Source organism: Dactylosporangium sp. CS-047395, assembly GCF_050942185.1.
GTDB lineage: Bacteria > Actinomycetota > Actinomycetes > Mycobacteriales > Micromonosporaceae > Dactylosporangium.
In genome coordinates this window covers 2047617-2104982 of record NZ_CP192015.1, presented here as the reverse complement: position 1 = coordinate 2104982, position 57366 = coordinate 2047617, and the positions used below count along the sequence as shown (strand labels likewise).

Below are 57366 nucleotides of genomic sequence, written 5' to 3'. Positions count from 1 at the left end.
TGGCGTTTCCCGACCTTGCCGACGAACTGGCGTGCACCACTCCGACGCCCGCGACCGAGCTGGTGCGCAGTGCGGCGGAGGTCGAGCTCGGCGATCGTACCGTACAATTGCGGCATTTCGGACGCGGGCATTCGATCGGCGACCTCGTGGCCATCGTGCCCGATGCCGACCTGCTCATCGCCGGGGACCTGGTCGAGCAGAGCGGGCCGCCGCAGTTCGACGATGCCTATCCGCTCGACTGGCCGGACACGGTGGCCGGACTGCTCGCGCTGCTCACGGCGGACAGTCAGGTCGTGCCGGGGCATGGCGCGGTGACCGATCGGCGGTTCGTGCGGGCCCAGCACGAGCAGCTCGCCGACCTCGCGTGGCTGATCCGCGAGGGGGACGCCGACGGGGCGCCGGCCGAGCGGGTCGCGGCCAAGTCGGCGTTTCCGCAGGAGATCGCGCTGCCGGCGGTACGGCGCGGGTATCTACACCTCAACCAGCCGTGAGGCGACGAAGCGCAGGGCGGTAGCCAGGTCGCGGCCGCTCATCGCGCGGTCGGGCACCGTCAGGTGTTGCACCACGACGCCGGTGAGCAGGGCGTGGTAGAAACCGCCGACCACGCGCGCGCGTTCCGGCTCAGCCTCGGGGTCGATGCCGTGGAACAGTGCGGCCAGCCCGGCCTGGGCCTGGGCCTGCGGCTCCGACCAGGCGGGTGACGGGGCCGGCTGCCGTCCGAGCTGGGTGACCACCTCGAACTGGGTCGTCCACAACGGACGGTTCGCGGTGACCGAAGCGATCACGCTCGCCCACACCGCCTCAAAGCGCTCCGCCGCGCCGTCCACACCGGCCGCGTCGCGCAGGGCGCGCTCCATCTCGTCGCCCCACTGCTCCAAGGCCCGCTGCAGCGCCTCGTTCAGCAGCGCCTCCGTGGTCCTGAAGTGGTAGTTGATCGCGGCCAGGCTGACGCCGGCCGTGGAGGCGATGTCGCGCGCGGTCGTGCCCGCGTACCCCTTCTCGAGCAGGCACTGCAGCGCGCCGTCGAGCAGCTTCTCCCGGTTACCCATGTCTGAAGCATACGTCTGAGAAATTTGTCTTGCACAAATGTCTTAGAAGTTTGTACAGTGGTCTCACCACACCACAGGGGAGGCACCACATGATCACCGCCGCCATCGCCGGAGCCGCAGTCGCCACCGTCGCCGCCGCGCCGCTCGTCTACCGGGGCATCCGCAAGCAGCAGCGCGCGAACGCGGCGCGCATCGACAGCCCGAACGGCATCGTCGAGGGCCGTTACGTCACCATCGGCGGGGTCGAACAGTGGCTGCAGATCCGCGGCGAGGACCGCGACAACCCGGTGCTGCTCGTCGTGCACGGCGGCCCCGGCTCGCCCTACTCGGTGTTCACCCCGGTGCTGCGCGAATGGGAGCGGTACTTCACCGTCGTGCACTGGGACCGCCGCGGTGCCGGCAAGACCCTGCGCCGCAACGGTTTCAAGGCCGAGGAGCTCGACTTCGAGCTCATGGTCGAGGACGGCATCGAGGTCGCCGAGCACCTGCGCGAGTACTTCGGCCAGGAGCGCATCCTGCTCATGGCCGGCTCGATGGGCACCATCGTGGGCCTGCCGATGGTCAAGCGCCGCCCGGACCTGTTCTGCGCGTACGTCGGCACCGACTTCTACGTGAACATGGTCGAGAACGAGCGCCAGGGCCGCCTGGACACCATCGAGCGGCTGCGCGCGGCGAACAACAAGCGCGGCGTCGCGGCGCTGGAGAAGCTCGACGCCGACCCGCGCACCTGGGACGTCAAGAGCTGGGGCACCCGCATGCAGTGGAGCATGGGCACCGACCCGACCACCGGCAACGCCGCCCTGACCAGGCTTTTCAAGCTCCTGCTGACCAAGCCCGACTACTCCCTGGCCGACGTGTCGGCCTGGCTCAAGGGCTTCGGCAAGTCCCGCGACACCATGTTCGAGCAGTTCATGCGGTGGGACGCCCGCGCGCTCGGCACCTCGTTCGAGGTCCCGTTCTACCTGTTCCAGGGCGCCCGGGACGTGGTCACCCTGACCGAGCCCGCGGTCGAGTACTTCAAGGAGATCGACGCCCCGGAGAAGCAGCTCGTGCTGATTGAGAACGCGAGCCACTTCTGCGCCTTCAGCGAGCCGGGCCAGTTCCTCCAGGCCCTGCGCACCGTGCGCTGCTAGGAAAGCGTCACGACGGTGCCGGTGTGGCGGGCTTTTTCGGCGGCCCACACGACCTGGTGGCCAGCCAGGCTCGTGCGCACGTCAGAGCGCAACAGCGAGGCGTCGCCCGCGGCCACCGCGGCCACGAACGCCGCGACCAGCCCCGCATCGCCGTCGGAGTGGTCCCCGGACCCTCCGGCGGCGATGGTCGTCGTGGTGTCCGTACCGGTGCGGAAGTCGACCAAACGGATCGCATGGCCGTCGCCGTCGATGAACCCGTGTGTGCCGAAGATGCGGGTCTTGCGGTGCTCGAGCGGCGTGAACGCGGTCATCGTCAGCGCGACGGTCCCGCCCCCGGCCAGCTCCATCGACACCACCTGATGGTCGACCACATCGTTGTCACAGGCATAGACGCAGCGTCCGTACTGTCCGGTGCGCAACGCCGCCCGCACCGCCTCGTGCGTCGGCTCCGCGGTGAGCACGGACAGCGGCCAGTGCACGGGTTCGTCCGGCGGTTGCGCGTCGACGAGCGGAAAGTACAACTTGGGCGCCGAGTACGGGCAGTCGGGCTCGACCGCGCAGTCCAGGCAGCGCTCGGCGGCGCCGGCCGGGCGCTGGTCGGGCCGGAAGTGCGCGAGGCCGCCGAACGAGCTGACGCGGCGGACGGGCTCGCCCGCGAGGTACAACAGCCAATCGACGTCGTGGCAGGCCTTGGCGAGCAGCATGGGCGACGAAACGCTTTCCCGGCGCCAGTTCCCGCGCACGAACGAGTGCGCCTGATGCCACCAGCCGACCGGTTCGAGGTGCTGCATGCTCACGATCCGGCCGATGCGACCGTCGTCGAGCAACGCCTTGAGCGCGGCGGTGTACGGCGTGTACCGCAGCACGTGGCACACCGCCGCGATCACCCCGGACGCGATGACCGCCGCGGCGATGCGGCGGGCCGCCGGTTCCTCGGGCGCCATCGGCTTTTCGAGCATCAGGTGGTACCCGCGGCCGGCGAGCGCGACCGCTGGCCCCTCGTGCATGGCGTCCTGCGTGGCCACGATCGCGGCGTCGGCGATCCGCTCCTGCTCGGCCAGCCGCTCCCACGCGTCGAAGACGCTCGACGCGGGGATCGCGAACTCGCGCGCGAACGCCGCGCGGCGGGCCGGATCGGGTTCGGCGACGGCCACGACCCGCGCGCGGCCGGTGCGCACCGCGAGCCGGGAGTACCAGGTGCCGCGCTGGCCGGCGCCGATGACCGCCAGCCGTACCGTCGCATCGCTCACGCCGACACCTCCGCAAGCTCCGGCGCAGTACCGCTCACGGCGCGACCACGACCTCGGGGCCGGCCCGGCGGATCGCCTCGACCTCGTCCGCGTCGGCGCTCGCGTCCGTCACGAGCACGGCGATCGCGGCGAGCGGGCAGATGCCGGCCAGGCAGACCTTCCCGATCTTGGAGCCGTCGGCGACCACGATGACCCGGTCGGCCCGCCGGATCATGGCCGCGTTGGTGTGCGCCTCGATGTCGTCGTGGGTGGTCAGGCCGCCGCGGGCGCTGATCCCGTCGACGCCGATCACGGCGATCTCCATGTTGAGCCCGGACAGGGCGTGGTCCGCGATCGGCCCGACCAGCTCGTACGACTGGGTGCGGGAGACCCCGCCGGTCATGATGAGCTTCTGCCGGGGCCGCGGGACCACCTCGGACGCGATGTTGATCGCGTTGGTCACCACGGTCAGCTCGTGCCGCTCGGCCAGCTGCCGGGCCAGCAGCAGCGTGGTCGTGCCGCCGCTCAGCCCGAGGGTCAGCGGCCCGTGCGGCAGGAGTCCGGCGGCGCGTTTGGCGATGCGCGCCTTCTCCTCGCGGTGGTGGCCGGAGCGGTACCGCACGGGCAGCTCGAACGCCACGTCCGTGGCCACCGCGCCGCCGTGCGTCCGCGCGATCTGACGCTGATCCTCCAGCAGCTGCAGGTCGCGGCGGATGGTCGCGGGCGAGACGGCGAACTCCTCGGCCAGCGCGCGGACGTCGCCGGAGCCGGTCCCGGAGACGCGCTCGACGATCCCCGACAGCCGCTCGGCGCGCTTGGGCGAACTCTGCACCACGCGCAGTGACGCTAGTGCATCCGCGCATGTCCGGCAAAGGTCAAACGCGCAATATCAACTGTTCACTTGCGCAGTCTGTCTTGTTGAACGAACACAAACGCGCATAGCGTTTTGCGCATGAACGACACCGCGCGCGAAATCGCCAGCCAGCCGGCCGTCTGGAGCCGCGGGCTCGAGCTCGCCGGGGAGACGCGGGCCGCACTCGCGGCGCCCGGGCAGCGGACGCTCGTGCTCGGCTGCGGCACCTCCTGGTTCGTCGCCCAGAGCCTCGCCGAACTGCGCGAGGCCGCCGGGCTGGGCGAGACCGACGCCGTGTGCGCCTCCGAATACGTCCCCCGCCGCCGGTACGACCGCGTCGTCGCCGTCACCCGCTCCGGCACGTCGACCGAGGTGCTGGAGGCGCTGCGGCTGGTGCCCGCCGGCACGCACCGGGTGGCGATCACCGCGGTCGACGGCGAGCCGGTCGACGACCTGTCCGACACGCGGCTCCTGCTCGACTTCGCCGACGAGCGCAGCGTCGTGCAGACCCGCTTCCCCACCACCGTCCTGGCCCTGGCCCGGGCCGCGTTCGGGGCCGACCTCGGCCACCTGGTCGCCGACGGCGAGGCCGCCCTGGCCGCGGAGCTGCCGGCCGATCCGTCCACGATCGAGCACCTGGTCTTCCTCGGTACGGGCTGGACGGTCGGACTCGCCCACGAAGCCGCACTCAAGGCGCGCGAGGCCGCGCAGGCCTGGTCCGAGTCGTACCCGGCCCGCGACTACCGCCACGGCCCCGTCGCCGTCGCCGGTCCGCGCAGCCTGGTCTGGTCGTTCGGCGACGTGCCCGAGTCGCTCGACGAGGCGGTACGCGACGCCGGCGCCCGGCCCTACCGCGACGCCCGCGATCCCCTGGCCCAGCTGGTCCTCGCGCAGCGCTTCGCCGTGGCCCTGGCCGAGCACCGCGGCCTGAACCCCGACCAGCCCCGCCTGCTGACCCGCTCCGTCATCCTCGCCTGACCACCGGCGCTGACGCCGCCCACCCCCGGAGGCGCGCCCGTGATCCTGACCGTGACGCTGAATCCGGCGCTGGACCTGACGTACGCGGTCGACGAGCTGCGGCCGCACACCACCCATCGCGTGCGGACCGTGCACGAACGCGCCGGGGGCAAGGGCCTCAACGTGGCGAGCGTCCTGCACGCGCAGGGCGAACCGGTGCTCGCGACCGGCCTGCTCGGCGGCGCCACCGGCGAGCGGGTGCGCCGGCTGCTCACCGCGGCCGGGCTCCCCCACGCGTTCGCGCCGATCGCCGCCGAGACGCGCCGCACGGTCACGATCGCCGACGGCGTCGACGCCACCGGGCTGTGGGAGCCGGGACCGGACGTCACAACGGCCGAATGGCAGCAGTTCCAGCTGTTGTACCGCCGGCTGCTCACCGACGCGACCGTCGTGGCCCTGTCCGGGTCGTTGCCGCAGGGACTGCCGGTCGACGCGTACGCGGTGCTCATCGCCGCCGCCCGCGAACACGGTGCCCGCACGGTGCTCGACACGAGCGGCGAACCCCTGCGACTGGGCGTCGCGGGCCGTCCGGACGTGGTCAAACCGAACCGGGGCGAACTCGCCGACCTGGCCATGGAGGCGAGTGCGCTGCGCGGTCTGGGTGCCGGGTGCGTGGTCGTGTCCAGGGGCGCCGACGGTCTGTTCGCGGTGCACGAGCGCGAGTCGTGGCGCGCGGTGCCGCCGGAACCCGAGACCGGCAATCCCACCGGGGCCGGCGATGCGTGTGTCGCCGCGCTCGCCCGTGGGCTCCGTGACGACACGCCCTGGCCCGCGCTGCTGGCCGACGCCGTCGCGCTGTCGGCCGCCGCGGTGGCCGCGCCCGTGGCCGGGGCCGTGGACGAGGACCGCTACCGAGCGCTGCGCGGACGCATCGCCGTCACACCCGCCGACCTGAGCGAGGAGCACCACCCATGCTGACCCCCACCGGTGAGATCGTCGAGGAGGCGCGGCGGCGCGGGGCCGGGGCCGGGGCGTTCAACGTCATCACGGTCGAGCACGCCGAGGCGGTGGTGGCCGGGGCCGAGGCGGCCGGCTGCCCGGTGATCCTGCAGATCAGCGAGAACGCCGTCCGGTTCCACAATGGACGGCTGGCGCCGATCGCGGCCGCCGCCCGGTCCGTCGCCGCACTGTCCACTGTGGCCGTCGGCCTGCACCTCGATCACGTCGAGAGTGACGAGCTGTTCGATCAGGCGGCCGGCAACGGGTTCGGGTCGGTGATGTTCGACGCGTCCAAAATGGACTACGCGGCGAACGTCGCCGCCACCGCGGATGCCGTCCGGCGCGGACACGCGGCGGGGCTCTGGGTCGAGAGCGAGCTGGGCGAGGTCGGCGGGAAGAACGGCGCCCACAAGCCGGGTGTACGCACCGATCCCGGCGAGGCCGCCGCCTACGTGTGTGCGACCGGGGTCGACGCGCTCGCCGTGGCCGTCGGGTCGTCGCACGCCATGACCACCCGGGATGCGCGGCTCGACCACGCGCTGATCGGGCGGCTGCGCGCGGCCGTCGCGGTGCCGCTCGTGCTGCACGGGTCGTCCGGCGTCCCGGATCACGAGTTGCGCGCGGCGGTCCGGGGTGGACTGACGAAAATCAACGTCGGTACGGCGCTGAACGTGGCGTTCACCGGGGCGATCCGCACCGCGATGGCGCAACAGTCCGATGTGGTCGATCCGCGCACCTACCTGCGCGGTGCGCGCGATGCGATGGCCGCGACGGTCGCCCGCACGTTGCGAGTGCTCAGGGAGTAGCGGGGCCGACGGACACCACGCGTACCGCCGCTGCGCCCTGGGCATCCGACTCGGCCAGGTCGACCTCGGCGGTGATGGCCCAGTCGCGGTCGCCCTCGGGGTCGTCGAAGATCTGGCGCACGTGCCAGCGGTCCGGCTTCTGGTCGATGACCAGCAGGGCCGGGCCGCGCGCGTCCGGGCCGACGCCCATCGAGTCGTACTCGTCGAAGTACGACTCGACCGCGTCCTCCCACGCGTCCGCGGTGAAACCGTTCTCGCCGTCGAGCTCGCCGAGCTCGTCGTAGCGGCGCAGCGCGGCCAGCTCGACGCGGCGGAACAGCGCGTTGCGCACGAGCACGCGGAAGGCGCGCAGGTTGCGGGTGACGGCCGGCGGCCGGTCGTCGCGGACGGCGCGCTCCTCGACGTCGCCGGGGTTGCGCAGCCGCTCCCACTCGTCGATGAGGCTGGAGTCGACCTGGCGCACCAGCTCGCCGAGCCACTCGATGATGTCGGTGAGGTCCTCGGTGCGCGCGTCCTCGGGGACCGTCTGGCGCACGGCCTTGTACGCGTCGGCCAGGTACCGCAGGACGAGGCCCTCCGAGCGGGAGAGGCCGTAGAAGCCGACGTACTCGACGAACGTCATGGCGCGTTCGAACATGTCCCGCACCACGGACTTGGGCGACAGCGCGTAGTCGGCCACCCAGGGGTGCCCCTGCTTGTACATGTTGTACGCGTTGTCGAGCAGCTCCAGCAGCGGCTTGGGGTGGGTCACCTCGTCGAGCAGTTCGAGGCGCTGCTCGTACTCGATGCCCTCGGCCTTCATCGCCGCGACCGCCTCGCCGCGCGCCTTGAACTGCTGCGCGGAGAGCACCTGGCGCGGGTCGTCCAACGTGGACTCGATGACCGAGAGCACGTCGAGGGCGTAGCCGGGCGCCTCGCGGTCCAGCAGCTCGATCGCGGCGAGCGCGAACGGCGACAGCGGCTGGTTGAGCGCGAAGTCCATCTGCAGGTCGACGGTGAGCCGGACCCGCCGGCCGTCCTCGTCCGGCTCCGGCAGCTGCTCGACCACGCCGCCGGCGAGCAGGGCGCGGTAGATGGCGATCGCTCGGCGGATGAGCCGGCGCTGCGAGTGCACGTCCTCGTGGTTCTCGGTGAGCAGGTGGCGCATCGCGGCGAACGCGTCGCCGGGGCGGCCGATCACGTTGAGCAGCATCGCGTGCGAGACCTGGAAGCTGGACTTGAGCGGCTCCGGCTCGGCCTCGACCAGCCGGTCGAACGTGGGCCGGCCCCAGCCGATCGAGCCCTCCGGCGGCTTCTTGCGCACCACCTTGCGCCGCTTCTTCGGGTCGTCGCCGGCCTTCGCGAGGGCGCGCTCGTTGTCGATGACGTGCTCGGGGGCCTGCACGACGACGGTACCGACCGTGTCGTACCCGGCCCGCCCGGCGCGACCGGCGATCTGGTGGAACTCCCGCGCGTACAACAGCCGCGTCTTTTGTCCGTCGTATTTGGACAGTGCCGTGAACAGCACGGTGCGGATCGGCACGTTGATGCCCACGCCGAGGGTGTCGGTGCCGCAGATGACCTTGAGCAGCCCGGCCTGCGCGAGCGTTTCGACCAGCCGCCGGTACTTCGGGAGCATGCCCGCGTGGTGCACGCCGATCCCGTGCCGGACCAGCCGCGACAGGGTCTTGCCGAAGCCCGCGGTGAACCGGAAGTTGCCGATCGCCTCGGCGATCATGTCCTTCTCGGCGCGGGTGGAGACGTTCACGCTCATCAGCGCCTGCGCGCGTTCGAGCGCCGCGGCCTGCGTGAAGTGCACGATGTACACCGGCGCCTGGCGCGTGGACAGCAGCTCTTCGATCGTCTCGTGCAGCGGGTCCATGGAGTAGGTGAACATCAGCGGCACGGGCCGCTCGGCGTTCTTCACCACCGCCGTCGGGCGCCCGGTGCGCCGGGTCAGGTCCTCCTCGAACCGCGTCACGTCGCCGAGCGTGGCCGACATGAGCACGAACTGGGCCTGCGCGAGCTCGATCAGCGGGACCTGCCAGGCCCAGCCGCGGTCGGGGTCGGCGTAGAAGTGGAACTCGTCCATCACGACGATGCCGACGTCGGCGCTGGCACCGTCGCGCAGGGCGATGTTGGCGAGGATTTCGGCGGTACAGCAGATAATGGGCGCATCCGCGTTGACGCTCGCGTCGCCGGTGAGCATGCCCACGTTCTCGGGCCCGAACATGTCCACGAGCGCGAAGAACTTCTCGGAGACGAGCGCCTTGATCGGTGCGGTGTAGAACGTCGTGCGGTCACTCGCGAGCGCGGCGAAGTGCGCGGCCGCGGCGACCAGGCTCTTGCCCGAGCCGGTCGGCGTGTTCAGGATGAGGTTGGCCCCGGAGACGATCTCGATGAGCGACTCCTCCTGGTGCGGGTACAGGGTGAGCCCCTGCTCCTGCGCCCAGGTGGAGAACGCCTCGAAGACGGCGTCCGGATCGCCGCCCCTGGGCACGCGCGCCGCGAGGTTCTTCATCGCTGCTCGAACATCAGGTCGTAGGCGGCGCGGCCGGCCTTGACCGCGCGCTGCTCGAACTTGGTGACGGGCCGGTGCGCGGGCCGCGGCGCGAAGCCGTCGTACCGGTTGCGCAGGCCGGGGTCGGCGGTGAGCGTCTCGAGCATCGCGTGCGCGTACCCCTCGTCGTCGGTCGCGCAGTGGATGACGCCGCCCGGCTTCAACCGCCCGCGCAGGATGGCCACGCGCTCGGGCACAATGAGCCGGCGCTTGTGGTGGCGCGCCTTCGGCCACGGGTCCGGAAAGAACACATGCACCGCGTCGAGGCTGCCGGCGGGGATGGCATCTTGGTTCGCGAGCAACTCGAACGCATCGACGTCCGCGACGCGCACGTTGCCCAGACCGTGCTCGTCGATCAGGTGCAGCAGGTTGGCGACGCCGGGCGTGTGCACCTCGACGGCAAGGTACTGCCGCTCCGGGTCGGCCGCGGCCATCTGCGCGGTGGCCTCACCCATCCCGGACCCGATCTCCAGCACGTCAACCTCGAAGCCAGGCGCGAAGGCATACCGCGCGGCGAGGCGCTCCAGCGCGTCGAAATGCCGACCACTGAGCCGCCCGCGGCGCGGGTGATAGGTCCGGACGATCCGCAGCGGCCGGTCGACGGTAGTCATGGGGCCTCAAGTCTGCCACGCGCACCCAACCACCGCCGTCCCGGGGGGTCTGGCCTTTGGGATGCTTATAGCCCTTTGGCCCTCCGAATGATGACCACGACGGACCCGGCGGCGAATTCACGGACCGCGCCCACCTACCGCAACCAGACTACGGTCAGGTGCCCTCTGCTGCGGTTGAACGGGGCGGGCCGAAGGCCGCCCCAACCCCGGACCAAGGTGTGGCCCGTTGTGCGTCGGTCCAAGCCGTGTGGGCCCGCCGCGGTGGCAGCGCACCGCCAGGATTGACACACAACGGGCCACAACTTATCGGGGGTTGCGGACGGCCTCCGGCCCGCCCGAGGTGAACCGCAGTAAAGGGGCCCTAACCGCAGGTGGGCACGGTAGGTGGGCGCGGTCCGAAGATTCACTGCCGGGTCCGTCGTGGTCATCATTCGGTGGTCCCGGTCCGCGGCGCCTGCGGCGAACAGAACGAAACGGTCCGAGGGGTGAAAGGTCCGTAACGGCGCCTGCAGCGCCAGAAACCAGAGGTCCGAAACAAACGAATATGCGGGCCTGCGGCCCACACACATACCTACCGTCCGTCAGCTGCGCGGTGGCGGACTGGACAGTCGACAGTTGCCGTACGACTACGTCATGCTCATGGCGTGAACCGCGCCGGAAGGTGGGCCGGTGTCGTCACCGGCGGACTCTTAGTCATCGGATTGATCGTCGCCGCAGTGCTGTTCGGTCAGCACGGCGTCGAGGTCATGTCCTGGCTGGCCAGCATCGGCAGTCTTCTGGTCGCGCTTGTCACCCTCTTCATCGCGGCGCCCCCGCATACCGGTCGAAGCACCCCGCGCATCCTGCGCTTCAGCGGGAAAGCGAAAGGCAACGGCGTCGTGATGCAGGCAGGCCGTGACATCCACAACGCCGACACACGTCAGCGTCCGCAAGAGTGAACGGCTCGGCTCGCAGCAGGAATTGGGCCTGGTTCCGCGGGAGGGCCCGAGACAACGCAACGGTGTATCAAGCCCGACGCGACATCAACCTGGTGTTGCCGAGCGCCCGGTCGGCGGATTCCGCTCAACCCGCTGGAAGGGCATGGAACGTGGTGGCGCCGGTGACTACATTCACCGCTCGCGATGCGGATCTGATGGCGCTGGACAACGCGCTGCGTGTCGGCGACAGGGTGGCGCTGCATGGTATTCCAGGCGTCGGCAAGACCCAGCTCGCGCTTGCTTGGGCCCACCGGCGAGCCGACCAATTCGATATTGCGTGGCAGGTTCGTGCCGCCGACCGACTCGCTGCCGTTGCCGGCGTTGCCCAGCTCGCCGAATCCCTCGGTCTGACGGTCGGAACCGACCTGGAGCAAGCGGCAACCGTCGTAGTCACCGCCCTATGCGGTCGTGATCGCTGGTTGTTGATTTTCGATGACGCCACCCCAGCCGCGGTTCGCGGCCTCATTCCGCCGCGCAATGGTCATGTGCTCCTGACCTCGCGTAACCCAAACTGGGAGACAGTCGCTCACACACAGGAAGTCGATCTCCTTTCGCCCGAGTCGGCGGCCACTCTGCTCACCAGAACCGGCGACCGATCAGGCGAAACCACGGTTGACGCTACGACCCTGCAGCTTGCGGAGCGGCTCGGCTACCTGCCGCTGGCCTTGGAACAGGCCCGTGCGTATTGTGCCGCTACCGGTCGCACGCCGGCCGATTACCTCAACGCCGTTCAGCAGCACCGTCTCTTGCAATACGAAACCCCACAGGCTCAGCACCCGACGATCGATGCCACCATCACCGTCGCGCTGCGTGCTGCCGGCCAGATCCACGCCGCGGCGCCATATCTGGTCCAGTTCCTCGCTCATCTCGCGGTTGCGCCCATCCCCCGCGACCTCTGCACCGCCATTGGCGCGCGCCACGTCCCCGCTGTGTTGAGCCGGACCGTCCACGATCCGGCGGCCTACGATCGCGCCCTACAAGTGCTCGCCGAGCTCGCGCTCGTCAACATCCGAAACGGTGCGATCCGCATTCATCAGCTCGCGGCCGAGGTCATCCGCCGTCACCACCCGGCGCCGCCAAGACCGGGATGGTGGAGGTTCTGGGTCCGGCGGACCACTTGGGCTCAGGTCGCTGCGGATGCACTTTCTGCGGCGCTTCCGAGCCGCACCGATGATCCGGAAGAATGGCCACGCATCGCCCGCCTGTATCCGCACGTCACCGCCGTCGCGCAGGACTTGCCGGCTTCAGCCGACCGGACGGCGGGGCTGTTGCTGGGTGCTTGTGGGCTCTATGCGAAGCGCCGTGGAGAGCTGAAGGAAGCCAAACGCCTCCTCGCCGAAGCCCACAGTCGTCTGCACCGGCGTCTCGGCGCCACTCATCAGGACACCCTGACAGCGTTGAACAACCTCGCCGAGGTCTTGATCAAGCTGGGGGAACTGGCTGACGGCCAGGCACTGCACGAACGGGCCTTGGGCGCCCGCCGACAGATCCTCGGCCCTGATCATCGGGACACCTTGACGTCCATGAATGACCTCGCGGAGGCCTTGGCACGGTCCGGGAACTTCGCCGACGCTCGGACGATGCACGAGGAGGTGCTCGCGGCACGCCGACGCGTGCTCGGGAACGATCACTACGACACGCTCGTGTCGATGAACAACTTCGCGATCGTCCTGGCCAGGCTGGGCCATCTCGCCGACGCGCAGGCCATGCACGAGGAAACGCTGGCCGCCACGCGCCGACGCCGAGGGGACAATCATCCTGACACGCTCGGCTCGGCCAACAACCTTGCCGGCGTCCTCGCCAAGCTTGGGCGCCTCGTCGAGGCCCGCGCCATGCAGGCGGAAGCGCTGGCCGCCGTACGCCGCATCCTCGGTGACGATCACCCCCACACCCTCACCGCGATGACGACCTTCGCGAACATCCTGGCCATGCAAGGTGAGCTCGTCGAGGCCCGGGCGATGCATCGGCAGATCCTGAGCGCCCGACAGCGCGTTCTCGGCGACCGTCACCGAGACACCGTGGCGTCGCGCGACAAGCTGGCGCAGATCGAGGAAGCGCTCGGTCGGCCGGGCAGCGCGGAACAGTAGGGCTGTTCAGCGCCGCAGGGCTTCCTGGGCGGCCTGGACGAGGGCCATCACGTCCTCCCCCGCCGTCTCTGCCCGCCACACCAGTGCGAACGTCAGTCGCAGTGCCGGGCCGGACAGCGGGACAAACCGCACATCCGGCCGCCGCACGGTGTCGACCAGCAGTTGTGGCACTGGCAGCGTGCCCCGGGCCGCCGCGACCAAATCGAGCGCCGCCGCCGGGTCGTCCACCGGTTCCGCCGCCAGGCGGATGCCCGGAGGGAGGGGGAGGCCGCGCGGCAGCAGGATGCGGCCCGCGCGGTCCAGGGTGAGCGAAGGCGCGGTCGAGAGCGGATCGGACGAGGAAAGCGCCAGGTGGCTCAGCGGCACGTGGAAACGCGCGGCTGTGGCGTACCCCGGCGGGAATGGCGCGCTCATCAGGGCCGCCGTCCCGGGGATCAGCAGCTCGTCGGCGGCGGCCGATCGACCGGCGGGGATGAGGGTCAGGTCCAGGCCCGGCTTGCGCAGGGTCAGGCGGCGCGCGAGGCGGGCCGCGAACGTCCCCGCGACCGGTGCATAAACGAGCCGAATACCAAGCGGCGACGGTACCGCCAGTCGCGCCGCCTCCGCCGCGAACGCTGCGGCCTGATCGAGCACCGCCGTGGCGAACGGCAACAGAGCAGTGCCGAAGGCGGTCGGCTCGACGGTGCGGCTCGTGCGGGCGAACAGCCGTTGCCCCAGCTCCCGCTCCAGTCGCGCGACCGCCTGGCTCACCGCGGGCTGGGACAGCGACAGGGCGGCGGCCGCGCGCGAGAACGAGCGGTGCCGCGCCACCAGCGCGAAGCACTCGATGTCCCGCAGCGCCGCCACGCTCTTGAGTATCGGCTATTCGCGGCGCTTATCGATCGTGCGATGGGCGGTGCGAACCTGCACGATCCGCCCTTGTGACCGAACTCTTCCCCAGCTCCACCGTGCTCGGCTATCCCCGCATCGGGCCGGACCGGGAGCTCAAGCGCGCCCTCGAAGGCTACTGGGCCGGCCGCCTCGACCGCGCCGAGCTCGACGAGACCGGGCGCCGGCTGCGCGCCGGCACGTGGCGCCGGCTGCACGAGCTCGGGCTGGCCGGACTGCCCTCGAACACGTTCTCGCTCTACGACCACGTGCTCGACGCGGCCGTCGCGGTGGACGCGATCCCCGACCGGTTCCGCGACGCGCCCGACCCGTACTTCGCGATGGCCCGCGGCACCGACGACGTCCCGGCGCTGCGGATGACGAAGTGGTTCGACACGAACTACCACTACATCGTGCCGGAGATCGGCCCGCGCACCCGGTTCCGCTCGGTCCCGGACAAGCCGCTCGCCGAGCTGCGCGAAGCGCGCGCCCTCGGTCACGAGACGCGGCCCGTGCTGCTCGGCCCGGTCACCTTCCTGCAGGGCAACCTGGATCGGCTCGACGACCTGCTGGACGCGTACGCCGGGATCCTGCAGGCCCTGCACGCGGCCGGTGTCGAGTGGGTGCAGCTGGACGAGCCGGTGCTCGTGGTCGACGGGGGCGCACCGGCCGTCCGGCACGCCTACCGGCGGCTGGCCGCGCTCGAACGCCGGCCGAAGCTGCTCGTCGCGTCGTACTTCGGCAACGCCGACGAAGCCCTGCCCGCCCTCGCGGTGGCGCCGGTCGAGGGGGTCGCGGTCGACCTGACCCACGGCGTGCCGGCGAACCTGAAGCTCTTCCAGGGCCGCACCATCGTCGGCGGCGTCGTCTCCGGGCGCAACGTGTGGCGCACCGATCCGGACGCGGCCCGCGCGCTGCTCGCCGCGGCCGGCGCGACCTCGGTCTCCACGAGCTGCTCGCTGCTGCACGTGCCCTACACGCTGCGCGGCGAATCGGGGCTGCCGGACGGCCTGGCCTTCGCCGAGGAGAAGGTCGCCGAGGTCGTGGCGCTCGCCGAGCTGGGGCCGAAGCCGGGACCGCTGCCCGAGCGGCCGAGCGCCACGAGCGGGACGAGCCCCGCAACGCGCAGCCCGTACGCGATCCGGGTCACCGCCCAGGCCGACCTGAACCTGCCGCTGCTCCCGGTCACCACCATCGGCTCGTTCCCGCAGACCGCCGAGATCCGCCAGGCCCGCGTGCGGCTGCCGGCGGCGGAGTACGACGCGCGGATCGCGGCGGAGATCGACCGGGTCGTCGAGGAGCAGGAGGCGCTCGGCCTGGACGTGCTCGTGCACGGCGAACCCGAGCGGAACGACATGGTGCAGTACTTCGCCGAGCAGCTCGACGGCTTCGCCGTGACGCGCAACGGGTGGGTCCAGTCGTACGGTTCGCGCTGCACGCGCCCGCCCGTCCTGCACGGCGACGTCGCCCGGGCGGCGCCGATCACGGTGCGCTGGGCGACGTACGCGCAGTCGCGCACCGCCAAGCCGGTCAAGGGCATGCTCACCGGCCCGGTCACCATCGTCGCCTGGTCGTTCGTGCGCCCCGACCGCGCGCTGCGGGACGTGACGCTGCAGGTCGCCGACGCGGTGCGGGAGGAGGTGCGCGACCTGGAAGCGGCCGGGATCCGGATCATCCAGGTCGACGAGCCGGCCCTGCGCGAGCTGCTGCCGCTGCGCCGCGAGGAGCAGGAGGAGTACCTGGCCTGGGCGGTGGCCGCGTACCGGCGGGCGACGAGCGGCGCCGCCGACGCCACCCAGATCCACACCCACCTGTGCTATTCCGACGCACCGCAGGTCCTGGCCGCGATCGACGCCCTGGACGCCGACGTGACCAGCATCGAGGCGGCCCGCAGCGGGTTCGCGATCGAGGGGCTGACCCGCGGCGTCGGCCCCGGGGTGTACGACATCCACTCACCCCGCATCCCGGACGTGGCCGAGGTCGTCAAGCGGCTGCGCGGCGCGCTGGAGGTGATTCCGGCGGGGCGGCTGTGGGTGAATCCGGACTGCGGCCTCAAGACGCGCACGTACGACGAGGTCCGCGCGGCGCTCGGCAACGTGGTCGCGGCCGCCCACAAACTCCGCGAATCCGTACAGTGAGGGTATGTCCTACCCGTCCCCGAAGTATCGCGGCGAAAAGGGCGAGCTGAGCGCCACCTACCGGCCCGCCGGCACGCCCCCGGAGTTCACGTACTCGAGCGGCAACACCGTGCACTACCTGGCCACCGGCCAGTCGACGAACGGGCAGTTCGGGTTGTACCGCTGGGTCATGGGCCCGAAGCCCAGCGGGCCGGACCCGCACTTCCACCGCTCGATCTCGGAGTCGTTCTTCATCCTGAGCGGCTCGGTGCGCATCTACGACGGCAAGCGCTGGATCGACACCGAACCGGGCGACTTCGTGCACGTTCCGGAGGGCGGTGTGCACGCGTTCCGCAACGAGTCGGGCGCCCCGGCCGAGATGCTGCTGCACTTCGCGCCGGGCGCGCCCCGGGAGGCCTACTTCGAGGGCCTCCCGGAGCTCGGCTCGAAAACCGACGAGGAACGCGCCGCCTTCATGCTCGAACACGACACGTTCTGGCTCGACTGAGAAACTCGGCTGAAGAACTAAGGCCTGTTTGGTAACTGAGGCAGGGCTGCGGCGGGCCCAGATTCCGCCTGCGCACACATCGCGAAGGCCCGGTTACAACACCGGTAGCCTGGCCTCCGCGCTGCGCACGCAGACGAAATCTGGACTCCGCCGCAGCACCTACCCCAGTTACCAAACAGGCCTTAGAACCCGAAGCTGGACACCAGGATCGCGCGGCCGAGCGTGTGGGCGGTCAGGTTGAAGCCCACCACGTTCGGGTTGGCGTCGGCGTCGATCCCGAGCGAGTCGGTGTCGAGCGCGTGCACCACGAAGAAGTACCGGTGCGGCGCGTCCTGCGGCGGCGGGGCCGCACCGCCGAAGTCCCGGGTCCCGTAGTCGTTGCGGGCGTGGATCGCCTCGTCCGGCAGGCCGTCCTTGTCGCCGGTACCGGCGCCGGTCGGCAGCTCGGTCACGTCGGCCGGGATGTCGTACACGAGCCAGTGCCAGAAGCCGCCGCCGGTCGGGGCGTCGGGGTCGTAGCAGGTCACCGCGAAGCCCTTGGTGCCCTCGGGCGCGCCCGACCAGGCCAGGTGGGGCGAGGTGTTGCCGCGCTCGTGGACCTGGGCGTCGGGCAGCGTGCCCCCGTCGGTCAGGTCCTCGCTGGTCAAGCTGAACGCCGGCACCGCGGGGAGGAAGTCGTACGGCGACGGCGGGCGCGGACGATCGGACATGCGCAATCTCCTTGCGAGTGGCTGGAGCTGTCTACCGGGAATCCTCTTACCCAACGACCGTCCCACTCAAGTGAGTCGGCCGACGGCAATCCCGAGCAGCCACGCCAGGTACGGCTGATGAATGGCGGTCCGGCTGCGCTGCTCGAGGGTGACCACCGTTCCCCCGAGCCGGGCGACCGCCCACTGCCCCGACGCGAACGCCTCGTCGCCGACGCCCGGAACAGGCATTCCGCCCCGATGCGCCCGAATCGCGAGCGAAGCCGTATCGCCGGTGACCACCGCGACGACGAGCCCCGAGCCGTCCGCCGCCCGGTACTCCGCCAGGTTCATCGACCCCACCGCCACGGCACCCGATCCCCCGGCCAGCGTCACCGGCTGCTGCAGCACCCGCCCGGCCTCCTCGACGGTGACCAGCGCCGAGGCCACGACGGTCGTCGGCCGCACCGCGGTGGCCAGCGCCGGCGCCCCCGCGTTCATCGCGCGCAGGATCAGCGCGTCGGTCTTCTCGTCCCCATACGTCTGCGACCGCACCCGCCCGGCCGTCTCCACCCGCAGGTCGAGCACCCGCCGCGTCCACCGCCGCGCGGTGAGGGTCACCACGTCCCCGACCCCGGTCCGGCCCACCAGTTCGGAAGGGCAGGCCCACGCCACGGTACGGTCCCCGCTCCCCGAATCCACCGCCAGATAGTGGATGACGGGGATCGACGGCGAGTCCTCCCCCTGGCTCTTGGTCTTCCAGGTCTCGACCCAGAGCACCTCCCCCGTCACCGTGACCGGCGTGACGACGTCGACGAGGGTGCCGATCAGGGTGTACCCGCCGTAGAGCAGCGGCACCAGCACGACCACCTGCACGGCGAGCGAGGGCACCAGCTCCGGCCGGAACCCGCTGGAGCGCACCAGCAGCGCGGTGATGCCCAGCGCGATGACGCCCTTGACGGTGAGCCGCACGGCCCGCTGCCCGTACCGCGGCCAGAACGACGGATAGGCCACGCGCACCCGGTGCCAGGTGCCCCCGAAGGAGCTCCACACCTTGCGCCGGTTGCCCATCCCGAGGTCGATGACGGCCGCGCAGACCCGGGTCGCGCCGACCGCGTCGCCGTAGGACAGGTACCGGTCCCACACCGCCACGGCCGCCGGCGGCAGGTCGGCGAAGCTCTCGTGGGCGCGCAGGAACGCCTTGAGCCCCAGCCAGCGGGCGGCGGCCTCGCGCCCGGCCGGGGTGTCCCGCTCCCCGCGCGTCTTGCCCGCGAAGATGCCCAGGCCCAGCCAGACGAACAGGGCCGCCACGACCGAACCGCCGCTGCCCGAGTGCAGGAAGATGCCGAGCCCGACGGCGAACGACGGGACGGCGGCCAGCACGCTCAACGCGGCCACCACGGCGGAGGAGAACCGGCGCTGCGAGAAGCCGAGCGATCGCGCATCGGCCACGATCGCCGCGTTCAGCCGCTTGGTCCAGCCCTTCGCCTCCTGCTCGTCGCGGAAGGTGAGCGCGGTGAGCGGCACGACGCCCTGCCGGGCCAGCGCGGTGACCCGCTCGAAGATCAGCCGCTCGTATGCGTTCAGCCCGGCCGGGTTCTCCTGCCGGACGTGCACCGTCGTCTGCAGCGGATCGTTGCCGGGCTGGCGGAACTCGAGCACCTTGCGCGCGGCCAGGTCGATGAACGTCGCCTCGGCGGCGTCCACGGTGAGCTCCCACCGCCCGGTGATCAGGCTGACGACGGCCGGCGACTCCGGGCCGCCGAAATCCTGGGTCGGCGGCGGCACGGGGACGGGCCGGGGCCGGGTGACGGCCAGCGCCCCGAGGAACGCCGCGAACCAGACGGCGAGGCCGATCGCCCCGATCCCCGCCTCGACCACCGATTTCGGATCAATCCCGGACACGGCCGTCAGAACCGCACGTTGACGTCGGCGCGCTCGCCGCCCGCGGCCTCGAAGTACGGCCGGACCCGGAAGCCGCCGACGCCCGCGATCACGTTGGTCGGCAGCGTCTGGATCTTCTGGTTGTACGTCTGCACGGCGCTGTTGTAGAACTGCCGCGCGTACGCGATCTTCTCCTCGGTGTTGCCCAGCTCGCCCTGCAGCTGCAGGAAGTTCTGGTTCGCCTTGAGGTTCGGGTAGGCCTCGGCCAGCGCGAACAGCCGGCCGAGGGCCTGGGTCAGCTGCCCCTCGGCCTGGGCCTGGCGGCCCGGGTCGACCCCGCCGGCGGACGCGGCGGCGTTGCGGGCGGCGACGACGGCCTCCAGGGTGCCCCGCTCGTGCGCGGCGTACCCCTTCACCGTCTCGACCAGGTTCGGAATCAGCGAGTGCCGGCGCTTGAGTTGGACGTCGATCTGCGCCCACGACGCGTCGACCTGGGTGCGGGCCTTGACCAGCGAGTTGTACGTGGCCACGGCCCACCACACGAGCACGATCACGACTACCAGGACGGCGCCGAGAACGATCAGAGCGGTCATGGCCGCATGGTGACCTTCACGGGTTGCGAAAACCGCAAACAGGTCGCCGATCCGACAAAGACAGCCGCTTACGGCAAGCGGAACTCCTCCGCGCGCCGGGCGGCCAGCCACGACTCGACGTCGGCCGACGTGCGCGGCAGGCCCGCGGACAGGTTCTCCGCGCCCGTCGCGGTGACGAGCACGTCGTCCTCGATGCGCACCGCGAGCCCGCGCAGCTCGGCCGGGACCAGCTCGTCCTCCGGCTGGAAGTACAGGCCCGGCTCGACGGTCAGCACGTAGCCCGCCTCCAGGTGCCCCTCCCGGTAGCGCTCCTTGCGCGCGTGAGCACAGTCGTGCACGTCCAGACCGAGCATGTGGCCGAAACCGTGCAGCGTCCACCGGCGGTACAAGATGCTGTCCTTTTCCATCGCCTCTTCGACGGAGACCGGCAGGACGCCCAGGTCGGCGAGGCCCTCGGCCAGCACCCGCATGCAGGTCTGGTGGATGTCGTCGTAGGCGGTGCCGGGCCGGATGACGTCGATCCCGGCCTGCTGCGCGCGGAAGACGATGTCGTAGACCTGCCGCTGCAGCGGCGTGAAGGTCCCGGACACCGGCACGGTCCGGGTCACGTCGGCGGTGTAGAGGTTGCGGTTCTCCACGCCCATGTCCATGAGCAGCAGGTCGCCGGGGCGGGTCCGGCCGTCGTTGCGCGTCCAGTGCAGGATCGCCGCGTGGGCGCCGCTGCCGACGATCGAGCCGTAGCCGACGCTGTTGCCGTCGTGCCGGGCGCGCAGGCCGAACACGCCCTCGATCAGCCGCTCGCTCACCGGGCGGTCGGCCGGCAGGGCCCGGGCCGCGTCCTCGAAGCCGCGCACGGTCGCGTCGATCGCGTCCTGCAGCTGCTCGAGCTCCCAGGCGTCCTTGACCAGCCGCAGCTCGGACAGGACCCAGGCCAGCTCCCGGTCGCGCTCGGGGTCGGTGCTGCGCACGGCCGCGTCGACAGTCGGGTCGAAGCCGCGCAGCACGCGGGTGCGGCCGGGGCGGGCGTCGTCGAGGGCGGCGGCGAGCGCGTCGACGTGCGCGGTCTGCACCTGCAGCTCGGTCGACTTCTCGGCGAGGGTGTGCCGGCGGCCGATCCACAGCTCGCCGTAGTTACGGTCGGTGAAGAACTCGTCGGTGTCGCGCGGCGAGCGCGGGCGCACGTAGAGGGTGGCGTCGTGGCCGCCCTCGGTCGGGTGCAGCACCAGCACCGACTCCGGGTCGTGCTCGCCGGTGAGCCACACGTGCTCGGTCCCGGGCCGGAACGTGAAGTTCGTGTCGTTCGAGCGGACGTACTCGATCCCGGACGGGATGATCAACGTCTCACCGGGGAACGCGGCGGACAGCTCGGCGCGGCGCTTGGCGTGGTCGGGCGCCTCCGTGCGGGGCGAGACGTCGAGCGTGGTGTCGCGCCAGCCTGTGCGCATGAACTCCCGGAAGCGCTCCGGGAAGTCCGGGTCGTGCGACTGCGTGCCGGCCGGTTCGTCCACCGTGACCCACTCCAATCCGAGCCGAATTCGTGCTGCACCAGCGACGGTACCCCGTGCGAGGATGCTTGCCATGGCGGGTCTTCTCACGTTCGTCAGCGCGCGGGGTGGCGCGGCGGCGCAGCGGGATGCGGTCGCCGACGCCCTCGGGTTGCTGCGGCACCGGGGCCCGGACGCCGAGCGCATCGTCGCCACCGACGACGTCGTGTTCGGCTCGGAGGACCTGCGGGTCGCCGACGGGCATCCGAACGCGACGCAGCCGATCGAGTACCCGCCGACCGGCGTGACGGCCGGCCGTTATCTGATCGTGCTCGACGGGGCCGTCTACAACGCCGCGGAGCTGCGGGCCGAGCTGGAGGAGGACCGCCGCGCCGAGTTCGGCACCGGCAGCGACGCCGAGGTCGTCGTGGCCGCGTACCACCACTGGGGCCCGGGCGCGGTCAGCCGGCTGCGGGGCATGTTCGCGTTCGTGATCTGGGACAGTTCGGCCCGGCGGGCCTTCGGTGCCCGCGACGCGTTCGGCATCAAACCGCTGTTCCAGCTGCCGACCTCCCAGGGGGTGTACCTCGCGAGCGAGAAGAAGGCGCTCCTGCCCTTCGTCGCCGAGCGGACCGCGGTGGACACCGTGCGGCTGCAGCACTACCTGACCATGCAGTACGTGCCGGAGCCCGCGACCATGCACCCCGAGGTGCGGCGGCTCGGGGCGGGCGAGTCGTTCGTGTACACCCCGGGCGGGCCGCTGGCCAACCGGCGGTACAGCCAGCTGACCTTCCGCCCGACGCCCGTCACCGACGAGGCGGCCGTCGTGCACCGGATCGCCGAGGCCCTGCGCGACAGCGTGCACGCGCACATGCAGGCCGACGCCCCGGTCGGCGCGTTCCTGTCCAGCGGCATCGACTCGACCGCGATCGTCGCGCTGGCCGCCGAGAAGGACCCGGGGCTGCGCACGTACACCGTGGGCTACGACGCGGCCGGGCCCGGCGCGCAGTTCTCCGAGATCGACGTGGCCGAGCAGTCCGCCCGCGCACTCGGGGTGCCGCTCAGCGCGACCGTGGTGACCGCGGCCGACTTCATGCGGGCCCTGCCGCGCATCGTCTGGCACCTCGACGACCCGGTCGCCGACCCGGCCCTGGTGCCGCTGTTCTTCCTGGCCGAGCGGGCCGCCCGGGACGTCACCGTGGTGCTCGGCGGCGACGGGGCGGACGAGCTGTTCGGCGGGTACCCCATCTACCGCGAGCCGCTGTCGCTGTCGAGCGTCAGCCACCTGCCCGACTCGATGCAGCGCGGCCTGCGGGCCGTGTCCCGGGTCATCCCGCAGGGCGTCAAGGGCAAGAGCTTCCTCGAGCGCGGCACGACGCCGATCGAGGAGCGGTACTACGGCAACGCCCGGATCTTCTCCGACGAGGAGAAGGCCGCCCTGCTGCGGCACTACGAGCCCGACGTGCGCCACACGGACGTCACCGCGCCGGTGTTCAAGGAGGCCGGGGCGCTCGACGACGTGACCACGATGCAGTACATCGACCTGTACACCTGGCTGCGCGGCGACATCCTGGTCAAGGCCGACCGCATGACCATGGCCCACTCGCTGCAGCTGCGCACGCCGTTCCTGGACCGGGCGGTGTGGGAGGTCGCGGCGACGCTGCCCAGCGAGCTCAAGGTGCCGCCGCGCTCGCAGGAGACCAAGGCGGCGTTGCGCCGGGCCCTGGCCGGGGTGGTGCCGGAGCCGATCGTGCACCGCAAGAAGCTCGGCTTCCCGGTCCCGATCCGGCCCTGGCTGCGCGGCGAGATGTACGACTGGGCGCACGGCCTGCTCGACACCTCCGGCGCCGGTGACCTGCTCGACCTCGACGTGATCCGCGGCCTGCTGCGCGGCCACCGCAAGAAGGAGGCCGACCACTCGCGCAAGATCTGGACGGTGCTCGTCTTCTGCGTCTGGCACGCGGTCTTCGTCACCGGCACCATGCGGCCCGGATTCACCGACGTCTCGCCCGAGGAGTCTCGCCTGTGAGCGCCGGCCAGCGGATACTTGCCGCATGACGGGTTACGGCGTGGTGCTCGGTGAGGCTCTGATCGATCTGCTCGAGTCCACGGCGGGCGGTGAGCTCGTCTACCGCCCGGCCGTCGGCGGGGCGCCGTTCAACGTGGCCGTCGGCATCGCCCGTCTCGGCGCCGACGTGCACTTCCTCGGCTCGTTCGGGGACGACCCGTTCGGCCACCGCCTGCTGGACTTCCTGGACAAATCCGGCGTCGGTACCGACGGTGCGCGCACGATCCCGCACGTCGCCACCACGCTCGCCGTCACCACGTTCCAGGGCCACGAACCGACCTTCTGCTTCTACGGCGACCCGCCCTCCTACGGCCTGCTCGACGCCCCCGACGTCGACGAGCGGCTGGTGGCGGGGGCGCGGCTGCTGTACTGCGGATCGATGTGCCTGCTCGCCCCGCCGGTCCTCGCGGCCGCGCGCAAGGCCTGGGCGGTCCCCGGCCCGGTCCGCGTCTTCGATCCCAACGTCCGCCCGATCGTCGGGCTCAACCCGGACGTCGTCGAGGAGTTCGCGGCCACCGCCGACCTGGTCAAGCTCAGCTCGGCCGACGCCACCGCGCTGTGGGGCGAGTCCCCGGAGCAGGCCGCGGCCCGGCTCCTGGGCGCGGGGGCGGGAGCGGTCGTCGTCACGCTGGGCGCGCAGGGGGCATTAGTTGCCAAGGGCCCTTCGACGGTACTGGTACCCGCACCGCGCATCGTCCCCGTCGACGCCACCGGCGCGGGCGACGCGACCATGGCCGGCCTGAGCTGGGGCATCCTGTCCCACGGCAAGCCCGACGACCTCGGCGGCTGGGCCACCCTCACGCGGGTCGCGGTCCACGTCGCCGGCCTGGTCTGCGAGTCCCCGGGCGGCGCCGTGTCCATGCCGACCGTCGCCGACCTGCGCACCCGCTTCGACGACCTCGCTGTGTGAGGTTGGGTCCGCTTCGGTGAATTCGTAGACTTGGCGCTGTGACACCCGGGCGGTTCGGCCGGTACGTGATGGCGAGCAAGGCGGCAGCCGTGGGCGTCGCCCTGCTGATCGTCGTGCTCCGGGTCGTCTACGAGTTCGGCGTCACCCCGGACAACACCCCGATGTGGGCCGCCGCCGCGCTGCTGTTCGCCCCGATCGTGGTCCTCAGCACCGCGTTCATCGTCTTCGGCGTGGTGTTCCGCCCGATCCAGCACCCGCCGCCGGCCGCCCTGCGGGTGCGCGGCGACGCGTTCGTGGTGCCCGGCTCCCCGATCCTGCTGGGCCGCCTCACCATGGGCTGGGCCCTGCTCGGCACCATCTTCCTGGAGAGCGACCCGGCCCTGTCCCCGACCACCCGGCTGGGCATCAACATCGGCGCCGCCCTGGTCATCGCGGGCGCCGTCCTGCCCCTGCTGCGCGGCCCGCGGATCGTGGTGAGCCCGACCGGCCTGAACATCCGGGCCGGCGGCCGCCGGGTCCTGGCCTGGGACGACCTGGTCCGGGTGCCGGCCGACCCGCTGCCGATGACCGTGCGCGCCCCGAAGCTGGCGCTGAGCATCCGCCGCCCGGGCCGCCCCGAGCCGGGCTGGCTGCTGGTCCCGCTGGACCTGCTGGCCGTCGAGCCGGTCTTCCTGGGCTCGGTGGTGGAGCACTACGTCGAGCACCCGGACCACCGGCTGGCCATCGGGACGCCGGAGGAGTACACCCGCCTGACCGGCGTAGCCGCGTAGCGGTCCCGCGTCCTGACCGGCGTTGCCGCGTTGCTGTCTTGCGTTCGCAAGGCGTTTGCAAGCACCGTCCCGGATGCTGATCTCGTGAACGTACTGCTGCTCGCCCGCCGCGTCCCCCCGGCCCGCATCGAGCTCACCCGGACGACGGCGAGCCAGTGGGACGCCGAACTGGCCTCCGACGCGACGCTGCAGTGGTGGGAGCTGGTCGACCCGGCCGACGACGACGCCGCGCCCCCGGCCGCCCTGGCCGCCCTCCGCCCCGACCCGATCACCGTCCGCCTGGCGGGTGTGGCCACCCCGGTCGGCCGCCGCGACCGCGCCGTGCAGGTCGTGGTCGCCCTGATCGACGCCCTGCGCGCCACCCCGGCCCGCACCCTGGAGGCCCTGCCCACCCCCCAGCTGCAGGAGATCCTCCGCGCCGCCGGCTTCCGCCCGGGCCCCGAAGGCCGCGAGGTCGTGGAGCTGTAGGCCCTACGCTCAAGGCTTGGACGTACGGATTCTGGGCCCGCTGGAGGTCCTCTCCCCCGCTGGCGACCAGATCGACCTGGGCACCCCGAAACAGCGCGCGGTCGTGGCGCTGCTGGCCACCCGCCCCGGCCGCGTCGTACCGGTGCAGACCCTGGTCGACGAGCTGTGGGCCGAGGAGCCGCCCGAGCGCGCGATCGCGTCGCTCCAGGCGTACGTCTCCCGCATCCGCCGCGCCCTCGAACCCGGCCGCGCCGCCCGCGACCGCGCCGCCGTCCTGGTCAGCCGCGCCCCGGGCTACCTGCTGGACCTGCCCCCCGCCGCCGTCGACGCGACCCGCCTCGCCGCCGCGGTCGAGGGCCCGAGCACCGACCCGGCCACCTTCACCGAGGCCCTCGCCCTGTGGCGCGGCGACCCGCTGCCCGAGCTGGGCGACTCCGCGCTGGCCCAGGCCGAACGCGCCCGCCTGCAAGAGCTCCGCTTCGCCGCCGTCGAGCGCCGCGGCACCGCCTGGCTGGCCGCCGGCAAGCTCCCCGAGGTGATCTTCACCACCGAGGCCGCCCTGGCCGAGGCCCCCTACCGCGAGGCCCTGTGGGTCCAGCTGATCCTCGCCCTGTATCGGGCCGGGCGTCAGGCCGACGCGCTGAACGCCTGCACCCGCGCCCGCACGCTGCTCGCCGACGACCTCGGCATCGAACCCGGCGCGGACCTCCGCCGCCTGGAGTCCGACATCCTGCGCCGATCTCCCGATCTCGCCGAGCCCGCGAGACCCCGGTCGGTGGTGCCCGTCGAGGCGCCGCGGCGCGGCGGTGCGACCGTGCTCGTCGGGCGGGATCGGGAGCTGGCCGTCGTCGACGAGGTGCTCGCCGCGCGCGGGCGCGTCGTCGTGGTCGAAGGGGTCGCCGGGATCGGTAAGTCCGCGCTGCTCGACGAGGTGGCCCGGCGGGCCGCCGGGCGAGGGTTCACGGTCGGGCGCGGGAGCGGGGTCGACGGGCCGCAGCCGCCCGTGTTCCTGCCCTGGGCGCAGGCCTTGCGCGGGCTCGCGGGCGAGCACCGGGCGGCCCTCGCCGCGGCGTACGCGCCGTTCGGGAACCTGCCCGCGGTGCTCGATCCGGCGCTCGCAGACCTGCTCGCGCTGCCCGCGGCTGAGCGGCTGGCCGATGCCGAGCTGGCGCGGTCGCGGCTCTACCAAGGGCTGGTCGACGGGCTGCGGCGGCTCTCCGCGAGCGTTCCGGTGCTCATTGTGCTCGACGACGCGCACCTGCTCGATCGGCCGTCGGGGACGTTGCTCCAGCTGTTGCTGCGCGGCGTGGACGGTTCGGGGATCGTGGTCGTGCTCGGGGTGCGCAGCGGGGAAGGGACGGGCGGGGTTGGCGGGGCACAGGCGGTACACCTGCGGCTCGGGGGGTTGAAAACCGCGGACGTCGCGGCGCTCGGGGCCCGCATCGCGCAGCGGGAGCTGGCCGCGGCGACCGTGGCGGTGCTCGTGGACCGGACCGGGGGCAACCCGTTCTTCGTGGGCGAGTTGCTGCGGGTGTTGCTGGCCGAGCACGCGCTGGACGAGCGCGGGGCCCGGGAGCGCACGCCCGCGCGGGTGCAGGAGGTGATCCGGCGGCGGTTCGCGCGGCTGCCCGGGCAGCTCGGGGCGGTGCTCGCGGTCGCCTCGGTGCTCGGGCGGGAGTTCGACGTCGCGGTGTTGCGCGAGTTGACGCACCTGGACGAGGTGGAGTTGTACGACACGCTCGACACCGCGGTCGCGACCGGGGTCCTCGAAGGTGCGGGCGCGCGGCTGCGGTTCGCGCACGACCTGCTGCGCCAGGCCGCGTACGAGGAGCAGGGGCCGCTGCGGCGGGCCAGGCTGCACGCGCGGGCGGCCCGGGTCCTGCGCGCGGACGGGGCGAGCGCCGGCGAACAGGCCGTCCACCTGCGGCTCGCGCTTCCGGTCGCCGGGCCGCTGGAGGTGGCGCCGGTGCTGGCGGACGCGGCGGGCGAGGCCTACGACCGCACGGCCCACGAGGAGGCCCTCGAACTGCTCCAAACCGCCGCGACGGTACTGCTCACCGCCCCGCCATCGCAGCAGCGCGACGTCGCCGAGCTCGACCTGCGGGTCCGGCTGGCCTACATGCACCAGGCGACGGGCGACTATCTGGGCGAGGGCGCGGCCGCGCAGTACGCCGCGATGGAGCCGGTGCTGCGCCGGGTCCGTCCGGTTCCCGAGCTGTTCCCGGCGCTGTGGGGGTACGCCTCCTTCCACACCGCGACCGGCGACCTCGACCGCGTGGCCGCGATCGCGCCGCTCGACCGGATCGTGGCCGACGTGCACGCGGGGTACGCCGCGCACAACCGCGCCGACCTCCCCCGCGCCCGCGCGCTGCTGCAGGGCGCCCTCGACGCGCTGCCGCCCGCCGGGCTGCCGGTGTTTCCGCTGATCGACTGGGACCCGGTCGCGGGCATCCTGGGGCCGGCGGCGTCGGTGGAGAGCCTGCGCGGCGACCGGGCGGCGGCCGAGGCCCACCTCGCGCGGGCGACCCGGGCCACGCCGTTCCAGGACATGTACGTCACCTCCTACACCGCCTCGGTCGCGGCCGACGCGTACGACGCGGACGCGGTGCTCGCGCGGGCGCGGCGGACGCTGGCGCTGGCCGAACGGATCCAGAGCCGGGAGTACCGCGCGACGTCGCGGGTACTCATCGGCTGGGCCGGCGGCGACGTGGGGCTGCTGCGCGCGGGCGAGGAGGCGCTGGGCGGGACGCTCTGGCGGTACCCACGGCTGCTGCCCCTGCATCCGGACCTGCTCCTGCGGCAGGGCCGGCGCGCGGAGGCGGCTTCGCTCGCGCGGGCGCGCCTCGTGGAGCCGCTGGACGGGCTGAACCGCTTCGCCGAGCCGGATCTGCGCCGGGTGCTGGGTGAGGCCACGGACGACCGCGCGGAGCTGCGGCGGGCGCTCGACCTGGCCCGGGCGCTGGGGCATGTGCCCGCGGCGGCGCGGATTGAGACCGCGCTTGCGTGAATAACAAGACGGACGTACGGTTTTCTTGAACGCACCCCCGCCACCCTGCCCGGCCGCGCGCTGGGGAAGACTGGCGTACTGGAAGCGCACGACTTGACGGAAGAGGAGCACACGCCGTGGCGAGCCTCGACTCCTTCGGAGCAAAGAGCCGGCTGAGCGTCGGTGACGCAAGCTACGAGATTTACAAGATCGGCCAGGTCGAGGGCGCCCAGCGGTTGCCGTACAGCCTGAAGATCCTCCTGGAGAACCTCCTGCGCACGGAGGACGGCGCGAACATCACCGCCGAGCACATCCGGGCCCTGGGCAACTGGGACGCGTCGGCCGAGCCGAGCGTGGAGATCCAGTTCACCCCGGCCCGCGTGCTGATGCAGGACTTCACCGGCGTGCCGTGCGTGGTCGACCTGGCCACCATGCGCGAGGCCGTGGTCGAGCTGGGCGGCGACCCGAAGCGGGTGAACCCCCTGGCCCCGGCCGAGCTGGTGATCGACCACTCCGTCATCGCCGACCTGTTCGGCCGCCCGGACGCCTTCGAGCGCAACGTGGAGCTGGAGTACGGCCGCAACAAGGAGCGCTACCAGTTCCTGCGCTGGGGCCAGACCGCCTTCAACGAGTTCAAGGTGGTCCCGCCCGGCACCGGCATCGTGCACCAGGTGAACATCGAGTACCTGGCCCGGGTCATCATGGACCGCGGCGGCCAGGCCTACCCGGACACCGTGGTCGGCACCGACTCGCACACCACGATGGTCAACGGCCTGGGCGTGCTCGGCTGGGGCGTCGGCGGCATCGAGGCCGAGGCCGCGATGCTCGGCCAGCCCGTCTCGATGCTCATCCCGCGGGTCGTGGGCTTCAAGCTCAGCGGTGAGCTGCCGGAGGGCACCACCGCCACCGACCTGGTGCTGGTGATCACCGAGATGCTGCGCAAGCACGGCGTGGTCGGCAAGTTCGTCGAGTTCTACGGCCCCGGCGTGAGCGCGGTGCCGCTGGCCAACCGGGCCACGATCGGCAACATGAGCCCGGAATACGGCTCGACCGTCGCGATCTTCCCGGTGGACGACGAGACCATCAAGTACCTGAAGCTGACGGGTCGCGACGAGGCCCAGGTGGCGCTGGTCGAGGCCTACGCCAAGGAGCAGGGCCTGTGGCACGACCCGGCCGCCGAGCCGGACTACTCCGAGCGCCTCGAGCTCGACCTGAGCACCATCGAGCCCTCGCTCGCCGGCCCGAAGCGCCCGCAGGACCGGGTGCCGCTGAAGAGCGCCAAGTCGCTGTTCCGCTCGGTGCTGGACAACTACGTGGGCGACGGCGTCGAGGGCCCGGCCGACGAGGCCAGCGCCGAGTCGTTCCCGGCCAGCGACGCGCCGGCCAACCACCAGAGCAGCAACGGCGACCGCCCGCACGAGGTCGTCTCGGCGGCCAAGGGCGCCAACGGCCGCACCTCCAAGCCGGTCCGGGTCGAGGACTACGAGCTCGACCACGGCGCGGTCGTCATCGCCGCCATCACGTCCTGCACCAACACGTCCAACCCGCAGGTCATGATCGGCGCGGCCCTGCTGGCCCGCAACGCCGTCGAGAAGGGCCTGTCCCGCAAGCCGTGGGTGAAGACCACCCTGGCCCCCGGCTCGAAGGTGGTCACCGACTACTACGACCGGGCCGGGCTGACCGCCTACCTCGACAAGCTCGGGTTCAACCTGGTCGGCTACGGCTGCACCACCTGCATCGGCAACTCCGGCCCGCTGCCGGAGCCGATCAGCGCGGCCGTCAACGAGCACGACCTGACCGTCGTGTCGGTGCTGTCCGGCAACCGCAACTTCGAGGGCCGGATCAACCCGGACGTGAAGATGAACTACCTGGCCTCGCCGCCGCTGGTGGTCGCCTACGCCCTCGCCGGCACGATGGACATCGACCTGACCAACGACCCGCTGGGCACGGGGTCGGACGGCCAGCCGGTCTACCTGCGCGACATCTGGCCCAGCCCGAAGGAGATCGAGGACACCATCGCCTCGGCGCTCGGCGCGGACCTGTTCTCCACCCGCTACGCCGACGTGTTCGCCGGCGACGAGCAGTGGCGCTCGCTGCCCACGCCGACCGGGGACACCTTCGACTGGGCGGGCGACTCGACGTACGTGCGCAAGCCCCCCTACTTCGAGGGCATGGCCACCGAGCCGTCCGCGGTCAGCGACATCAGCGGGGCCCGGGTGCTGGCCAAGCTGGGCGACTCGGTGACCACCGACCACATCTCGCCGGCCGGCTCCATCAAGGCCGACTCGCCCGCGGGCAAGTACCTGGCCGAGCACGGGGTGGACCGCAAGGACTTCAACTCGTACGGCTCGCGCCGTGGCAACCACGAGGTGATGATCCGCGGCACGTTCGCCAACATCCGGCTGCGCAACCAGCTCGCGCCGGGCACCGAGGGCGGCGTCACGGTCAACCACCTCAACGGCGAGCAGACCACGATCTACGACGCCTCGGTGGCCTACGCCGAGGCCGGGGTGCCGCTGGTGATCCTGGCCGGCAAGGAGTACGGCTCCGGCTCGTCCCGCGACTGGGCGGCCAAGGGCACCGCACTGCTGGGCGTGCGCGCCGTCATCGCCGAGTCGTACGAGCGCATCCACCGCTCGAACCTCATCGGCATGGGCGTGCTGCCGCTGCAGTTCCCGCAGGGCCAGACGGCCGAGTCGCTGGGCCTGACCGGCACGGAGACGTTCACCATCACCGGCGTCGAGCAGCTCAACGAGGGCAGCACCCCGCGTACGGTCAAGGTGAGCACCGACAGCGGCGTGGACTTCGACGCCGTGGTGCGCATCGACACCCCCGGCGAGGCGGACTACTACCGCCACGGCGGCATCCTGCAGTACGTGCTCCGCAAGATGATCGCGGCTTAGTTTTTTGTATCAGGCGGCCCGTCCACTGTGGACGGGCCGCCTTTTCGTCTACTTGGCCGCGGGGATCTCGAACCGGTAGACCTTGTTGTCCTTCTCGTCCACGGCGACGAGCGTGTCGTTGCTGACGGACACGTCCTGGAGCAGCGTGGACAGGTCGGCCGAGCCGATGATCTTCCCATCGAGGGTGACGACGAAGGCCGCGAACTGCCCGGTGCCCTTGCGTACGGCCTCGATGACGAGGTTGTTGCCGTAGCCCGCGTAGATGTTCTGCTGGGCCAGGCCCTCGCCGAGGATCTTGATCTCCTTGCCGTTGCCCGGGTCGACCAGCGAGGCATCGTCGACGGTCATGAAGGTGCCGGTGCCGGCGACGAGCTTGCCGTCACCCATCACGTACCAGTTCGGCTTGTCGTAGGTCTTGATGGTGCCGTTGCCCCGGTCGCTGAGCGTGGGATTGGTCCACTTGGTCTGGCCGTTGGACGTGTCGATGCCGATGAACGCCTTCTTGTTGCCTGTCTGCTCCGCCTGCACGCAGACCACGTGCTCGCCGCACGGGCGCAGGTCGTCCACCGCCGTCGTGCCGGTCGTGGCCTTGTAGGTCCAGGCCGTGCCCCAGTCCGACTGCCGGTACGCGATGATCGTGGCCTCGTTCTCCGGCTTGACCATCACGAGCCCGTCGTAGGCGAGCCATGAGTCGTGCTTCTTGTCGATCTTGCCGCTGGACTTCGGCTTGCCGGTGTTGAGGTCGACGATCTGGGCCTTGCCGTCGGCGATCAGCTGCACCGCGGTCCCCGCGTCCGGGGCCAGCGTCTCCTGGAACGGCTTGACCTGCGCGAAGCTCAGCCCGTAGCTGGGCGCGTGCAGGTTGGCGTCCGCCTTGCCCGGCCAGTGCAGCGCGGGCAGCACGTTGCGCTGGCCGGAGGTGGTGGTCTCCTTCGGGTCTCCCTGGCTGGTCCACTTCACCGAGCCGTCGAGCAGGTTGACCCGCTCCAGCTTGGCCTTGTTCCAGTCGCGGTCCTCGACGATGGCGTCCGTGCCGATGTACTGCACGTCGAGCCGCTTGTCGTTCCACGGCTTCGTCCACTTGGCCTGGTGCGTGCCGATGTCGATGACCGAGCGGGACTCCAGGTCGCCCGCCCCGCCCAGCTTGGCGTCGTTCTCGCCGTCGACGATGAGCAGGTTGCCCACCACGGTCAGGAACACCTTCTCCGGCTCCATCTGCAGCGTCGCGGTCCACGTCTGGTTGCCCGTGGTCGCGTACGCCGTGACGAGCGTCGAGCCGGAGCTCACCTGCGCCGTGTAGACCGCGCCGGCGCCGGCCGTGGCCGCGTACGAGCCGTCGGAGGCGAGCGCGATCGGGGCGCCGGCCTTGAGCCCGTCGACCTGCCCCGGCCCGTCGGTGCCGGTGTCGAAGCCCGGCAAGCCGTTCTTGGCCGACTCGAACTGGTCGCCGAACCAGGTGAAGACCCGGTTCCCGCCGTACACGCAGCCGCCGATGATGGCCAGCACGATGACGAGCGCGATCCACGGCCCGGTCCGGCGCCGCCGCGCGGGGGCCACCACCGGAACACCCACCCCATAGGCCGGTGGCGCGTTCGGCGGCGGCATGTTCGACGGCGGCGCCATCTGCGGCGGCACGTTCGGCGGCGGTCCCATTTGCGGTGTCAAGGGTCGCGGCGGGCTCACCGGGCCGGTGGCGGGCTGGGCCGCGAACGGCGCGGAGACCGGATACGGCGCGCCCGATCCCGACGTCGGCACGCCCGAGACCGGGAATCCCGAGGACGGCGTCGGTGAGACCGGCTGCACCGGCGGGCGCTGCATCTGGCGCGGCGGCATCGGCGGCGGCGGGTTGATGGTCGGCGGCTGACTGCCGACCGCGGTCCCGACGGCCAGCATCCCGCCGTAGGCGACCGGCAGCTCCGGCTGCTCCGGCACGACCGGCGCCACCCCGCAGCGCGCGTGCAGCCGGCTCGCCACGAGCGGAATCCGGCTGGACCCGCCGACGAGGAAGATGCCGGCGAGCTGCCGCACGTCGACGCCGGCCCGCTCCAGCACCCGCCGGGTCTCGTCCACGGCGCGGTCGATGAGCGGCCCGGCGACCCGTTCCAGCTCCTCGCGGGTCAGGTGCAGGGCCTCGTCGGTGCCGGGCAGGTGCACCGGGGCGGAGGCGGTCCGCGACAGCATCTCCTTGGCCGCGCGTACCTCCTCCCACAGCTCCCGCCGGTCGCGCTTGGCCGCGGTCGTGTCCGGGTTGGACAGCCGCTGCCACAGCTCCGGGTGGCGCAGGCTGATGAGCTGGCCCAGGTGGCCGACGAGGGCCGCGTCGATGTCGACGCCGCCGAGGTCGTCCAGGCCGCCGAGGCCGAGCACCCGCAGGCCGTCGAACTCGCGGCGGACCACCGAGACGTCCAGCGTGCCGCCGCCGAAGTCGAACACGGCCAGGCTCTGCAGCGGGGCGACCTGCTGGCCGAGGACGCGCAGGCAGTACTCCGCGGCGGCGATCGGCTCGTCGACCAGCACCACGGGGCCGAGGTTGGCCGCGCGGGCCGCCTCCAGCAGCACGCCCCGGCGCTGGCCGCCCCAGTCGGCGGGGCAGGTGAGCACCGTCGAGCCGACCGGGTTCACCCCGGCCTGCAGCGACTCCTCGGCCGCCCGGCGCAGCAGCGAGGCGAGCATCTCCACGACCGTGACCTCGGTCGAGCCCAGCAGCACCGAACCCTCGTCGACGCCCCGCTTCGGGTACGGCTCGAAGCGCTCCGGCGACAGCTGCGAGAGCCGCTCGGCGTCCCGGCCCACGCTCAGCCGGCCCTGCTCGTCGGCGTAGACGCCGGAGGGCATCACGGGCGAGCCGTCGAACAGCAGCGCCCGGGGGGCCTCGTCGCCGCGGCGCACGACGGCGACGGTGTGGCAGGTGCCTAGGTCGATCGCGAGTCGATGGGTGGGGGTCGGGCCCACTGCTCACCTCCAGTGACTGGCCCGGATGCTACGGCAGCGGTACGACAATTCCGATCGGCGGTTTGGGGTAGACAAGAACCTGACAAATCAAGGAGGCAACGGCACATGCGCGCTGTGGTGTTCGGCGAGTACGGCGATCGTTCGGTCCTGCACGTCGAGGAGCGGCCCGACCCCAGGCCCGGCCCCGGTGAGGTGCTCGTGCTGGTGCAGGCCAGCGGGGTCAACTTCATCGACGTGTACCAGCGGACGGGCGCCTATCAGGTGCCGCTCCCGGCGATGCTGGGCAGCGAGGGGGCCGGCACCGTGCTCTCCTTCGCCGATGACGTGCTCGGCCTCGCGCCGGGCGACCGGGTGGCCTGGACCGGCGTTCCCGGCAGCCACGCCGAGCAGGCCCTGGTGCCGGCCGAGCGGCTCGTCCCGGTGCCCGAGGACGTCTCGACCGAGCAGGCGGCCGCCCTGATGCTGCAGGGCCTGACCGCGCACTACCTGACCCACGACTCGTACGCCGTCCGCCCCGGCAGTGCCGTGCTCGTCCACGCCGCCGCCGGCGGGATGGGCCAGCTCATCACGCGGATCGTCACGCACCTCGGCGGCCGGGTGGTCGCGACCGCCTCGACGCCGCAGAAGCGGGACCTGGCCACGGCGGCGGGTGCGGTCCACGCCGTGCCCTACGAGGACGCCCTGGACGCCGTGCGCGAGGTGACGGGCGGGATCGGGGTCGACGCGGTGTACGACGGCGTGGGGAAGGACACGTTCGAGACCAGCCTGCAGGCCCTGCGCCCGCGCGGCACCCTCGTGCTCTTCGGTTCGGCCAGCGGGAAGGTCCCGCCCTTCGACCCGCTGCGCCTGATGACCGGTTCCTATTTCCTCACCCGGCCCACCCTGGCCCATTTCACAGCCTCGCGACCGGAATTGCTGGAACGCGCGGAAACGCTGTTCGGATGGGTCGCCGACGGCATTGTGGACGCGGCCGTCACGGGGCGTTATCCGCTGGATGCGGTGGCCGAGGCATACGCGGCACTGGAGGGTCGCCAATCCACCGGAAAGCTGCTCATTATTCCGTGATCACGGTCTCACAATGCGAACCTGACGAAATTCGCGCCGTGCCGCCCCGGTAGACCTTCAATGGTTCAGGGGGGTTACCGCATGAGTCACCTCTCCACCGGTGGCAAGCACGAGGCGCACGCGAGCGACGTGGTCTCGACGCCGCTGCACGCGTATCCGAAGCGCTGGTTCGCGCTGGCGATCATCGCCGTGGCCCAGCTCATGGTCGTGCTGGACGCGACCGTGGTCAATGTCGCGCTCCCGCACGCCAAGGCCGACCTGGGCATCAGCGACGCCAACCAGCAGTGGGTGGTCACCGCCTACACGCTGACGTTCGGCGGGCTGCTGCTGCTCGGCGGCCGGATCGCCGACTACTGGGGCCGCAAGCGCACCTTCGTGGTCGGCATCATCGGCTTCGCGCTGGCCTCGGCCCTGGGCGGCGCGGCCTGGAACGACACGTCGCTGTTCCTGGCCCGCGGCCTGCAGGGCGTCTTCGGCGCGCTGCTCGCCCCGGCGTCGCTGGCCCTGCTCAGCGTGCTCTTCGTCGACCCGAAGGAGCGGGCCAAGGCGTTCGGCGTCTACGGCGCGATCGCCGGCGGCGGCGCGGCCCTCGGCCTGGTCCTCGGCGGCCTGCTCACCGAGTACGCGAACTGGCGCTGGTGCCTGCTGGTCAACATCCCGGTCGCGCTGATCGCGATCGCGCTGGCCGTGCCGATCGTGCCGGAGAGCCGGGCGCACGGGAACACGCGCTACGACATCCCGGGCGCGATCCTGGCCACGCTCGGCCTGAGCCTGCTCGTCTACGGCTTCACCAAGGCGGGCGAGACCGACGCCCAGATGAACTTGAAGTACGGCTGGGGTTCCCCCGTCACGCTCGGGTTCGTCGGCGTCGCCCTGCTGCTGCTCGCGCTGTTCGTGGTCGTCGAGGCGCGCATCAAGAACCCGCTCCTGCCGTTGCGCGTGATCGCCCACCGCACCCGCGGCGGCGCCTATCTGGCCTCGACCTTGATCGGCGCCGGGTTCATCGGCGCGATCTTCTTCGTCACGTTGTACTTCCAGCTGGTCCTCGGCTACACCCCGCTCAAGTCCGGCGTGCACTCGCTGCCGGTCTCGGTCGGCGTCGTGACCGCGGCCGGCCTGGCCAGTGCGCTGCTCCCCCGCTTCGGTCCCAAGCCGATCATGGCCGCGGGCGGCGTCATCGCGGCCGTCGGCATGGTGCTGCTGACCCGCATCGGCGTCGACACCTCGTACGCCACCCACGTCCTGCCCGCGATGCTCATCCTCGGCTTCGGCCTGGGCCTCACGTTCGTGCCGATGGGCAACATCGCCCTGATCGGCGTGGACGAGCACGACGCGGGCGCGGCGAGCGCCGTGGTGAACGCGTCCCAGCAGGTCGGCGGCTCGCTCGGCACCGCGCTGCTCAACACCGTGGCGATCACGGCAGCGACGGCGTACGGGCGCGACCACCTCCCGTCCTCGCCCGACCCGGCCGCGATGGCGAGCATGCGGGCGCACGCGATGGTGGACGGCTACGTGACGGCGTTCTGGTGGGGCTCGGCGCTGCTGATCGTCGCGGCGATCGTCGTATTCGTCCTCGTCAAGGCCACGAAGCGCGACGTGCCTGCTGAGGGCGCTGCTGTGCACATGGGGTGAGGCTTTCGACCCGAAAAATCCAGATAGCTTCGCGATCCGGATTTTTCGGACTTATGCCCCGTCAGGCGAAAAATCGGATAAGTCGCGGCGCGCCAGCGCCCGACTTATCGGACAAGAGCGGAACGTCAGCGCGGCCCGACTTATCGGACAACAACAGAAAACACCCGAAGCAGCGGTAACGGCGGCCACCCTCCCCGCCGGCGCCGCGCCCACTGCGGCCCGCCCGGTCACGAATCCGGGCGGGCCGCAGTCCAACCGGTCAGCGCACCCCGGCGTCGTGCAACAGCTCCACGACGAGCGGTTCGGGATCGACGGCGAAACCCTTGCCCGTGAACCAGCGCGCCACGTTCGCCACGTCGCGCGCGAGGAACTGGGCCCCGTTCGGGTTGATCACGATGTCGACGATCTGCGGCAGGTCGATGAAGACCAGCCGTTCGCCGTCGACCAGCAGGTTGTACGGGGACAGGTCGCCGTGGGCCACCCCGGCCCGGGCGAGCACCCGCAGCCCGTCGACGAGCTGCCACCACAGCGACTCCAGCTCCGGGCGGGAAGGCCGGGTCTGGGCGAGTCTGGGCGCGGCCGTACCGTCCGGCGCCCCCACGAATTCGAGCATGAGCTCGGTTCCCAGGAGCTGCACCGGGTACGGCACGCTCACCCCCAGGCTCCACAGCTGCCCGAGCGCGGCGAACTCGGCCGCCGCCCACTGCCCGGCGATGGCCTCCCGCCCGAACGAGGTGCGGCTCGCCATGGCCCGGGTGACGCGGGACTCGCGGACGCGGCGGCCCTCGAGGTACCCGGAGTCGCGATGGAACATGCGGTGCTCGGCGGCCCGGTAGCGCTTCGCCGCCAGCAGCGAGCGCCGGCCGTCGGGGACCGCGCGCTCCACGAGGTGGACGTCGGCCTCCTTGCCGGTCTTGAGGATGCCGAGCTCGGCGTCCCGGGCCGCGAGCTCGGTCACGACCCAGCCGGGGCGGGGTTCGGGGCCGTGCAGCACGCCGGGAGCGTCCCAGGTGGTGTAGGTGTCATCGTCCTCGGACGGAGCGTCCGAGGTGTCCCACGCCGTGTCGAAGTCGTGGGAGAGGCGCTTCAGAAAGTTCGGGTCGTCGTCATCGAAGCGACGACGGCGTGGTGAAGCGAAGTCTTGGTCGCGCAACGCGAGGTCTCCTGAGTCGAGGAAGGAAGAGGGTTCATGAGCATGCGAAAGCGCGCCGTGACGGCAGTCATGCGAACCAGCCCCCTCTCGACTCGAAGTTGGTGCCATCGTGGAGTACCGGATGGCGCTGCGCAACTGATTTTCTAACGGGACGCCATGACCTCGGCGATGGCCGCGATCACGCCGTCGGCCGTCCTGGTCGGCTCGTAGCGCGACTCGATCCAGCGGCGGCCCCGGTGCAGCCAGACGCTGCGCACGCCCACCGCGTCGGCCCCGCCGATGTCGGCCTCGGGGCTGTCGCCGATGAGCCACGCGCCGGAGAGCCGCATCCGGGCCCGCTCGGCGGCGATGGCGAAGATGCGCGGATTGGGTTTGCGCACACCGGCTTCCTCGGAGATGACCCAGTCAGCGAGGTACCGGTCGAGCCCGGTCTTTCGGAGCTTCTCCTCCTGCTGACGCGACTCGCCGTTGGTCACGACCACCGGCACCCAGCCGGAGTCCTCGGCGATGGCCAGGGCGCACGCGGTGAGCGGGTCGAGGCGGATCCGGTCCATGATCGCCTGGCGGATCTCCTCGACCAGGTCGAGCGCGCTGTACCGCAGCCCGTAGCGCTCCCGCAGGCCCTCGGCCACGTCCCAGGCGGAACCCATGCCGTCGGCGTCCACCGAGAGCAGCCAGTCGAGGTCGTAGTCCGGCGCGCCGATCTCCGCCAGGAACCCGGTCGCCCACGCACGGAACGCCCCAGCCCTGTCAAGCAGGGTGTCGTCCAGGCTGAGCAACAACAGGGGCACGCGGGCAGGGTACGTGACCCGATTGATATCGAACAGATCCTCATGTTCGCGTTCGGGCCGACAAACTCCCGCAAATGGGCATCAATCGGGGGTAAGAAACATGGGCGAAACGCCCCTGTATGCAAACCGTATGTACGGCTTGCATAATCGACAGGTGCCCAGGGTGAGCCAGGACCAGCTCGACGCGCGCCGGAAGGAGATCCTTACCGGCGCCCGGACGTGCTTCGCCCGGCACGGCTACGAGGGCGCGACCGTGCGGCGGCTCGAGGAGGAGATCGGCCTCTCGCGCGGCGCGATCTTCCACCACTTCCGCGACAAGGACTCGCTCTTCCTGGCCGTCGCCGAGGACGACGCCGCCACCATGGTATCGACGGTCGCCCAGCACGGCCTCGTCCAGGTGATGCGCGACCTGCTCGCCTCCGCCGGCGCGGCCGACGGCGAGCCCGACGTGACGGGCTGGCTCGGCAGCCAGCTGGAGGTGTCGCGGCGGCTGCGCACCGACCCCGAGTTCGCCAAGCGCTGGTCCGCCCGCTCCGAGGCCGTCGCCGCCGCCACCCGCGAGCGCCTGCAGCGCCAGCTCGAGGCCGGCGTGCTGCGCGACGACGTGCCGATCGGCATCCTGGCCCAGTTCCTGGAGCTGGCGTACGACGGCCTCGTGCTGCATCTCGCCACCGGCCGGCCGGTGCAGGACCTGGAGGCGGTATTGAGCCTGGTCGAGGCGGCGGTACGGCGGAACTGAGCCGCGGTATCCGCCACAAGGTTTGCTCAAGTGACCGACCGGTGACGTGCCCCACTCGACAGCGGCACCCACACTGAGCCCATGACGACATCGATCGTGGCGGGGCCGGGTGACACCTGGGGCATCCCGGGCCCGCAGTTCCTGTGGCTGTACATCGGCCTCGCCCTCGTTGCGATCATCGGCGTGCTCATCTGGCGGCGCTCGATCACCAAGGGCCCGTCGCTGCGCAACGCCCGCGACCTCACCTCGACCCAGGCCGCGCTGATCAACGCCGATCGCCGCCTCGCCGTCTACAGCTCGCTCGCCGCCCTGCGGGCCGCGGGCAGCATCGAGACCGACAAGCGCGGATACATCCGCCAGACCGCCCTCCCGCCGACCGGCGCGTCCGAGCTCGACCGGGCCATCTACTCGCTGGCCCACAACGGCATCACCACGACGGGCGTGCTCACCCACGCGACCGTGCGCGCCATCCTCGACCGCAACGAGGCCGAGCTGGCCCAGGCCGGCTGGATCCTCGACGAGCAGACCCGCCGCACCGTACGCATGGGCGCGCTGGTCGTCTTCGGCGTCGTCCTGCTCGGCATCGTCCGGGTCTTCGCCGGCGTCAGCAACAACCGGCCGGTCACCAACCTGGTCCTGCTCATCATCCCGGTCGCCGTCATCGCCTTCGTGCTGCTGGCGGTGCCGCGGGTCTCCTCGGCCGGCAAGACCAAGCTCACCATGATGCGCGCGGCCGCGAAGCACCTGTCGCCGACCCAGAAGCCGTCCTGGTCCACCTACGGCCCGCAGGCCGCCGCGCTCAGCGTCGGGCTCTTCGGCGTCGGCGCGTTCTGGCTGGCCGACCCGGCGTTCGCGTCGGAGGCCGAGCTGCAGCGGCACATCACGCAGACCGGCTTCACCGGGTACTCGTCCTCCTCCGACGGCGGCTCCTCGTCCTCCTCGTGCTCCAGCGGTTCGAGCTGCTCCAGCGGCTCCAGTTGCGGCGGCGGCGGTGGTTGCGGCGGCGGAGGATGCGGGGGATGAGCAACGCGAGCTACGGCGTCGGCATCGGCTGGCGCCCGGAGATCGCCGGCTACGTGGCCGGCCTGCCCGGCCTGCGCTTCACCGAGGTCGTGGCCGAGTCGCTGCACACCCATGACGCCCTGCCCGACGCGCTCGCCGAGCTCGTCGGGCGCGGGGTCACCGTCATCCCGCACGGCGTGAAGCTGTCGCTCGGGGGCGCCGAACCGATCGCCGACGAGCGCGCCGCCCACCTGTTCGAGTGCGCCCGACTGCTCGACGCGCCGATGGTAAGCGAGCACATCGCATTCGTGCGCGCCGGTGGGATGGAGGCGGGCCATCTTCTGCCGGTACCGCGCACGCGTGCCTCCGTCGCCGCCATCGTCGCGAACGTCCGGCGGACGCAGTCGGCGCTCGGTGGCGTACCGCTGGCGCTGGAACCCATCGCGGCGCTGTTCGACTGGCCGGACGCCGAGCTCACCGAGGCCCAGTTCCTGACCGAGATCCTGGACCGGACCGGCTGCCGGCTTCTGCTCGACATCGCCAACGTGTACGCGAACGCGCGCAACCGCCACGAGCCGCCCACCGCCCTGCTGGACGAGCTGCCCCTCGAGCGCATCGCGTACGTCCACGTGGCCGGCGGCCAGGACCACGGCGGCTTCTACCACGACACGCACACCGACGCGATCCCCGCCGAGGTCCTGGCCCTGGTCAAGGACCTCTGCGCCCGCACCACCCCGCCGGCCCTGATGCTGGAGCGCGACGGCGACTACCCACCGGCCGCCGCCCTGACCGCCGAACTCGACGCGATCGCGGCGGCCGCGGGCTGGCCGGCGATCACGTGACCGACCTGGCCGCCCTGGCCGCGCAGCAGGAGGCCCTGGTCGCCGCCCTGGTCGCGGGCGGTCCCCTGCCGGCCGGTTTTGACGAGTCCGCGGTACAGGCGACGCGCGTGGCCCTGCGCCGCAAGCGCGCCGGCGAGGTGGCCCAGCGCTGGCCCTTCCTGGCCGCGTCGTACGGGGCCGGCTGGACCTCGACCTTCGCGGCCTGGGCGGCGTCCCACCCGCCGAACGGCTCGCTCCGCGACGGCTGGGACTTCGCCCGGGCGATGGGCGACTCGCTGCCACCCCTGGCCCGCGAGGAACTGGCGGCGCGGGAGGCGGAGCTGTCGTACGACGGCGCCTCGGCACCCGTCCCCCGCCGCCGCTCGCGCTGGTCGCGCCTGCGTCGCCGGTAGCGGATTCCGGACAGTACGAGCCCGAATGACCGGGCCGTTCACGAGGATCGGTCCACAACGGAATCCGAAGCTCAGGGCCCTGCCGCCTGCCGAGGGAGCGTCGGCAAACGAACCCAAACGACAGGATCCGAACGATCTGTCCGGGCTTGTATCAGGAACAACCAACCCGTCCTCATGTCACCTGAACCGGTGCCGCCACCGAACGGCGTCACCACAGCGGGGACGGAGATCGACCATGCAGCCTCAACCTTTACCGGTGTGCCCGCTTCTGTGCCCGGCGCCCGCCCGGCCATGAGCTCCTCCTCCTCAGGCTCCGGCGACGACGAGGACGAGGCCCTGCTCACCGAACTCCGCCGCCTGTTCGCCCAGGCCGACCCGCCCCCGCCGAGCCCGCCCACGGACCGCCCGGCGCGCAGCGCACCGCCCTCGCGCATGGCGTGGGACGACTTCGAACGCCCGCGCCGGCGCCCGCTGTCCTCGCCCCCGCCTCCGCCCTAGCTGTCCGATTTGTGCGTATGAGCGAGGGGCGCGGATCTAGCGGTACCGCGGACCCAACCGCGCCCACCCTCCGTGACGCCACCAGTGCGTAAGGCTCACATCCGACCCACGGGGGAACCATGAAACTCGCACTGTGCATCGGCATCAACGACTACCCCGGCACCGAGAACGACCTGGCCGGCTGCCGCAACGACGCCGAGGACTGGGCGGCGGCGCTCACCGCCCGCGGCTTCAGCACCCGCCTCCTGCTGGACGCGGCGGCAACGGGCGAAGCCATCCGAGCCGGCATCGGCGACCTCCTGTCCGCCACCGTCCACGACGACGCCTTCGTCATCACCTACTCCGGCCACGGCACCTGGCTCCCCGACACCGACGGCGACGAGCCCGACCACCGCGACGAGGCCATCTGCCCGCACGACATCGCCACGAACGGCCCCCTGCTGGACGACGAGCTCCACGAGCTGTTCTCAAGAGCAAACCCCGGCGTCCGTACCGTCCTGATCTCCGACTCCTGCCACTCCGGCACCCTGACCAGGCTCAACCACCCCATCGGCGACCACCCCGCGCGCACCCGGTTCCTGCCCCCGGCAACGTTCCTGCCGACCACGGCGCGCCCCCGCCGGCGCCCCACCGACCGCCGCCCCACGGCCCTGCTCCTGTCCGGCTGCTCCGACCTCGAGTACGCCTACGACGCCACCTTCAACACCCGCCCCAACGGCGCCTTCACGTACGTGGCCCTGACCGCCCTGCAGTCCCTCCCGCCGTCGGCCACGTACACGGACTGGCTGGACTCGATCCGCCGCGCCCTGCCGAGCCAGGACTACCCGCAGACCCCGGCGCTACAGGCCACGAGATCCCAGCTGGCCTGGCCGCTGCTGAGCTGAGTTCCCGAAAGCGGTGGGGGAGCTTCGCTCCACCCACACCCCCTCAACACCGTCGCCGGCCGGACGGCAGCACAGACGTCAGCCGGCATCGCGTCCTTCGCCTCGCGCACCAGCATCGGACGGCCGAAGCGAGCCGAACCCGACTCGGATGTACGCACGGGCGGCGGCCAGACCGAACCTGGCCGGCCGCACGCACGCTCGCACCGCCTCATCACCCGCACCCGCGCATGACCGCGGCCGCCCGGTCATGTTCGCCACCGAGCAACGCCCGCCCGATCAATCGCTTGCGGCGCAACGGTTCCAGCCGCACCACTCCCCCGGCCGACGCCGCGCGGGACCGTCGCCGACCAAGCAGGCATCGACCGCGTTGATCCAAGCGGCGTCGAGGTAACTCGTGGTCGGTGAACGTCACACGCCGGGCGATGCGCGAGTTGCTGTGCGGCCGACGTGAAGTGCGGTCGGAGGTGAACAGTGCACGGGCGTCGAAGGGTCATCGTCCGGGTGCGGGCGGTGCCGGCCGTGCCAGCGGTGGCGGCGGTGCCAGCGGTGGCGGCGGTGCCAGCGGTGGCGGTCGGGCGGTGGCGGTGGCGGTCGGGTGGTGGCGGTGGCGGTCGGGCGGTGCGAGCGGTGGCGGTCGGGCGGTGCGGGCGGTGGCGGTGGCGGGCGGTGCCGGCGGTGCGGCGTCAGGCTGTCGTGGTCGGGTGGGGTAGCGGCGAGTCCACCACCGCGAACTGCGTCCGGTAAAGCTCCGCATAAAGCCCGCCCGCCACCACCAGCGCGTCGTGGGTGCCGCGTTCGACGATGCGGCCCTCGTCGACGACCAGGATTTCGTCGGCGTCGCGGATGGTGCTGAGGCGGTGGGCGATGACCAGGGCGGTGCGACCCGACAGGGCTTCGGCCAGGGCGCGCTGGACGGCGGCCTCCGATTCTGAGTCGAGGTGGGCGGTGGCCTCGTCGAGGATGACGATCGACGGGGCCTTGAGCAGCAGGCGGGCGATCGCGATGCGTTGCTTCTCGCCGCCCGAGAAGCGGTAGCCGCGCTCGCCCACCACCGTGTCCAGGGCGTCGGGCAGGGATTCGACGAGCTCGCCGACCTGGGCGCGGTGCAGGGCGGTCCACAGCTCGTCGTCGGTGGCGTCGGGCCTGGCGTAGCGCAGGTTCTCGGCGATCGTCTCGTGGAACAGGTGCGAGTCCTGGGTCACGACGCCGATCGTGTCGCGCAGTGACTGCAGGGTTGCCTCGCGTACGTCGATGCCGCCCACCAGCACCGCGCCCGCCGTCGCGTCGTAGACCCGGGGCAGCAGCATGGCCGTCGTCGACTTGCCGGCGCCGGACGGGCCGACCAGCGCGACCATCTTGCCGGGGGCCACGCTGAACGTGACGCCGCGCAGGACCTCGTCGGTGACGGTGCGGTCGAGGGTGACCACGTCCTCGAGCGAGGCGAGCGAGACCTCGGCCGCCGACGGGTACCGGAAGTGCACGTCCCGGAACTCGACCGTCGCCGCCCCGCGGGGGATCTCGCGGGCGTCCGGCCGCTCGGCGATCGACGGCGAAAGGTCCAGCACCTCAAAGACGCGCTCGAAACTCACGAGTGCGCTCATGACGTCCACGCGCACGTTCGACAGGGCCGTCAGCGGGCCGTAGAGCCGCGTGAGCAACAGGGCCAGGGTCACGACCGTGCCGGCGGTGATCCGGCCCTGTACGGCCAGCCAGCCGCCCAGGCCGTAGGTCAGCGCCTGGGCCAGGGAGGCCACCAGCAGCATGCTGACGAAGAACACGCGGCTGTACATCGCGGTCTGGATTCCGATGTCGCGCACCCGCCCGGCCCGCTCACCGAACCGCTCGGCCTCGTCGTCGGGGCGGCCGAAGAGCTTGACCAGCAGAGCGCCCGCCACCCCGAACCGCTCGGTCATGGTCGCGTTCATCTTCGCGTCGAGCTGGTACGCCTCGCGGGTGATGGCGGCCAGCCGCCGGCCCACCCGCCGCGCCGGGAGGATGAACAGCGGGAGCATGACCAGGGACAGCAGGGTGATCTGCCACGACAGGGTGAGCATCACGGCCGCCGTCAGCACCAGCTGGATGACGTTGCTGACCACCCCCGACAGCGTCGAGGTGAAGGCCCGCTGGGCACCCTGCACGTCGTTGTTCAGGCGGCTGACCAGAGCGCCGGTCTGCGTGCGGGTGAAGAACTGCAGCGGCATGCGCTGGACGTGGTCGTACACCAGCCGGCGCAGGGTGAGGATGATGCCCTCGCCGATACGGGCGGAATACCACCGCTGGACGAGCGACAGCAGCGAGTCGACCACGGCGAGGGCCCCGATCAGCAGCGCGATCCGCACCACCGCGGCCCCGGCGTCGGGCCCGCCCGCGCCGATCTTGTTGACCACGTCGCCGGCCAGGTAGGGGGTCGCGACCCCGATGCCGGCCCCGACCACCACCGTGAGCAGGAAGACGGCGATGTCGCGCCGATACGGCCGGGCGAACCGCATGATCCGCCTGGTCGTGTCGCGGCCGAGTTTCCGGCCCGCCAGCTCGTCGGCCTTGCGCAGCGAGCGCAGGGTCTCCCACCCTGACATGCTGCTCATCGGCGAGGACATTGCCGCACACCCCCGAAACCCAGAAGTACCTGCCGGGCTGATTGTGCCCGGCAGGTACGACAACTTTTCGGGAGCGCCGCGACTTCCCGGTCGCGACCAGGTCTTTGTACCTAGGTCTACTCGCCCTGACCCACCAGGTCGGCGATGCGCCGCAGCTGTGCCGCGCGCTCGGCGGCCTCCTGCTGCGCGAACGTGTGCCCCGCGGCCTGCCCGATCAGGGCCTTGATCTCGATCACCGCGTCCCGCGCGCCGGCCAGTACGGCGGCGGCGAGATCCCTGGCGGCCTCGTCGAGTTCGTCACGAGGTACCACCACATTGGCCAGGCCGATCTGGGACGCCTCCGGTGCCGACACGCGCCGCCCGGTGACGCACAGCTCGAGCGCCCGGGCGTAGCCGACCAGCTCGACCAGGCGCTTGGTGCCGCCGAGGTCGGGCACGAGGCCGAGCTTGATCTCGGCCATGCTGAACGAGACGTCTTCCGCCACGACCCGGAAGTCGCAGGCCAGCGCGATTTGAAAGCCGGCCCCGATGGCATGGCCCTGCACCGCCGCGATGGAGATCAGCGAGGGCCGGCGCAGCCAGGCGAACGCCTCCTGGAAGCCGGCGATGCGGGCGTCGGAGTCCGAGCCGGCGGCGATCTCGCCGAGCATCGCGGTCGCGGCCTTGGTGTCGAGCCCGGCTGAGAAGGCCCGTCCGTCGCCGCGGACGATGACGACGCGGACGTCACCCGGCAGTGTCCGACCGAACTCGCGCAGGTCGGCCCAGAGTGCGGGGGTCTGCGCGTTCAGGACCTGGGGCCGGCACAACGTCACCGTCGCGACCGGCCCGTCGAGGTCGAATCGCGCCTCGCCCGATCCGGGCGCGGCGCTTGCCGAGGAGATTTGCGCGTTCACGCCTTCTTGCGACGCCGGGCGCCGCCACGCTGACGAAGCTGAACGCCGGATTCGGTCAGCACCCGGTGCACGAATCCATAGGAACGGCCGGTGGAAGCGGCGAGCGCACGGATACTCTCACCGTTGGTGTACCGCTTCACGAGGTCCTTCGCCAGCGTCTGCCTTTCGGCGCCGATGATCCGGCGACCCTTCTCGGTGCTGGTGGTGGCGGTGGCTGCCATGCTGATCCCTCACGTCCCAGACAGAGCGGTTGGTGCGGTCCCACCTATTAGACCGCCTCGAACGATCATGCGCTAGATATCGACGGGGCGCCAACCGACACGCAGAGCATTGTCGCCTACCCGATACCGTGATGCGCCGTGATGAGCGAACCGCCCGCCGACCGACCGAGCACTGCGCACCGTGAGCGCCGCGATGCGCTGCGTTGGCTCCTGCTGGCGCTCGGCGGCCTCGCGCTGGCGGCCCTCGCCGTGCAGCTGGACGCCCGTCTTGGCACCGCAAGCGCCCCCTTCCTCGGCAGGTACAAGATCAGGATCGGTCCCGGCTCGGTGCTGGCGCCCCTCGTCGCGGCCGGCGTCCTGTGGGCCGCCGCGACACCGAGGTTCACCCGGCTGAGATGGCACGAAATTCAGCTATTCGGGTACGTGGCCGGCCTGGCGTGGGCTATCGCTTTGGCGCTTGTCGATGGCTGGTCGGGCCTCACGAAAGCCCTTGGTTCACCCGAGGAATATCTGGGCGACGTCGCACAGGTGGGAACCGAACCACTGACATACCTCAGACATTTCACGGCCGACGCCGGGTACCACTCGGTAGCTTCCCGCGGCCATCCTCCGGGCCCCGTACTCTTTTTGTGGGCGCTGCAACGAATCGGCGTCAGCGACCACATTGTCCTCGGTTTCCTGATCACCGCGGTATCGGTACTCACGATTCCCCTCGTGCTCGCCGCGGTGCGCGACTCGGTCGGCGAGGAGGCCGCGCGACGGTACCTTCCGGTGCTCGTCCTGGCCCCCTACGCGATCTGGACCGCGGTCAGCCTCGACGGCCTCGTCGCCGTCCTGGGCGCCGCTGCGATCGTCTCCGGCCTGCGCGCGAGCCGCCGCCGGGTGCGCGGGTGGGCGGCCACCGGCTGGGCCGTCCTGGCCGGCCTGCTGATCGGGGTCGCCGCGCTGTTCTCCTACTCGTCCCCATGGCTCGGGCTCTCCCTGGTCTGCGTGTACTTCGCCCGCCGCCGCGCCTCCCTCAACGTCCTCAGCGGCGTGGGCGCCCTGCTGCCCGTCCTCGGCGCCCAGCTGCTCGGCTTCGGCTGGAGCGACGGCCTGGTGGCCGCGGAGACGGACTACGCCGCGCGGGTGGCGCCGTACCGCTCGGTGCTCTGGTGGAGCGCCATCAGCGTCGTGGTGCTGCTCCTGGCGACCGGCCCGCCGCTCTACGCGTCCGCGCGCAAGGTCCGCAACACCGCGATGTGGCCGTTCCTGGTCGGCGCGGGCGCGGCGGTGGTCTTCTCGATCGCGGCCGGCCTGGCCCGCGGCGGCGTCGAGCACGCCTGGCTGCCGTTCTTCCCCTGGCTCACGGTCGCCGCGGTGGCCCCGGAACGCCCGGCCGGCGACCCACCCCCGGCGCCGCTACTCCTCGTGGGCCTGGGCGCGATCGCCGCCGTGCTCATCGAGGGCGTCCTGGCCACGCCCTGGTGAGCGCAGCTCCGCAAAGCGATCGCCGCCTTGCTCACCGAGGGCGTCCTCGTCACGCCCTGGTGAAAGCAGGTCCGCGCGCAACGCGGCCAGCGCCTCGTCGACCACGTCGCGCAGCCGCGTGTCGTCGTCGCGGTCGAGCCACTCGGTGACCGAGCCGTACATCAGCGTCACCGCCGTCTCGGCCAGCAGCCCCGCCCGCAGCGGCGCCAGCCCCCGCGCGATGAGGCCGTCCCGGGCCGCCGCGGCCACCGCCGCCCGCTTGTGCAGGTCGCGCTCGCGCAGCCCCGGGTCGGTGGCCACGATCGCGCGCCGCCGCCGGATGGCCTCCTTCTGACCCTCGAACTGCCGCTCGGCGAGCAGCCGCAGGCCCTCCACGATGACCGTCAGCGGCTCCCCCGCCGGCGCGGCCGCCATCAGCTCGGCCGCGAGCGCCGGGATCTCGGCCTCGTCCGCGAACAGGACCTCGCGCTTGTCGGCGAAGTGCCGGAAGAACGTGCGCGTCGTCAGCCCGGCCCGCGCCGTGATCGCCGGCACCGTGGTCGCGGCGAACCCCTGCTCGGCGAACAGCTCGAGCGCCGCCTCCCGCAGACGCTCCCGCGCGTCCGGCCGCCATCGCGCCATGCCCCGAGTGTACCGGTGATGACATGTCGTGTCATCGGCGCTATGGTCATGACACGGCGTGTCGTCACGAGAGGCGGCCGCCACTCCCAGGGCGGAGCTGTGCCATGACTGAGGTTTGGGTTCTCGGCGGTACCGGCCGCAGCGGCCGCGCCATCGCGACCGCGCTCCGGCAGCGGGGCATCGAGCCGGTGCTCGTCGGACGGGACGCCGAGCGGCTGAAGGCAGCGGCCGGCGGACTGCGCACCGTCGTGGCCGGCTCGGTCGCCGAAACCGCCACCGCCATCCGCCGCGACCGGCCGGCCGTGGTCGTCAACACCATCGGCCCGTTTCTCGAGACCGCCGCACCGATCCTGGCCGCGTGCCTGCCGTCGAGCCACTACCTCGACCTCGCCAACGACCTGGCGGCGGTCGGCGCACTGCTCGGCCGCGACGCGGAACTGACCGCCGCCGGGCGCACCGCCGTCACCGGGGCCGGCTTCGGCGTGACCGCCACCGAGAGCGTCGTGGTCAAGCTGTGCGAGGGCCGCCCCACCCCGCACCGCGTCCGGGTCGACATGGTCCCGTCGCTGGCGAGCGAGGCCGGACTGGTCGGCGACGCGCTGGCCGGCACGATCGTCGAGGGCATCCCGGGTGTACCGGGCGGAAGCCGCTTCCAGAGCCGCCGCTACCACGCCGGCCGCCTCGCCCCCGCACCCCTCGGCGGCGACCCGATGCGCCTCGTGCTCCCGGACGGATCGGCGGTGACCACGGCGGGCATGCCGCTCGGCGAACTGATGGCCGCCCAGCGCGCCAGCGGAGCCGCCGACGTCCTCGCCGCGTCGAGCGAGGCCCCGTCCTCCCCCACCGCCCGCGCACTGTTCCCGGTGGCGACCACGTTGCTGAACATCGGACCGCTGCGTGCTCTGGCCCGCCGTCGTTTGGCGTCGGTACGCACCAAGCCCCACCCCAAGCCCCGCGAGCACTCCTGGGGCCACGCCGTCATCGACTGGCCCGACGGCACCTCACGGGAGGGCTGGCTACGGGTCGGCGACGCCCAGACCTGGACCGCGACCGTCCCCGCCGAGGTGGTCCGCCGCCTGCTGGCGTCCGAGGGAAAGCCCGGCGCCTGGACCCCGGCCGCCCTGTTCGGCCCCACACTGGCCGAATCGTGCGGCGGCGAGTACCAGCTCGGCTGAGCCTGCCACCCACCGAAAACCCCGCCCGCCGCGCCCGCCCGGTCCCATGCTGGCCGACGTGGACAGCAGCAAGCACCGGCCGACGCGGACGGCAACAAGCACCGGCCAACACGGGAGACAGCAAGCACCCAGCCGACGCGGGCGGCAGCGAGCAAAGGCCGAAACGGAAGGCGCCGAACGAGCCGGGGGCGTAAATCACTGGCAGGCGGCGGACCAGGGACGGCATCATCGCCCGCATGAGTCGATCCCGGATGTTGCCGCTCGTCGTACCTGTCGCCGCCGGCGAGGGGTCGAAGCGACAGCAGGCCGGCACCCCGACGGAGGCGAGCCGCAAGCAGCGGTCGTGAGCGCCGGGATCGGCGGGGCGGTCGGCGGCGGCCTCCTCGCCGGGTACGCCGTCGCGATCCCGGTCGGGGCCATCGGCGCGCTCATCGTCACCCTGGCCTCGCGGCACTCCTGGAAGGTCGGCGCGGCCGCCGCGCTCGGGGTCGCCACCGCGGACGGGCTCTACGCGGTCGTCGCGGTGCTCGGCGGGGCGGCGCTCGCGGGAGTCATCGCGCCGATTTCCGGGTGGCTGCGGTGGGTGGCGTTCGCGGTACTGCTGGCGCTGGCCCTGAAAATCGCCCGCGACGCACTCACGCACCGCGGCGAAGCGGCCACCGCGCGGAAGGCCGACGGGCGGATGGCGCGGCCGGGCGGGGCGTTTCTGAGCCTGCTCGCGCTGACCCTGCTCAACCCGGCGACGATCGTCTACTTCGGATCGCTCGTCCTCGGGCGGCAGGCGGACGACGGCCTGTCCACCGGGCTGCAGGCGCTCTGGGTGGCGGCGGCCTTCGTGGCCTCCGCGAGCTGGCAGCTGTTCCTGGCCGCGAGCGGTTCACTGCTCGGCCGCCTGCTCACCGGCGCCCGCGGTCGACTGTGGACGGCCCTGAGCTCCAGCGCCGTCATAGCCGTGCTCGCCGTAATGCTCGTCATCCCCGGTTCGTAAGCACCTGGCGACCCCGGAAAAAACGTCATCCCAGGTTCGCGAGCGCCTGACGACCTCGGAAAAACGTCACCCTAGGTTCTTGAGGGCTTCACGCACGGAGAGCGGCGACAGGCCGGGGTGGGTGTCCACAAAGGAGCGCACCCCGGCCGGGTCCGTCTTGGCGTACTCCCGCAGCGCCCACCCGATCCCCTTGCGAATGAAGAAGTCCCGCTCCCCGGCCCACGCCTCGCAGTAGTCGAACAGCCGGTGGCGATCGGTCTGGTCGCGGTACTTCAGCTGATGCAGGATCGCCGTGCGCACCAGCCAAAGATCCGTTCCGGGCGCGGTCCACGCGTCCATGGTGGACCGCTCGGCCGGGAACGCGCGGACGATCGGACCGACCACATTGGACGCCAGCGCGTCGACCGTGTCCCACCACGACTTGGTGGTGATCAGCTCGTGCAGCAGCGGCATCGAGGCCGGCGTGAGCATCCGGGCGTGCTTGATGAGGTAGTCGCAGGCGAAGTACTGGTACTCCCGCTCCGGCAGCGCCCAGCACGCCCGCGCCGTCGCCGCGAGGTCGGCCTCGGTCGGATGGGGACTGTCGCGCAACACCTCACGGGTGAGTGAACGGCGCGGCACGCTGGTGATGCCGAGGAACGCGAAGCGGTCACGCATGTAAGCGCGCATCGGCGCGGCCTTGCCGGGGTCGGCGGCCGCGCCGAAGACGCGCTGCAATCGCTCGAGGAGCGGGGTCGTCACAGGTTGTTGGTCGCGAAGGTGTCGCACTGCCGCGGGTCGCCCGTGTTGTACCCCTGGGTGAACCACTTCTTGCGCTGGGCCGACGTGCCGTGGGTGAAGCCGTCGGGGTTGACCCGCTGGCCCGCCTTCTTCTGGATCGTGTCGTCACCGATCGCCTCGGCGGTCTGCACGGCCTCGTCGATGTCCTGCTGGGTGATCGACTTGAACAGCGCGTCGCCCTGCGGGTCCTTCGTCTCGGTGGCGTGGTTGGCCCAGGTGCCGGCGTAGCAGTCGGCCTGCAGCTCCAGCCGCACGGAGGCGGAGTTGGCGCCCTGCTGCGCGCCCTGCTCGGCCTTGGCGTTGGTGCCGAGCAGGTTCTGGATGTGGTGGCCGTACTCGTGGGCCAGCACGTACGGCGCCGCAAACTCGCCCGACGCGCCGAAGCGGCTGTTGAGCTCGTTGTAGAAGGTCAGGTCGATGTACACCTGGCTGTCGGCCGGGCAGTAGAACGGCCCGACGCCGGAGTCGGCCGCCCCGCAGCCGGTGTTGACCTGGTTGCTGAAGAAGTTGGTCTTGGCCGGGGTGTAGTCCTTGCCGAACGCGGCCGGCATCTCCGTCTTCCAGTACGCCTGGACGGAGTTGATGTACAGCACGTTGCGGCAGTCGGCGTTCTTGAAGCGGTCCGGGTTCGACTTGTCGCACGACTTGTCGATGTTCGCGTTGTCGGGCTTGTTGTCGCCGCCGCCCCCGCCGAGCAGGCCGCTGCCGAACAGGCCCCCGCCGCCGCAAAGGACCACGGCCAGGATGATGACCGTCACGATGATGCCGCCGCGGCCGCCGCCGATCGGGATCGGAATCCCGCCGATGCCGCCGCCGCCTCCACCGCCTCCGCCCGACCCGCGCAGGTCGTTGACCTGGCTGGTATCGAGATCGGCGTCGTCGTTGAACTCCATGGCACACCTCGGGGGGTTGGAATCGACCGGCGTCTGCTAGGCGGCACGTACCCGATGATCTTGTGACGTAATCGTGTGGCGGGGCTACCGGGGTCGCACGGTAGACTATCGGCGTGATCACGCAGAGGGAGTGACTCCAGTACGACACCCGGAGTCTGTTCTGTTTCTTCTGCCCGAAAGTGAGTCTTCGCTGTGATCACGGCCACCGGCCTTGAGCTGCGCGCGGGTGCGCGAATCCTGCTCAGCGACATCAACCTGCGCGTCCAGCCCGGCGACCGCATCGGCCTCGTGGGCCGCAACGGCGCCGGCAAGACCACCACCCTCAAGGTGCTCGCGGGTGAAGGCACCCCGCACGCCGGCCAGGTGGACCAGCGCGGCCCGGTCGGCTACCTGCCGCAGGACCCCCGCACGGGCGATCTCGAGGTCACCGCCCGCGACCGCGTCCTCTCCGCGCGCGGCCTGGACACCATCTACGCCGAGATGAAGGCCCTGGAGGCCAAACTCGGTGACGACGAACGACTGATCCGCCGGTACGGCCAGCTCGAAGACCAGTTCGCCGGCCTGGGCGGCTACGCGGCCGAGGCCGAGGCCGCGCGGATCTGTGCCAACCTCGGCCTGCCGGACCGGGTCCTGAGCCAGACTATCGGCACCATGTCCGGCGGTCAGCGGCGCCGCATCGAGCTGGCCCGCATCCTGTTCCGCGACGCGAGCGCCACCGGCGGCGGCATCCTGCTGCTCGACGAGCCCACCAACCACCTGGACGCGGACAGCATCACCTGGCTGCGCGGCTTCCTGTCCAGCCACAAGGGCGGCCTCGTGGTCATCTCCCACGACGTCGACCTGCTGGACGCGATCGTCAACAAGGTGTGGTACCTCGACGCCAACCGCTCGACGATCGACTTCTACAACGTGGGCTGGAAGCTGTACCAGCAGCAACGCGAGACCGACGAGAAGCGCCGCCGCCGCGAGCGCGCCAACGCCGAGAAGAAGGCCGGCGCCCTGATGGCCCAGGCCGACAAGATGCGCGCCAAGGCCACCAAGACGGTGGCCGCCCAGAACATGGCCCGCCGCGCCGAACGCATGCTGGACGGCCTCGAAGAGGTCCGCGTGGCCGACCGCGTCGCGAAGGTCCGCTTCCCCGAGCCCAAGCCCTGCGGCAAGACCCCGCTGACGGCGCGCGGCCTGTCCAAGTCGTACGGCTCGCTGGAAATCTTCATGGACGTCAACGTGGCGGTCGACCGCGGCTCCCGCGTGGCCATCCTGGGCCTCAACGGCGCCGGCAAGACCACCCTCCTGCGCATGCTGGCCGGCGAGCTCGACCCCGACACCGGCGAGGTCAGCCCGGGCCACGGCCTCCAGCGCGGCTACTACGCCCAGGAACACGAACAACTGGAAGTCCACCGCACGATCCTGGAGATCATGCGCTCGGCCGCCCCCGACCAGAACGACACCGAACTGCGCAAGATCCTCGGCGCGTTCCTGTTCACCGGCGACGACGTGGACAAGCCCGCGGGTGTACTGTCCGGCGGCGAAAAAACCCGCCTCGCCCTCGCCACCTTGGTCTGCTCCGGCGCGAACGTCCTGCTCCTCGACGAGCCCACGAACAACCTCGACCCGGTGAGCCGCGAACAGGTCCTGGACGCCATCGCCCGCTACCCCGGCGCCATCGTCCTCGTCACCCACGACCCGGGCGCCGTCCAGGCCCTCAAGCCCGACCGCGCCATCCTCCTCCCCGACGGCGTCGAGGACACCTGGAGCGACGACCTCCTGGAACTCGTCGAACTCGCCTGACGCACAGCAAACGCCCCGCTCGCCGGAGAACGGCGGCGGGGCGTTTTCGTGGCCTCAGCTCAGACGTTGAACCCGAGGGCGCGGAGCTGGTCGCGACCTTCATCCGTGATCTTGTCGGGCCCCCACGGCGGGAGCCAGACCCAGTTGATGCGGATGTCCGAGACCAGGCCGCCGCCCGGGCCGGTGCACAGGGCCGTGCGCGCCTGGTCCTCGATGACGTCGGTCAGGGGGCAGGCCGCCGAGGTCAGCGTCATGTCCAGGGTGGCGACGTTCTCCTCGTCGACGTGGATGCCGTAGACGAGGCCGAGGTCGACGACGTTGATCCCCAGTTCGGGGTCGACGACGTCCTTCATCGCCTCTTCGATGTCGGGCAGGGCCGCGGTCATGGGGACTCCTCAACAACGGGGGCAGCGGACGCCCGGGCGAGGGCGTCCTTGAAGGCCATCCAGGGCAGCAGCGCGCACTTCACGCGCGCCGGGTATTTGGCGACGCCCGCGAAGGCCACGGCGTCCTCCAGGATCTCCTCGTCCGGCTCGACCTGGCCGCGGCCGGCCATGAGCTCGGCGAAGGCCTCGTGGCGACGCAGGGAGTCGGCGACCGTGGCCCCCTTGAGCAGGTCGTAGAGGACGCTGGCGGAGGCCTGGCTGATCGAGCAGCCCATGCCCTCGTACGACACGTCGGCGACGCTGCCCGCCTTGAGCTGGACGCGCAGGGTCACCTCGTCGCCGCACGTCGGGTTGACGTGGTGCGCCTCGGCGTCGAACGGGTCGCGCAGGCCGCGGCCGTGCGGGTGCTTGTAGTGGTCCAGGATGATCTCCTGGTACAGCTGGTCGATCTGCATCAGGCGAAGACCTTCCGGACCCGCTCGATCCCGCGGACCAGCGCGTCGATCTCTTCCGTGGTCGTGTACAGGTAGAACGAGGCGCGGGTGGTGGCCGGAACGCCGAAGCGCACGCACGTCGGCCGGGCGCAGTGGTGGCCGACGCGGACCTGCACGCCGTCGTCGTCGAGGATCTGCCCCACGTCGTGCGGGTGCACGCCGTCGACCGTGAACGAGATCGTCGCGCCCCGATCGACCAAATCCGAAGGGCCGATGATCCGCACGTACGGCAACGAGCCCAGCGCGTCCAGGGCGTGCGCGACGAGCGCCTTCTCGTGGGCGACGACGTTGTCCATGCCGGCCGCGGTCAGGTAGTCCACGGCCGCGCCGAGCCCGACGGCCTGCACGATCGGCGGGGTGCCGGCCTCGAAGCGGGCCGGCGGCGGCATGAACGTGGTGCCGGTCATCGACACCGTCTCGATCATCGAGCCGCCGCCGAGGAACGGGGGCATCGCGTCGAGCAGCTCGTAGCGGCCCCACAGCGCCCCGATGCCGGTCGGGCCGAGCATCTTGTGGCCGGTGAAGGCCACGAAGTCGGCGCCGAGCGCGGCCACGTCGACCGGCACGTGCGGCACCGACTGGGAGCCGTCGAGCAGCACCAGCGCGCCGGCCGCGTGGGCCTTGGCGATGAGCAGCTCGACCGGGTTGATGGTGCCCAGGATGTTCGAGTAGTGCACGACCGAGACGAGCTTGGTGCGCTCGTTGATGAGCTCGTCGATGTTCGACAGGTCCAGCCGGCCCTCGTCGGTCATCCCGAACCAGCGCAGCGTCGCGCCGGTGCGCTGGGCGAGCAGCTGCCACGGCACGATGTTGGAGTGGTGCTCCATCTCGGTCACGACGATCTCGTCGCCGGGGCCGAGGCGGAAGCGCGGGTCGTCCGACGTCGCCGTGAACGCGTGCGCGACCAGGTTGATCGCCTCGGTCGAGTTCTTGGTGAAGACGATCTCGGTCGGCGACGGGGCCCCGACGAAGGCCGCGATCCGCTCGCGCGCCCCCTCGTAGGCCTCCGTCGACTCGGTGCCCAGCGTGTGCACCGACCGGGCCACGTTCGCGTTGTGCCGCTCGTAGTGCTCGCGCACGGCATCGATCACCTGGCGCGGTTTCTGCGCGGTGTTGCCCGAGTCGAGGTACACCAGCGGCTTGCCGTTGATGGTCCGGTCGAGGATCGGGAAGTCCTTGCGGAGCGACTCAACGTCGAGGGCGGTCATCGGAAACCCCTTACAGAGAAGCCGGTCCGGCGCCGGCGAGGTAGCGCTCGTAGCCGCTGGACTCCAGCTGCTCGGCCAGCTCCGGGCCGCCCTCCTCGACGATCTTGCCGCCGACGAAGACGTGCACGTGGTCCGGCTTGATGTACCGGAGAATGCGGGTGTAGTGCGTGATGAGCAGCAGGCCGGTGTCGCCCTGCTCGCGAACCCGGTTCACGCCCTCGCTCACGATCCGCAGGGCGTCGATGTCCAGGCCGGAGTCCGTCTCGTCGAGCACCGCGATCTTCGGCTTGAGCAGCTCCAGCTGCATGATCTCGTGGCGCTTCTTCTCGCCGCCGGAGAAGCCCTCGTTGACGTTGCGCTGGGCGAACGCCGGGTCCATCTGCAGCTTCTCCATGGCCCCGCGCAGCTCGCCGGC

Annotated in this window: 50 protein-coding genes (2 of these 50 running past the window's edge); 27 read left to right on the top strand and 23 right to left on the bottom strand. The window is 71.6% G+C overall.

The features are described from left to right. On the top strand, positions 1–491 hold the 3' portion of the coding sequence (locus ACQP00_RS09725) for an MBL fold metallo-hydrolase (protein ID WP_433217455.1). 304 nt of this gene lie to the left of the window's left edge; only the last 491 of its 795 coding nucleotides appear in the window; the start codon falls outside the window, past its left edge; its stop codon occupies positions 489–491. On the opposite strand, the gene ACQP00_RS09720 is transcribed toward ACQP00_RS09725, so the two are convergent. Further along, a complete protein-coding gene (locus tag ACQP00_RS09720; protein ID WP_433217453.1) occupies positions 471–1049 on the bottom strand; it encodes a TetR/AcrR family transcriptional regulator in 579 nt (192 codons plus the stop codon). The two genes, ACQP00_RS09725 and ACQP00_RS09720, sit on opposite strands and share 21 nt — an antisense overlap. Before the next feature lie 89 nt (positions 1050–1138). On the opposite strand from ACQP00_RS09720, the gene ACQP00_RS09715 reads away from it, so the two are divergent. Further along, a complete protein-coding gene (locus ACQP00_RS09715) occupies positions 1139–2182 on the top strand; it encodes an alpha/beta fold hydrolase (RefSeq protein ID WP_433217451.1) in 1044 nt (347 codons plus the stop codon). Here ACQP00_RS09715 and ACQP00_RS09710 read toward each other — a convergent pair. Next, on the bottom strand, positions 2179–3432 hold the full coding sequence (locus ACQP00_RS09710; protein WP_433217449.1) for a Gfo/Idh/MocA family protein: 1254 nt from the start codon (positions 3430–3432) through the stop codon (positions 2179–2181). The genes ACQP00_RS09715 and ACQP00_RS09710 overlap by 4 nt on opposite strands. Positions 3433–3466: 34 nt before the next feature. Then, the gene (locus ACQP00_RS09705; RefSeq protein WP_433217447.1) at positions 3467–4246 is read right to left on the bottom strand and encodes a DeoR/GlpR family DNA-binding transcription regulator; all 780 of its coding nucleotides are present in this window, start codon (positions 4244–4246) and stop codon (positions 3467–3469) included. Positions 4247–4363: 117 nt separating this feature from the next. Between ACQP00_RS09705 and ACQP00_RS09700 the strand changes: the two genes are divergently transcribed. The 3 genes from ACQP00_RS09700 to ACQP00_RS09690 are packed head-to-tail and all read left to right on the top strand — an operon-like array spanning position 4364 to position 7026. Next, entirely contained in the window at positions 4364–5242 is an 879-nt protein-coding gene (locus ACQP00_RS09700; RefSeq protein ID WP_433217445.1) for an SIS domain-containing protein, read from the top strand. A gap of 39 nt (positions 5243–5281) precedes the next feature. Continuing rightward, positions 5282–6199: a 1-phosphofructokinase family hexose kinase gene (locus ACQP00_RS09695; RefSeq protein ID WP_433217443.1), complete on the top strand. Its 918-nt coding sequence runs from the start codon at positions 5282–5284 to the stop codon at positions 6197–6199. After that, positions 6193–7026, top strand: coding sequence for a class II fructose-bisphosphate aldolase (locus tag ACQP00_RS09690; RefSeq protein WP_433217441.1), 834 nt, complete (start codon positions 6193–6195; stop codon positions 7024–7026). The genes ACQP00_RS09695 and ACQP00_RS09690 overlap by 7 nt, the downstream gene beginning before the upstream one ends. Here ACQP00_RS09690 and ACQP00_RS09685 read toward each other — a convergent pair. Further along, complete coding sequence (locus ACQP00_RS09685; RefSeq protein WP_433217439.1) at positions 7016–9526, bottom strand: DEAD/DEAH box helicase; 2511 nt, start codon at positions 9524–9526, stop codon at positions 7016–7018. The genes ACQP00_RS09690 and ACQP00_RS09685 overlap by 11 nt on opposite strands. After that, the gene (trmB, locus tag ACQP00_RS09680) at positions 9523–10176 is read right to left on the bottom strand and encodes a tRNA (guanosine(46)-N7)-methyltransferase TrmB (RefSeq protein ID WP_433217437.1); all 654 of its coding nucleotides are present in this window, start codon (positions 10174–10176) and stop codon (positions 9523–9525) included. Before trmB ends, ACQP00_RS09685 begins: the two co-directional genes overlap by 4 nt. A 644-nt stretch (positions 10177–10820) precedes the next feature. On the opposite strand from trmB, the gene ACQP00_RS09675 reads away from it, so the two are divergent. Together ACQP00_RS09675 and fxsT are read left to right on the top strand one after the other, a co-directional pair. Further along, the gene (locus tag ACQP00_RS09675) at positions 10821–11114 is read left to right on the top strand and encodes a hypothetical protein (RefSeq protein ID WP_433217435.1); all 294 of its coding nucleotides are present in this window, start codon (positions 10821–10823) and stop codon (positions 11112–11114) included. A 161-nt stretch (positions 11115–11275) separates the two neighbouring features. Continuing rightward, positions 11276–13240, top strand: coding sequence for an FxSxx-COOH system tetratricopeptide repeat protein (fxsT, locus tag ACQP00_RS09670; protein WP_433217433.1), 1965 nt, complete (start codon positions 11276–11278; stop codon positions 13238–13240). 6 nt (positions 13241–13246) lie between these two features. Here the strand turns inward: fxsT and ACQP00_RS09665 are convergent, their stop codons facing one another. After that, positions 13247–14086: a LysR family transcriptional regulator gene (locus ACQP00_RS09665; protein WP_433217432.1), complete on the bottom strand. Its 840-nt coding sequence runs from the start codon at positions 14084–14086 to the stop codon at positions 13247–13249. A 74-nt stretch (positions 14087–14160) separates the two neighbouring features. Here ACQP00_RS09665 and metE point away from each other — a divergent pair, with 74 nt between their 5' ends. Further along, on the top strand, positions 14161–16245 hold the full coding sequence (metE, locus tag ACQP00_RS09660) for a 5-methyltetrahydropteroyltriglutamate--homocysteine S-methyltransferase (protein WP_433217430.1): 2085 nt from the start codon (positions 14161–14163) through the stop codon (positions 16243–16245). A 4-nt stretch (positions 16246–16249) separates the two neighbouring features. Beyond that, positions 16250–16732 carry a cupin domain-containing protein gene (locus ACQP00_RS09655; RefSeq protein ID WP_433217428.1) on the top strand — a complete coding sequence of 161 codons (483 nt, stop codon included), beginning with the start codon at positions 16250–16252 and terminating at the stop codon, positions 16730–16732. Positions 16733–16914: 182 nt separating this feature from the next. On the opposite strand, the gene ACQP00_RS09650 is transcribed toward ACQP00_RS09655, so the two are convergent. The 4 genes from ACQP00_RS09650 to ACQP00_RS09635 form a co-directional block, all read right to left on the bottom strand. After that, positions 16915–17442 carry a YbhB/YbcL family Raf kinase inhibitor-like protein gene (locus tag ACQP00_RS09650; protein ID WP_433217426.1) on the bottom strand — a complete coding sequence of 176 codons (528 nt, stop codon included), beginning with the start codon at positions 17440–17442 and terminating at the stop codon, positions 16915–16917. A gap of 66 nt (positions 17443–17508) precedes the next feature. Continuing rightward, the gene (locus ACQP00_RS09645; protein ID WP_433217424.1) at positions 17509–19323 is read right to left on the bottom strand and encodes a DUF2207 family protein; all 1815 of its coding nucleotides are present in this window, start codon (positions 19321–19323) and stop codon (positions 17509–17511) included. A 5-nt stretch (positions 19324–19328) separates the two neighbouring features. After that, entirely contained in the window at positions 19329–19895 is a 567-nt protein-coding gene (locus ACQP00_RS09640) for a LemA family protein (protein WP_433217422.1), read from the bottom strand. Between the two features lie 68 nt (positions 19896–19963). After that, positions 19964–21403 carry an aminopeptidase P family protein gene (locus tag ACQP00_RS09635; RefSeq protein ID WP_433217419.1) on the bottom strand — a complete coding sequence of 480 codons (1440 nt, stop codon included), beginning with the start codon at positions 21401–21403 and terminating at the stop codon, positions 19964–19966. A 70-nt stretch (positions 21404–21473) separates the two neighbouring features. On the opposite strand from ACQP00_RS09635, the gene asnB reads away from it, so the two are divergent. From asnB to acnA, 6 genes are all read left to right on the top strand, one after another. Then, on the top strand, positions 21474–23408 hold the full coding sequence (gene asnB, locus ACQP00_RS09630; protein ID WP_433217416.1) for an asparagine synthase (glutamine-hydrolyzing): 1935 nt from the start codon (positions 21474–21476) through the stop codon (positions 23406–23408). 25 nt (positions 23409–23433) lie between these two features. Beyond that, positions 23434–24357, top strand: a complete 924-nt coding sequence (locus ACQP00_RS09625; RefSeq protein ID WP_433217413.1) for a carbohydrate kinase family protein — start codon at positions 23434–23436, stop codon at positions 24355–24357. 38 nt (positions 24358–24395) lie between these two features. Then, a complete protein-coding gene (locus ACQP00_RS09620; protein WP_433217410.1) occupies positions 24396–25127 on the top strand; it encodes a hypothetical protein in 732 nt (243 codons plus the stop codon). Between the two features lie 84 nt (positions 25128–25211). Beyond that, positions 25212–25595, top strand: coding sequence for a hypothetical protein (locus ACQP00_RS09615; protein WP_433217408.1), 384 nt, complete (start codon positions 25212–25214; stop codon positions 25593–25595). A gap of 16 nt (positions 25596–25611) precedes the next feature. Continuing rightward, positions 25612–28602 carry a BTAD domain-containing putative transcriptional regulator gene (locus tag ACQP00_RS09610; RefSeq protein ID WP_433217406.1) on the top strand — a complete coding sequence of 997 codons (2991 nt, stop codon included), beginning with the start codon at positions 25612–25614 and terminating at the stop codon, positions 28600–28602. Positions 28603–28718: 116 nt separating this feature from the next. Continuing rightward, positions 28719–31484 carry an aconitate hydratase AcnA gene (gene acnA / locus ACQP00_RS09605; RefSeq protein ID WP_433217403.1) on the top strand — a complete coding sequence of 922 codons (2766 nt, stop codon included), beginning with the start codon at positions 28719–28721 and terminating at the stop codon, positions 31482–31484. A 48-nt stretch (positions 31485–31532) separates the two neighbouring features. Here acnA and ACQP00_RS09600 read toward each other — a convergent pair whose 3' ends face one another. Further along, positions 31533–34373, bottom strand: coding sequence for an Hsp70 family protein (locus ACQP00_RS09600; RefSeq protein WP_433217401.1), 2841 nt, complete (start codon positions 34371–34373; stop codon positions 31533–31535). A 168-nt stretch (positions 34374–34541) separates the two neighbouring features. Between ACQP00_RS09600 and ACQP00_RS09595 the strand changes: the two genes are divergently transcribed. Further along, on the top strand, positions 34542–35501 hold the full coding sequence (locus ACQP00_RS09595) for a quinone oxidoreductase family protein (RefSeq protein WP_433217398.1): 960 nt from the start codon (positions 34542–34544) through the stop codon (positions 35499–35501). A gap of 81 nt (positions 35502–35582) precedes the next feature. Beyond that, a complete protein-coding gene (locus ACQP00_RS09590; RefSeq protein WP_433217395.1) occupies positions 35583–37133 on the top strand; it encodes an MFS transporter in 1551 nt (516 codons plus the stop codon). A gap of 259 nt (positions 37134–37392) precedes the next feature. Here the strand turns inward: ACQP00_RS09590 and ACQP00_RS09585 are convergent, their stop codons facing one another. Next, positions 37393–38286 (bottom strand): serine protein kinase RIO, encoded by an 894-nt coding sequence (locus ACQP00_RS09585; protein ID WP_433217392.1) that lies wholly within the window; start codon positions 38284–38286, stop codon positions 37393–37395. A 143-nt stretch (positions 38287–38429) separates the two neighbouring features. Beyond that, entirely contained in the window at positions 38430–39077 is a 648-nt protein-coding gene (locus ACQP00_RS09580) for an HAD family hydrolase (RefSeq protein WP_433058013.1), read from the bottom strand. A gap of 154 nt (positions 39078–39231) precedes the next feature. Between ACQP00_RS09580 and ACQP00_RS09575 the strand changes: the two genes are divergently transcribed. The 6 genes from ACQP00_RS09575 (at position 39232) to ACQP00_RS09550 (ending at position 43434) form a co-directional block, all read left to right on the top strand. After that, positions 39232–39816 carry a TetR/AcrR family transcriptional regulator gene (locus ACQP00_RS09575; protein ID WP_433217389.1) on the top strand — a complete coding sequence of 195 codons (585 nt, stop codon included), beginning with the start codon at positions 39232–39234 and terminating at the stop codon, positions 39814–39816. A gap of 81 nt (positions 39817–39897) precedes the next feature. After that, positions 39898–40839: a TIGR04222 domain-containing membrane protein gene (locus tag ACQP00_RS09570; protein WP_433217386.1), complete on the top strand. Its 942-nt coding sequence runs from the start codon at positions 39898–39900 to the stop codon at positions 40837–40839. Continuing rightward, positions 40836–41660: a DUF692 domain-containing protein gene (locus ACQP00_RS09565; protein WP_433217383.1), complete on the top strand. Its 825-nt coding sequence runs from the start codon at positions 40836–40838 to the stop codon at positions 41658–41660. The genes ACQP00_RS09570 and ACQP00_RS09565 overlap by 4 nt, the downstream gene beginning before the upstream one ends. Then, entirely contained in the window at positions 41657–42052 is a 396-nt protein-coding gene (locus ACQP00_RS09560; protein WP_433217381.1) for a hypothetical protein, read from the top strand. The genes ACQP00_RS09565 and ACQP00_RS09560 overlap by 4 nt, the downstream gene beginning before the upstream one ends. Positions 42053–42310: 258 nt before the next feature. After that, positions 42311–42550 (top strand): hypothetical protein, encoded by a 240-nt coding sequence (locus tag ACQP00_RS09555; protein ID WP_433217378.1) that lies wholly within the window; start codon positions 42311–42313, stop codon positions 42548–42550. A gap of 119 nt (positions 42551–42669) precedes the next feature. Continuing rightward, positions 42670–43434, top strand: a complete 765-nt coding sequence (locus tag ACQP00_RS09550) for a caspase family protein (RefSeq protein WP_433217375.1) — start codon at positions 42670–42672, stop codon at positions 43432–43434. A gap of 683 nt (positions 43435–44117) precedes the next feature. Here the strand turns inward: ACQP00_RS09550 and ACQP00_RS09545 are convergent. From ACQP00_RS09545 to ACQP00_RS09535, 3 genes are all read right to left on the bottom strand, one after another. Beyond that, complete coding sequence (locus tag ACQP00_RS09545; protein ID WP_433217372.1) at positions 44118–46031, bottom strand: ABC transporter ATP-binding protein; 1914 nt, start codon at positions 46029–46031, stop codon at positions 44118–44120. Between the two features lie 116 nt (positions 46032–46147). Next, positions 46148–46924, bottom strand: a complete 777-nt coding sequence (locus tag ACQP00_RS09540; protein WP_433217369.1) for an enoyl-CoA hydratase/isomerase family protein — start codon at positions 46922–46924, stop codon at positions 46148–46150. Then, positions 46921–47145, bottom strand: coding sequence for a helix-turn-helix domain-containing protein (locus tag ACQP00_RS09535; protein WP_223102223.1), 225 nt, complete (start codon positions 47143–47145; stop codon positions 46921–46923). Before ACQP00_RS09535 ends, ACQP00_RS09540 begins: the two co-directional genes overlap by 4 nt. 714 nt (positions 47146–47859) lie before the next feature. Here ACQP00_RS09535 and ACQP00_RS09530 point away from each other — a divergent pair. Then, complete coding sequence (locus ACQP00_RS09530; protein ID WP_433217366.1) at positions 47860–48615, top strand: hypothetical protein; 756 nt, start codon at positions 47860–47862, stop codon at positions 48613–48615. On the opposite strand, the gene ACQP00_RS09525 is transcribed toward ACQP00_RS09530, so the two are convergent. After that, positions 48547–49236 carry a TetR/AcrR family transcriptional regulator gene (locus ACQP00_RS09525; RefSeq protein WP_433217363.1) on the bottom strand — a complete coding sequence of 230 codons (690 nt, stop codon included), beginning with the start codon at positions 49234–49236 and terminating at the stop codon, positions 48547–48549. The two genes, ACQP00_RS09530 and ACQP00_RS09525, sit on opposite strands and share 69 nt — an antisense overlap. 104 nt (positions 49237–49340) lie before the next feature. Between ACQP00_RS09525 and ACQP00_RS09520 the strand changes: the two genes are divergently transcribed. Together ACQP00_RS09520 and ACQP00_RS09515 are read left to right on the top strand one after the other, a co-directional pair. Beyond that, a complete protein-coding gene (locus tag ACQP00_RS09520; RefSeq protein ID WP_433217360.1) occupies positions 49341–50411 on the top strand; it encodes a hypothetical protein in 1071 nt (356 codons plus the stop codon). Between the two features lie 343 nt (positions 50412–50754). Next, the gene (locus ACQP00_RS09515; protein WP_433217357.1) at positions 50755–51399 is read left to right on the top strand and encodes a LysE family transporter; all 645 of its coding nucleotides are present in this window, start codon (positions 50755–50757) and stop codon (positions 51397–51399) included. 66 nt (positions 51400–51465) lie between these two features. Here the strand turns inward: ACQP00_RS09515 and ACQP00_RS09510 are convergent, their stop codons facing one another. Then, positions 51466–52140 carry a DNA alkylation repair protein gene (locus tag ACQP00_RS09510; protein ID WP_433217354.1) on the bottom strand — a complete coding sequence of 225 codons (675 nt, stop codon included), beginning with the start codon at positions 52138–52140 and terminating at the stop codon, positions 51466–51468. Further along, the gene (gene ypfJ, locus ACQP00_RS09505; RefSeq protein ID WP_433217351.1) at positions 52137–53072 is read right to left on the bottom strand and encodes a KPN_02809 family neutral zinc metallopeptidase; all 936 of its coding nucleotides are present in this window, start codon (positions 53070–53072) and stop codon (positions 52137–52139) included. The genes ACQP00_RS09510 and ypfJ overlap by 4 nt, the downstream gene beginning before the upstream one ends. 192 nt (positions 53073–53264) lie before the next feature. Here ypfJ and ACQP00_RS09500 point away from each other — a divergent pair, with 192 nt between their 5' ends. Further along, positions 53265–54863 carry an ABC-F family ATP-binding cassette domain-containing protein gene (locus ACQP00_RS09500; RefSeq protein ID WP_433217348.1) on the top strand — a complete coding sequence of 533 codons (1599 nt, stop codon included), beginning with the start codon at positions 53265–53267 and terminating at the stop codon, positions 54861–54863. A 59-nt stretch (positions 54864–54922) separates the two neighbouring features. Here the strand turns inward: ACQP00_RS09500 and ACQP00_RS09495 are convergent, their stop codons facing one another. The 4 genes in view from ACQP00_RS09495 to sufC are tightly spaced (at most 10 nt apart) and all read right to left on the bottom strand, a layout consistent with a single transcriptional unit that may run on beyond the window. Then, on the bottom strand, positions 54923–55249 hold the full coding sequence (locus tag ACQP00_RS09495; protein ID WP_433217345.1) for a metal-sulfur cluster assembly factor: 327 nt from the start codon (positions 55247–55249) through the stop codon (positions 54923–54925). Beyond that, positions 55246–55704: a Fe-S cluster assembly sulfur transfer protein SufU gene (sufU, locus tag ACQP00_RS09490; protein WP_433057982.1), complete on the bottom strand. Its 459-nt coding sequence runs from the start codon at positions 55702–55704 to the stop codon at positions 55246–55248. Before sufU ends, ACQP00_RS09495 begins: the two co-directional genes overlap by 4 nt. After that, positions 55704–56951: a cysteine desulfurase gene (locus tag ACQP00_RS09485; RefSeq protein ID WP_433217342.1), complete on the bottom strand. Its 1248-nt coding sequence runs from the start codon at positions 56949–56951 to the stop codon at positions 55704–55706. Before ACQP00_RS09485 ends, sufU begins: the two co-directional genes overlap by 1 nt. A gap of 10 nt (positions 56952–56961) precedes the next feature. Then, a protein-coding gene (gene sufC, locus ACQP00_RS09480; RefSeq protein ID WP_433217339.1) for a Fe-S cluster assembly ATPase SufC crosses the window boundary here: on the bottom strand, positions 56962–57366 show its 3' portion. Its footprint extends 369 nt past the window's final position; only the last 405 of its 774 coding nucleotides appear in the window; its start codon lies off the right edge, out of view — the gene reads right to left on this strand; its stop codon occupies positions 56962–56964.

Excerpts from the sequence above, each read along its gene's own strand:
- ACQP00_RS09720 (WP_433217453.1), bottom strand. The coding sequence starts at position 1,049 with ATGGGTAACCGGGAGAAGCTGCTCGACGGCGCGCTGCAGTGCCTGCTC.
- ACQP00_RS09715 (WP_433217451.1), top strand. The coding sequence starts at position 1,139 with ATGATCACCGCCGCCATCGCCGGAGCCGCAGTCGCCACCGTCGCCGCC.
- ACQP00_RS09700 (WP_433217445.1), top strand. The coding sequence starts at position 4,364 with ATGAACGACACCGCGCGCGAAATCGCCAGCCAGCCGGCCGTCTGGAGC.
- ACQP00_RS09690 (WP_433217441.1), top strand. The coding sequence starts at position 6,193 with ATGCTGACCCCCACCGGTGAGATCGTCGAGGAGGCGCGGCGGCGCGGG.
- ACQP00_RS09685 (WP_433217439.1), bottom strand. The coding sequence starts at position 9,526 with ATGAAGAACCTCGCGGCGCGCGTGCCCAGGGGCGGCGATCCGGACGCC.
- trmB (WP_433217437.1), bottom strand. The coding sequence starts at position 10,176 with ATGACTACCGTCGACCGGCCGCTGCGGATCGTCCGGACCTATCACCCG.
- ACQP00_RS09655 (WP_433217428.1), top strand. The coding sequence starts at position 16,250 with ATGTCCTACCCGTCCCCGAAGTATCGCGGCGAAAAGGGCGAGCTGAGC.
- ACQP00_RS09650 (WP_433217426.1), bottom strand. The coding sequence starts at position 17,442 with ATGTCCGATCGTCCGCGCCCGCCGTCGCCGTACGACTTCCTCCCCGCG.
- ACQP00_RS09640 (WP_433217422.1), bottom strand. The coding sequence starts at position 19,895 with ATGACCGCTCTGATCGTTCTCGGCGCCGTCCTGGTAGTCGTGATCGTG.
- asnB (WP_433217416.1), top strand. The coding sequence starts at position 21,474 with ATGGCGGGTCTTCTCACGTTCGTCAGCGCGCGGGGTGGCGCGGCGGCG.
- ACQP00_RS09625 (WP_433217413.1), top strand. The coding sequence starts at position 23,434 with ATGACGGGTTACGGCGTGGTGCTCGGTGAGGCTCTGATCGATCTGCTC.
- ACQP00_RS09595 (WP_433217398.1), top strand. The coding sequence starts at position 34,542 with ATGCGCGCTGTGGTGTTCGGCGAGTACGGCGATCGTTCGGTCCTGCAC.
- ACQP00_RS09590 (WP_433217395.1), top strand. The coding sequence starts at position 35,583 with ATGAGTCACCTCTCCACCGGTGGCAAGCACGAGGCGCACGCGAGCGAC.
- ACQP00_RS09570 (WP_433217386.1), top strand. The coding sequence starts at position 39,898 with ATGACGACATCGATCGTGGCGGGGCCGGGTGACACCTGGGGCATCCCG.
- ACQP00_RS09565 (WP_433217383.1), top strand. The coding sequence starts at position 40,836 with ATGAGCAACGCGAGCTACGGCGTCGGCATCGGCTGGCGCCCGGAGATC.
- ACQP00_RS09550 (WP_433217375.1), top strand. The coding sequence starts at position 42,670 with ATGAAACTCGCACTGTGCATCGGCATCAACGACTACCCCGGCACCGAG.
- ACQP00_RS09545 (WP_433217372.1), bottom strand. The coding sequence starts at position 46,031 with ATGTCCTCGCCGATGAGCAGCATGTCAGGGTGGGAGACCCTGCGCTCG.
- ACQP00_RS09535 (WP_223102223.1), bottom strand. The coding sequence starts at position 47,145 with ATGGCAGCCACCGCCACCACCAGCACCGAGAAGGGTCGCCGGATCATC.
- ACQP00_RS09525 (WP_433217363.1), bottom strand. The coding sequence starts at position 49,236 with ATGGCGCGATGGCGGCCGGACGCGCGGGAGCGTCTGCGGGAGGCGGCG.
- ACQP00_RS09520 (WP_433217360.1), top strand. The coding sequence starts at position 49,341 with ATGACTGAGGTTTGGGTTCTCGGCGGTACCGGCCGCAGCGGCCGCGCC.
- ypfJ (WP_433217351.1), bottom strand. The coding sequence starts at position 53,072 with ATGGAGTTCAACGACGACGCCGATCTCGATACCAGCCAGGTCAACGAC.
- ACQP00_RS09495 (WP_433217345.1), bottom strand. The coding sequence starts at position 55,249 with ATGACCGCGGCCCTGCCCGACATCGAAGAGGCGATGAAGGACGTCGTC.
- sufU (WP_433057982.1), bottom strand. The coding sequence starts at position 55,704 with ATGCAGATCGACCAGCTGTACCAGGAGATCATCCTGGACCACTACAAG.
- ACQP00_RS09485 (WP_433217342.1), bottom strand. The coding sequence starts at position 56,951 with ATGACCGCCCTCGACGTTGAGTCGCTCCGCAAGGACTTCCCGATCCTC.